The sequence below is a fragment of the Vreelandella sp. H-I2 genome, from assembly GCF_052959335.1.
Genome location: NZ_JBRAMC010000008.1, coordinates 1 through 57,671, shown reverse-complemented (window position 1 = coordinate 57,671; position 57,671 = coordinate 1). Strand labels below are relative to the sequence as shown.

The following is a 57,671-nucleotide window of genomic DNA, read 5'->3' as shown; positions in this document are numbered from 1 at the left end:
ATGGATTGAGTCAACAAACGCACGCCGCCCTTGGACGCCGTATAAGCACCCACGGTTGGGCGTGCGACTGAACTCATCAGTGAGCCGATATTGATGATTTTGCCGCCCTTGCCGCGCGCAATCATTTGACGGGCAACGTTGCGACCCAGCAAGAAGGTGCTGGTCAGGTTCGTGTTGACCACGGTGTCCCACTGGTCGCGTTCGAGCTCGACTAACGGGCGGCGAAGCTGCATGCCGGCGTTATTGACCAGGATGTCGATAGTTACGCCATCGGCATTAAGCGCTGCCAGCGCCTGCTCAATGGCAGCTTCGTCGGTAATGTCGAACGATGTGGTCAATACGCTATGCCCTTCCTCGGAAAGGGCATCACGCGCTGCTTCGAGTTTGTCGCGATTACGACCATGAATAATGATTTGAGCGCCCGACTGAGCCAATCCGCGGGCCATTGCGAGCCCCAACCCACCCGATGAGCCTGTGATAAGTGCTGTGCGGCCTGTTAGATCGAACAAGGTCATCTTTCTCACCTCTTGTATCATTGTTGTGTGAAAAGAATTTTAGGGTTTAGCTACTTTCTAGAGTGAATTAAGCGTTTTTTGAAGGCTATTAACGTTGCGGCGGAAGCTACAAGTAAGCAGTGTTAAAGATATGTTAGTAACAAGACTCTGCTTCCATCTTTATTGAAAACTTATTTTTTAAGGAAACATTAAATAAAGAATCAAGTGATGCGCTACTTAAGCGTTATTGACGTATCCATCACATGTGTTCTGATATAGAAATATATTGGTATATACCTTGATATACCATGATACTTATGTCTAATAAGGCACTAATTTATTGGGATTACAAAATAATGGTCACTAAAACATCGTCTTACGGGATGTCCCAAGGAGAACAGGCTTACGAGAGAATTGAGTCATTAATCGCTCACATGGAGCTCAAGCCCGGTGAGACCATGACAATGGCCGACTTGCAGGAGAGAGTATCGCTGGGCCGCACCCCCGTGCTTGAAGCGATTCGCAAGCTTTCGGACGACACTCTTTTAGAAGTACGCGCTGGACGCGGGGTAAAGATTACGCCCATTGACTTGCATCGCGAACGCCGGTTGTTAAGAATTCGGCGCGATATTGAGAGTTTTGTCGTTGAACTGGCCATTGATAACGCCAGTGGTTTGGTAAGAAGTCAGTTGAACCAACTAGCCCGCATGCTTCAAGAATTAAAGTCAGGCAGTGATATCCGCCCCTTTAATGATCTCGATAAGCGAATGGATCAATTGCTATTGGAGGCTGCCGACGAACCGTTTGTGGAACGGACATTGCGGCCACTTCACACGACGTTTCGGCGGCTAGGGTATCTTTATCAGAGTCACCTGGGCAGTGAGCGCACCGTACAGGAAAATATCCAGATGCATGTGGATATGCTCAATGCGATTATTGAGCGTGACACTCCTAAGGCATTAAAAGCGACTCATTTGCTGATGGATTTTATGGAAGAGATGTTCGTGCCGCTTGAGCGCGACCTAGCCCCATCCTATCTTGATGTTAATATTAAGCCCTTTTGATTTTAGGGCTTTTTGCCACGTCGTTTGGCTGTCTATTTACCATAACGCCAGTACGTGCAGGGAGTGTCAGCCGCCCCAGGTTGCTCATTCAACCCGCGTAATAGGCTGGCGGCTAGGGTCGAGATGCCAGGCTAGGCCAAGGCGCGTATTGCGTTCTAATTCTGCAATCACCTGGGCGCCCAGCAGTAAAATGATGGCGCCCACTTCCAGACTGATCAGTACGATCACCAGCGTTGCCAGCGAGCCGTAAACGGCATTAACAAACGATAGGTTGGCAAAATAGTAGACCAGTAACAGCCGTACGCCTTCCCACATGAGCGCCGCGACGAACCCTCCCACGACCGCACGGTGTAAGGCGATGCGCACGACTGGTAGCACTTTGTAAATAGCGCTGAAAAGTAGAAAAACCCCAATAAAACTGGCCAGGTTCAGTACTGGTCCTGAAAAGTTGGCTAACGGCAGTTCCCGCTCAAATAACAAAAAAACCAACGTATTGAGCGAACTGGCCAAGGTAACCACTAGCGTCAGCGCCATCAACCCTGCCCCTAGCACCACCATAAAGGCGTAAGGCAGCATCACCGATACCCATACGCTGCGCTTGATATGTGGGCTCTCCGGCGCATGGAAAATAATGGCCAGGGCGTCCTCCAACATGCGAAAGGCGAATGAGCTGAACAGTAATAGAATGGGAAAACTCAAGATGCCTATCACATCGCGCGAATCGAGCAGGCTGCGGACGGCCTCTAATAGCACTTCAGCGTGTGCTGGCGCCATGTGGCGTGCCTGTATGGCTAGAACATTGAGAAGATGCTGCTGATCGACCACTTGGGTTAATAACACCACCAGTACGGCAAAAAGCGGCACGATGGAGAGCAGTATATTGTAGCCCACACCGCCCGCCAGTAGGACACCATGATTTTTCAGGAAGTTGCGTACTACGCGCCAAGCAAAGTGGGCCAACTGAGGAAGCAGGAGCAGGAAAGTTTTAAAAAACGAAGAGTTTCGGACCATGCTGCCATTCTCCTTGTGCACTTTGGCCATGATACGCTGATGGCGATAGCAAGTAACAAGAGCAAGTAACAAGAGCAAGTAACAAGAGCAAGTAACAGGGAAAGTAAGTGCTTATCCGGCTAGGTTCCAGAGGGTAGTCATAGACGGCATGCACGAAAGGAGAGTTTTAAAAAACAATCTAAAAACAAAAAGGTCGCCCTGACCAGGCGGTAGAAGGGTCAGGGCAACCGAAGATTGTGGTTTAGCGTCGTGCTAAAACGGGCCATCCCTGGCCACCACACCTACACAGTGTACTTTTAGCCTCTTGTTATCATTAACTTAGGTTATGCATCTAACCATTATTAGCTAAATAGCTGTGTATCCAGTAAAAAATATCCAAAATGGTTAAAGTTTGCGTGCTTCAGGTCGATCTAGACCCAAGATAACGATAAAACCAATCATGCACGCTTTGCTCTGGAACACGTATACTTATGGCCACTCCTGCTACTCCCCCCCCTAAACGATCCTTGGGTTTACAAACCAAGGTGTTGATGTTGGTACTGCTTCCCCTTCTGTTGGTAACGGTCACGCTGGTTGGTTTTAAAACCTACAGCAATATCCAGGATACTCGTGAGACGTTGGCCGAACAGCGCGAGCAGTTGCTTAACGAGCGTCGCAATGCGGTGCGCGATATTGTTCAAATGGCGACTACCGCTATTGCCCCTATCTATGAAAATGCTGGTGCGAATGATGAGGCAGCAAAGCAGCAGGTGGCTGAGCTGGTTCGCTCCATGCGCTTTGAAGATAACAACTATATTTTTATCTATGATTATGAGGGTAACAATATCGTCACGGCGCCTGCGCCGGAGCGTGAAGGCACCAACATGATCGATGCTCAGACCCCTGATGGCACCTACCTCATCCGCGAGATCATTCAGGTCGCGCAGAGTGGCGGAGGGCCCTATAGCTACTTATGGGATTACCCAGGTACCGATAGAATTGAACCTAAGCACTCCTACGTTGATCGTCTTGAGAAATGGGACTGGCTGATTGGCGCCGGTGTGTATGTCACCGATGTCGATGTCGCCGTTGCTGAACTTGAAACCGCTGCGGCTGCTGATTTACGTCAAGGGATTATAGTTGCCTCCCTATTGGGCCTTGGGTTGTTCCTCGTCATTGCACTGATAGCGTTCGGCTTAGTGCGTCGCACGTTAGGGCCTATCAAACGCACGACTGCTGCCATGCACGATATCGCCCAAGGACGTGGGGATTTGACTCGCCGCCTAGCGGTTGAGAGCGGTGATGAAATTGGCGACCTTAGCGTTCAGTTTAATGCCTTTGTAGCGCGTATGCAGGATACCCTGCGCGATGTGCGCAGCAGCACCCTCAGCGTCCGTCAGGCGGCGGGCGAAATCTCGCAAAGCTCGGAAGAGCTAGCCACCCGTACTGATCAGGCCGCGGCAAACCTACAACAAACCTCTGCTTCCATGGAAGAGATCACTTCCACGGTCAACCACAGTGCCGACAACGCTTCACAGGCCAATACGCTGGTGTTGTCGACCGCCGAAGTCGCTCGTGAGGGTGAGGCTGCGATGGGGCAGGTTGAAAATACAATGCGCGATATTAACGACTCTGCGTCGCGCATTAGCGATATCATCAGCATGATTGATGCGATTGCTTTCCAAACCAATATCTTGGCACTCAACGCCTCGGTGGAAGCTGCACGAGCAGGCGAGCATGGCCGTGGGTTTGCGGTGGTAGCCCAGGAAGTACGTACGCTGGCCAGTCGCTCCAGCGATGCCTCGAAAGAGATTCGTACGCTGATTGATGCCTCGGTTCAGCACACCAACTCGGGGGCGAAGTTGGTACGTAGTGCGGGCGACACCATGCGCGAGATCGTCTCCAGCGTAGCGAAAGTCACCGATGTGATCGGTGAGATTACAGCCGGCGCTAAAGAGCAGAGCAGCGGTATCGGCCAGATCAATACCGCGGTGGCGGAAATGGATACCATGACCCAGCAGAATGCTGCCATGGTGCAAGAATCGACCACTGCCGCTGCCAATATGCGCCGCCATGCTGAGCATTTGAACCAGTTAATCAACTCCTTCGTGCTGGGCGACGATGAGCCTACGCAGCGGCATCAGGCGCTGGCGTCTCCGGCCCCTCAGCACCGTGGCAATGATAGTGGACTGAAACGCCCTGCGCTTTCGTCGCCACCCTCATCGCAGCGCTCGTCATCAAGCCATCATGCAGAAGATGAGTGGGAGGCGTTCTAGCGCGCCAGGTCAATCGTTAGGAACAAAAATGGGGCTTGCCAAGTGGCAAGCCCCATTGCGTTTATCCGGTATGTTGCTTGGCCAGCCTTTCCTCCAGGAGGGTGGCAGCCCGCCGTGCCAGCGGGGAAAACTCGGCATCCTCACACTCCAGTGTGGCCACCAAGCGTTGTTTCATTGAACGTGCCCAGAAGGTTTCCAGGTGTCGGCAGGTGGCCGCTGCGGCCGCTTCTTCATCGCGACCACCATCCAGATTAGCGGCGATCTGGTTGGTCATATGAATTAAATTGGTATCGTTGTGCGACGACATGGCGACTCTCCTCAACGTTGGGCAATAGCCGCCGTCATGGGGCGGTGATAAATCAAATGGCGTCCTGGCCGGGCAAAACCTGCCAGCAGCAGCCCCGAGGCCTGGGCCTGCTCTACGGCCAGGGCGGTAGCCGCCGAGACAGCCACCAGGGCACCAATACCCGCACTGGCACACTTATGGACCATTTCGTAGCTGGCGCGGCTGGTAACTAACACGAACCCTTGGCTGAGCGGGAGGGCCTCACGGGCGAGAGCGCCGATCAGTTTGTCCAGCGCGTTGTGACGCCCGACATCTTCGCGCAAGCGTTGAATGCGGCCCTGGGCATCGCACCAGGCGGCACCGTGGCTGGCCCCCGTCGCCGCCTGCAGCGGCTGGTGGGCGCCCAACATGTTGAGGGAGTGCTGGATGGCGGCATCGTTAAGCGAAGGCGCCGTGACATGTGGAATCGGCCGTATTGCCTGTTCCAGTACTTCGGTGCCACATAGGCCGCATCCGGTGCGCCCGGTCATGCTGCGCCGCCGTTGCTTGAGCTCGGCCATTCGTTGGCTGGCAATGGTCAGATGAACAGCGAGGCCTTGAGGCTCTTCGTGTACTTCCAGGTCGTAGCATTCGTTTACGTTGGCCAGGATACCTTCGGAAAGGCTGAAGCCTAGTGCAAAGTCCTCAAGGTCCGTCGGGCTGGCCATCATTACCGCATGAGAGATGCCGTTGTAGACCAGAGCCACTGGTGTTTCCAAAGCCAGAAGGTCCTCCTGGGGAGCGGCGTGCCAGCCGGTAGTGCCGCGGCGTACTTCCACTGGCTGGCGTGTCAGGGCGGTCTCAACGCTCGTCTCAAGCCCTGACGCCGAGCCGTTTGTACGTGCTGCGCTCATGTCATCTCCTGATGAGCTTTGCCCAAGTAGTCACGCTGAGCCAGGTCGAAGGCGCTAAACCGCTGCTGCCAGGCAGAGGGTTGGCTGACTTTTTCCACCTGCACCGCCGTGACCTTGTATTCGGGACAGTTGGTGGCCCAGTCGGAGTTGTCGGTGGTGATAACGTTGGCGCCACTGCCAGGGTGGTGGAATGTCGTGTAGACCACCCCCGGCTGCATGCGCTCACTAAGCCGTGCGCGCAATACCGTCTGGCCCGAGCGGCTGGTAATGCCCAGCCAGTCGCCGTCGCGCACGCCGCGAAGCTCCGCATCACTGGGGTGCAACTCCAACACGTCTTCGTTGTGCCACTGTTGGTTGTCGGTACGCCGGGTCTGGGCGCCTACATTGTATTGGCTGAGAATCCGCCCTGTGGTCAGTAGTAGTGGGAAGCGGCGGTTAGCACGCTCCTCGGTGGCCACGTATTCGGTAATTGCAAAGCGGCCCAGACCAATCGGAAAATCGAACTCGTGCATGGTCGGCATGCCGTGTGGATTGGCATCGTTACACGGCCATTGAAGACTGCCGTACTCTTCGAGCTTGGTGTAGCTCACGCCAGTGAAGCTCGGCGTCAGCTGGGCGATTTCATCCATGATCTCGGACGGGTGCGTGTAGTGCATCGGGTAGCCCAGCGCGTTGGCCAGGTCCTGAGTGATCTCCCAATCCTGCTTGCCCGCCACCGGCGGCATGACCTTACGCACCCGGTTGATGCGCCGCTCGGCGTTGGTAAAAGTGCCGTTCTTCTCCAGAAAACTCGATCCTGGCAGCAGCACGTGGGCGAACTTGGCCGTCTCGTTCAAGAAGATATCCTGCACGATCAGGCAATCCAGCGAACGCAGCGCCGCTTCAACATGTTGGGTGTTAGGGTCTGACTGGGCGATATCCTCGCCCTGCACATAAAGTGCCTTGAAGCTGCCTTCGATGGCGGCATCGAACATATTGGGAATGCGCAGCCCCGGTTCGTTGTCCAATTTTACGCCCCATACGGCCTCGAAACGGCCTCGGGCGATGGGGTCGGCCACGTGCTGGTAGCCCGGCAGTTCGTGAGGGAATGAGCCCATGTCGCACGAACCTTGCACGTTATTCTGACCACGTAGCGGGTTTACACCCACGCCTTCGCGGCCAATATTGCCGGTCGCCAGGGCCAGGTTGGCAATGCCCATGACCATAGTGGAGCCCTGGCTGTGCTCGGTCACGCCCAGACCGTAGTAGATAGCGCCGTTGCCTGCCGTGGCGTAGGTGCGCGCTGCCTGGCGCACAGCGTCAGCGGGCACCCCGGTGATCGCTTCGCTTGACTCGGGGGAGTGGCGTGTCTCGCTGATAAATGCACGCCAGCTTTGATAGGCCTCGGTGTCGCAGCGCTTGGACACGAACTCCTTGTCTTCAAGCCCTTCGGTGATAACCACATGGCCCAGTGCGTTGACCAGCGCCACGTTGGTGCCTGGGCGCAGCGGCAGATGCTGGGCCTCGCCGAGGTGCGGGGTCTTGAGCAGATCGATATAGCGCGGATCGGCGACGATCAGCTTGGCGCCTTGGCGCAGGCGCTTGCGCATCAGCGAGCCAAACACGGGGTGGGCGTCGGTGGGATTAGCGCCAATGACGATAATCGCATCAGACTTCATCACCGAGTCAAAGGACTGGGTGCCCGCCGATTCGCCGAGAGTGGTTTTCAGCCCGTAACCGGTGGGGGAGTGGCAGACCCGCGCGCAGGTATCGGTGTTGTTGTTGCCAAACGCCGCGCGGATCAGCTTCTGCACCAGGTAGGTCTCTTCGTTGGTGCAGCGCGACGAGGTAATGCCCCCGATGCTCTCGCGGCCATGCTCGGCCTGAATCGATTTCAAGCGGCTGGCGGCAAAGCTGATGGCCTCTTCCCAACTGGCCTCGCGCCAGGGCTGGTCGATGCTTTCACGGATCATGGGAGTGGTCAGGCGGTCCGGGTGCGACGCGTAGCCAAACGCAAAGCGCCCCTTCACGCAGGAGTGGCCGTGGTTGGCGTCACCGCCCTTGTAAGGCACCATGCGCACCAGTTTATCGCCCTTCATCTGGGCCTCGAACGAGCAGCCCACGCCGCAGTAGGCGCAGGTGGTGACCACGCTTCTATCTGGCACGCCGTGGTCAATCACGCTTTTTTCCATCAGCGTGGCGGTCGGGCAGGCCTGCACACAGGCGCCACAGGAGACGCAATCCGAATCCATGAACGCCTCGTTTTGCCCCGCCGATACCTTGGATTCAAATCCGCGACCGTCGATGGTCAAGGCAAAGGTGCCCTGTACTTCTTCACAGGCGCGCACGCAGCGCGAGCAGACGATGCACTTGCTGGGGTCGAAGCTGAAGTAGGGGTTGGATTCATCCTTGACGGCGTCAAGGTGGTTATCGCCCTCGAATCCATAGCGCACTTCGCGAAGCCCCACGCTACCCGCCATGTCCTGCAGCTCGCAGTCGCCATTGGTGGGGCAGGTCAAGCAGTCCAGCGGGTGGTCGGAGATATAAAGCTCCATCACGTTGCGGCGCAGCTTGGCCAGCCGCTCGTTCTGGGTGGTCACCTTCATGCCTTCCGCCACGGGCGTGGTGCACGAAGCCGGCAGCCCGCGGCGCCCCTCCACCTGTACGGCACACAGCCGGCAGGAGCCAAAGGGCTCAAGACTGTCGGTGGCACACAGCTTGGGAATGTTGATGTCAGCCAGTGCCGCCGCTCGCAGCACTGACGTGCCTTCGGGTACGCTGATGGTGACGCCGTCGATTTCCAGATTCACCAATGCGGTGCCAAGCGACTGAGCCGGAAACGGAGTGCCTAAATCTTTGTCGTGGGCGGGGTTTCTGGCGTACTGTTTAGGATCAAAGTGTCCGATCATGATCTGTCTCCGTTTGCTGCCCGCTGAAAATCGTCAGAGAAGTGGGTCAGGGCGCTTTGTACTGGGAAGGGGGTCATGCCTCCCATGGCGCAGAGCGAGCCATCCACCATCGTTTCGCAGAGGTCATGGAGCAGGGCGAGGTTGGCCTCGCGGTTATGATTGGCGCGGATTCGGTCGATCACCTCCACGCCACGGGTCGAGCCGATACGGCACGGCGTACACTTGCCGCAGGATTCCACCTTGCAGAACTCCATTGAGAAGCGCGCCTGTTCGGCCATATCGACGCTGTCGTCGAACATCACTACACCGCCGTGCCCCAACACCGCTTGATCAGCAGCAAAGGCTTCGTAGTCCAGCGGCAAATCCCATTGGGATTCCGGCAGATAAGCGCCTAGCGGGCCACCTACCTGCACGGCGCGTAGCGGCCGTCCACTCAACGTGCCGCCGCCGAACTCTTCCATCAGAATGCGCAAGGTATTACCAAAGGCCAGTTCCACCAAGCCACCGCGCTTGACGTTACCCGCCAGCTGCAGCGCCAGTGTGCCCCGCGAGCGGCCCATGCCGTGGCTTGCGTAGGCTTCGGCGCCTTCAGCAAGGATAAACGGCACGGCGGCCAGCGAGAGCACGTTATTGACGACCGTGGGGCGGCCAAACAGCCCTTCGATGGCGGGTAGCGGCGGCTTGAAGCGCACCAGGCCGCGCTTACCTTCCAAACTTTCCAGAAGCGACGTTTCCTCACCGCAGATATAGGCGCCTGCGCCCAAACGGACTTCCAAATGAAAGGCGCGGCCGCTGTCGCGAAGATTGTCACCCAGATAACCGGCCTGTTCGGCGCGGGCGATCGCCTCATCCAGAATCTCCTTGGCGAGCGGATACTCTGAGCGCAGGTAGATATAGCCCTGGGTTGCCTTGACGGCGAGCCCAGCAATCGCCATGCCTTCGATCAGCATATAAGGATCACACTCCATTACTAGCCGGTCGGCGAAGGTGCCTGAGTCGCCTTCATCGGCGTTGCAGACGATGTATTTCTGGTCCGCGGGTGTGTCGAGCACCGTCTGCCATTTGATCCCGGTCGGGAACGCTGCCCCGCCGCGCCCGCGCAGCCCAGAGGCTTTTACCTCCTCAACGATATCCTGTGGCTCGCGTTGCAGCGCGGCTTCAAGGCCGCAGAATCCCGTGTGGGCGCGGTATTCCTCAATCGATAGTGGGTCGGTGATGCCGATACGCGCAAAGGTGAGGCGCTGTTGGCGGGCCAGAAATTCGATCTCTTCGGTGGGGCCAAGCGCCAGGGAATGGCTGACGCTGCCTTCGAGTAGGCCACTATCGAGCAGGGCAGATACATCGTCTGGCGACACCGGGCCATAGGCGAACCGGCCGGTCGGGGTTTCTACCTCGACCAACGGCTCAAGCCAAAAAAGTCCGCGGGAGCCATTGCGTACCAGGGTGATTGACTGGCCTCGGGCGCTTGCCTCTCTTACCAAGCGGTTGGCGATCATATCGGCGCCCAGCGCCAACGCTGTGGTATCGCGGGGTACAAAAACGCGAATACTCATCCCATCACCTCCAGCGGACGGGTTTGCAGTTCATCCATCAGCGCATCGAAGGCATCAATCGTGACTCGGCCGCGCACGTTGTTGTCTACACGGACAGACGGCCCGCAGGCGCAGTTACCCAGGCAGTACACTGCTTCAAGGGTAATGTCATGATCGGACGTGGTCTGATGATAATCGATGCCCAGGCGGGTCTTGGCATGCGCTTCGAGCTGGCGCGCGCCCACCGCCTGGCACGCTTCTGCGCGGCATATCTGCACCACATGGCGCCCCGGCGGGGCGGTGCGAAAATGATGATAGAAGCTGATGACGCCATGCACCTCGGCGCGGGTCTGGTTGAGTGAGTCCGCGATGAGAGGAACGGCGTCGGGAGGTATAAAACCAAATCGGTCCTGGAGGGCATGAAGAATCGGCAACAACGCGCCCGGCTTATGTTTTAGCACGTTGATTTCGGCTTGAATCGACTGCAACGACCATTCTTGAGACTTATTCATCATGTCTCCCCCGGTGCTGATTATTATCTATTAAATATGCACATCCTTGCCTATTTATATGTATTGGTTAAAAAGGTGTGCACCACGGTGATGGCCAAGCTAGCATCTACACTATCAGTACAAAATATGAAAGATACTTCCTATGCAAAAAATCAGCGTCATTCCCTCGTGGTGCTTTCGCGACGAGGCAGGCAATCAGCTTGATTTACATCTACTTCGCCTGCTGGAGGCGATTCATCGCCATGGCAAATTGACCCGTGCCGCTGCTGAGGTGGGGATCTCCTACCGGCATGCCTGGAACCTGTTGCGCCAGGGTGGGGAGTTTTTTAACGCCCCCTTGGTTGAGCTTCAGCGCGGTCGAGGAGCGCAGCTTTCGCTGCTGGGGGAAAAGCTCTTGTGGGCCGAGCAGCGCGCCATTGCCCGCCTGGGGCCACAGTTGGAAAGCCTGGGGTCCGAACTCAACCTGGCTATCCAACAGCAGCAACAGGGAACGCTTGCAGTACTACGCCTGCACGCCAGCCATGGCTTTGCAGTCGAGCTACTGCCCAAGCATCTTGAAACGCTGCCGCTGGATTTACAGTATTGCAGCCCTCAGGAGTCGCTAGCCGCACTCAACCGAGGCACGTGTGACGTGGCCGGTTTTCACCTGCCGCGTGACAAGGTGGGCGAGCGTGTGCGTATCACTTACCAAGGGGTGCTAAAGCCTCGCCAGCATCGAGTCATTGGCTTTATTGCCAGAACCCAGGGGCTGATAGTGGCAAAGGGGAATCCGCTTGGCATTCGGGGCGTTGAATGCCTGGCTGATGGTGCCGTGCGGTTCGTTAATCGCCAGGTGTCTTCTGGCACACGTTCACTACTGGATTGCCTGTTACAAGAGGCGGCGGTTTCCAGCACAACGATTCGTGGATTTGAGGTTGAAGAATTTACCCACTCCGCCGTGGCTGCCTACGTGGCCGCTGGTATGGCGGACTGCGGTTTTGGCGTCGAGGCTGCCGCTCAGAAGTTCGGGCTCGATTTCATTCCGCTGGCCACCGAGGACTACCTACTCGCCTGCCACCACCGCTCTTTAAAAGAGCCACGTATCATGGCCTTTCTAGAGATACTGCGTGGCGACGCCTTTCAGGAGGCGGTGCAAAGACTGCCGGGCTACAGCCCTAATCGATGTGGTGAGATTCTTAAAGTGGATTCTCTTTTATAGCGGTAGCAGCCGCAAAAAAAACGCCAGGAGCGTGTCTTTTGACACGTCTCTGGCGTTTGCGCATGGAAAGAATATAGGGCTAACTGCCCGACCACCCCAGCAGAATCGGCACATAGACGACCAGCAAGAGCACACCGATCAATCCCAACAGATACGGAATGATCGCCCGGGTAATGCGCTCCAGTGGCAACTGGGTAATAGAGGACGCCACGTAGAGATTGATCGCCACCGGTGGGGTAATCATGCCGATGGAGAGCCCCACCACGATAATCAAACCAAAGTGAATCGGATCAATTCCTAGTTGCAACACCAGCGGCAGCAGAACCGGGGTGAGAATAATCAGCGCACTGGCGGTTTCAATAAACACCCCGGTGAGCAGAATAATCCCCACGATCAGCAGCATGATCACGTAAGGGTTGGTAGATAGCGACAATACGGCCTGGGCAATCGCCCCCGGCACCTGCCAGCTGGAGAGCGTCCAACTCAGCACCGCCGACATCGCAATCACCAACATGATCACCGCGGTGGTCATCGCCGAACGGATCAGCAGCTTATACACCTGCGACAACGTCAGGTCACGATACACAAACAGCGAGACCAGCATGGCGTAATTCACTGCCACGACGGCCGCTTCTGACGGCGTGAAGATCCCAGAGAAAATACCGCCGAGGATAATCACCGGTGTCATCAACCCCCAACTGGCGTCTTTAAACGTATTCCAGATGGTGGCCAGCGACAGCGGTGTGCCTTTGGGGTACTGGCGCTTGTAGGCTTGAGCAATGGCGATTGCCATTAACCCCAGCCCCATCGCCAGTCCGGGCAGAAAACCGTTTAAAAACAGTGCGGAAACCGACTGTTGGGCGATAACGGCGTAGATGATCATCGGCACCGAAGGTGGGATCACCACCCCGATGGTGCCGCTAGCGGCGATTAAGCTGGCCGCTGAGGCCGGGTCATAGCCTTTGCGCTTAAGTTCCGGTACCAGGCTTGAACCCACCGCCGCCGTGGTTGCCGCGCCTGAGCCGGAAATCGCCGCAAAGAACATGCCTGCCATCACCGAGACCACCGACAGCCCGCCGCGCATAAAACCGACCAATGAGTCGGCAAAGCTGACCAGCTTTTCGCTCACCTTGCCCTGGGCCATCAAGTCCCCGGCGAGGATAAACATCGGGATCGCGACCAAGGCAAAGGAGTTGATGCCCTGAAACATCTGCTGGGTGACTACCATCAGCGGCACGCCGGATTGATAGAGCGCATAGAGCGTGCTGGCGCCAATGGCAAAGGCAATTGGCACGCCCATCAGCATAAACAGAAAGAACAGGCCGAAGAGTAGCAGCGTCATAGCGGCTCCTCCTGGGCTTGCGTGGTCTCACCGTTAATCAACAGCTCGATAATATCCACCAGCGCATACCAGGCCATTATCGCCGCACAGATCGGCATCACCGCGTAAACGTAGGTCATTGATAGCCGCAGCGAGGCTGATTTTTGGAAACTCTGCACCTGCATATAGCGGTAGCCGATCACAATCAGGGCGATCATAAACGCCAGCACAATCAGCAGAGCGGCAATCCGCGCGGCTTGGCGCAGGCGGTTGGGCAGGGCATCGACCACAAAGGTCACGGCGATGTGCCGCCCGCGCTGGAATGCCAGGGTGCCCGCTAAAAAGGTGATCCACACCAGCAGAAAGCGGGCGACCTCTTCCGTCCAGCCGACGGCGGTGAACAGCACCCGGGAAACAATCTGTAGGGTAATCACCCCAATCAGCGCCGCCATGCCCGCAAACACCACGGGCTGTAGGAGGGCGTCTAGAAAGCGTTCAGTACGCTGTAGCAACGTTACCAATGGATGCGTGTGAGTGGGCACTTACTTCACTTCCTCCTGGATGCGTTGCAGGTAGTCGCCGAACTGATCACCATACTTCTCATACACCGGGGCAACGGCTTCCTGGAAGGCGGCGATATCCGGTGACTCATTAATTTCCATGCCCGCCTCGGCCAATTCGGCTAACTGCTCGGCTTCCATAATGGCGTTCTGTTCCCGGGCATAGGCAGAGGCTTCGCTGGCGGCATCCAGCACGATCTCCTGAACCTCCTCTTGCAGGCCGTTCCAGGCGGGTAAGCTCATAATGAAAATCGCTGGCGCATAAATGTGCCGCGTCAGGGTGAGGTAGTCCTGGGTTTCCGCCAGGTTAAAGGCATGGATGGCGTTAACCGGGTTCTCCTGGCCATCAATCGTGCCTTGTTGCAGGGCGGTCAGCGCTTCTGTCCAGGCCATGGGCACGGCATTGGCGCCGAGTTCACGGAATGTATCCACATACACCTCGTTCTCGATAACCCGCAGTGTCAGGCCGTCGAGATCCTCGGGTGCATTGATCGCTTGCTGACTATTGGTAATATTGCGAAAGCCGCGCTCTGCAAAGGCCAGCCCTTTCAGGTTCACACTCTCTAGCTTGGCCAGTATCTCCTGGCCAATCTCGCCATCCAGCACTGAATAGGCGGATTCAGCGCTTGGAAAGAGGAACGGCAGTTCAAACACCGAGAACTCATCAACGAAGTTGGCCACCGGCCCGTTGGTGATCACGCCCATATCGACGGTGCCGATCTGCATACCTTCCAGAAGTGTGCGCTCGTCTCCCAGAGAAGCGTTGGGGAAAATCTCTACCGAGACCGCGCCGTCGGTCTGTTCGCTGATCAACTGCTGAAAGCGCTCGGCGGCAATATGGTAAGTATCTTCTGTATTTACCACGGTCGCTAAGCGCAGGTTAATAGGGGTAATTTCCTCGGCCTGGGCCATTAGCGGTAAACCCAGCAGGCCAGCGCATAGCAAGGTTAGGTTTAACTGTTTGAATTTACTTGTATAACAGGATACGGCATGAGCAGTGAAACGGGCGCGATTATTCACATTATCTCCTAGTAGTGGCTGTTCTTATTGTCGTGTTGGGCTTCATCTATACCACATCGAACTAACAGGGCAAATTACTTATTTTTATTCCACTATTCGCGATAATAATCCAAAAAATCTTTATAGATCTTAGGCTTGAGTGATTTAAGGGTTAGCGATAGCCTGCAAGCATTGACGATTGATTAACTGCCTTGGGAAGCGATGGTAAGGCTTGGCCGAGGGCGAGTCTTGCTGCCCATGCTCTTTCTAAACACGCTCTTGCTAACCATGTTCTTACTAACCATGCTCTTACTAACCAGAGCAACGCCAGCTAAAACAGGAATAACCAATGGATAAGTTGCTTAACGATCTAGTGGCGGTAGTCGGCCCAGAAAACGTGTTGCGCGGTGACGATGTCTCCCAGCGTAGCGTCGACTGGTTTACCGGGGCGCCCTGTCGTGCCAAAGCCATTGTCAGGCCCCGCAACACCGAACAGCTCAGCAAAGTGATGGCCCTGTGTTACCAGGCAGACCAGTTGGTAGTGACCCATGGCGGCATGACCGGCATCGTGCACGGCGGTGAAGCTAGCCCCGAGGAACTGGTCGTTTCTCTGGAGCTGATGAACCAGATCGAAGAGGTCGACCTGGTTGGCTCTACGATTCAGGTTCAGGCCGGGGTGACGCTCCAGCGTGTGCAGGAAGCCGCGGCGGAGATCGATATGCAGTTTCCCCTCGACCTCGGCGCCCGGGGGTCGTGCACCATTGGCGGCAATATCTCCACCAACGCGGGCGGAATACGGGTCATTCGCTACGGCATGATGCGCCAGCAAGTGCTGGGGCTGGAAGCCGTACTCAGCGATGGCACCGTGGTCAGTTCGATGAACAAAATGCTCAAGAACAACGCAGGCTACGACCTCAAACAGCTATTCATCGGCAGCGAAGGCACTCTGGGCATTGTTACCCGCGCCGTGCTGCGTTTGCAGCCGCATATGCCCAGCGAGCAAACCGCACTGGTGGCGGTGCCCACCTTCGATGCCTTGACTCAGCTGTTACGCAGGCTCTCCCAACAGCTCGCCAATAGCCTGAGCGCCTTCGAGGCGTTGTGGAATAGCCACTACAAGCTGGTGACTACTGAAAGCGGCAAATACGCGCCCCTGTTGGCCGACGACTCGCCTTTCTACGCGATTATCGAAACCCTGGGCCTGGATGACACCCAAGATGCGGAACACTTCGCCGAGATACTGGAAAAGGCCATGGAGGATGGTTTGATCACCGATGCCGTGCTGGCCAATTCCGGCGCCCAACGCCAGGGTATCTGGGCGATTCGGGAAGATATCGAAGTGCTGGTGAAAGAGCTGAAGCCGATGTTCTCCTATGACATCAGCCTGCCGATTCCGCATATGGACGCCTACGTTGCTACGCTGGAGCAAAACCTCAAGGCGCAGTTCCCGCAAACAGGTAAAATGATCGTGTTCGGCCATCTGGGCGATGGCAACCTGCACATTATGATCACGGTGCGCGACGACAGCCCGCAAAGCCGCCGCCAGGTCGAGCAGTTGGTTTACTCTCCGCTACAAGAGTACGGCGGCTCGATCTCTGCCGAACACGGCATTGGTCTCGAAAAACGCGACTACCTAAGTATTTCCCGCTCCAGCGAAGAGATCGCTTTAATGAAGCGCATGAAAGTCGCTCTGGATCCCAAGCTGCTGTTGAACCGCGGCAAAGTCGTGACGGTGGAGTGAGTTTGGCGGTTTGGCTATAGGCTGCCCAGGGCGAAGGGGGCTGGTGTCATCAGCTCCCTGGTGAGTTGCCGCAACCAGTGTATGCCCGCATCGTGATCCTTCCTTTCATCCCAGCACAGGCAGACTTTGAACGCTGGGACGTCCAGGGGCAGGGCGTAGAACTTCAGGGTATTGTTGCGGCAAATAACCCTGGCCGCGCTCTCTGTCACCACGCAGAGCAGCGTTGTGGATGCCAATATTTCCTGCAGCGGGTTGATGTAGGGCGTCTTGGCGACGATTTTGCGCTCCAGCCCCAGCTCCCGCAGTTTTTCATTGATTAACAGCGGGCTGTCCTCTCGATGCGACAAAGCGACCTGCGGGGAGTTTAAAAAAGCCTCAAGGCTAATGGTGCTGCCCTTGCCATGAAAGGTGGTATCGCCCACACAGCCAATCACATCGTCAAACAGGTACTCATGATGAGCGGTGAGCGGCAAGGTTTCGAGCTGCACCACCGCCAGGTCGATATCGTGCTCTTGCAGAACCTGCTGGGCGCCTTCCGCGCTGGCGATGCGCGTGGAGAGCATGTTGAAACACACATCGGGCGCATGCTCCAAGCAGTGTTGGATAAGCTTGGGTTGCAACTGCTGGCTGACATAGTCCACTAGGCTGACACGAAACTCCCGCTTCGATGTGGCGGGGGAAAACTCGCTGTTGCAGTGAACCGCCTGATCAAGGTAGAACAGCCCTTTGGCCACGGCAGCATCCATCTGCCGGGCAAGCGGGGTGGGCTGCATGCCGTCCAGCGTCTTGATGAATAGCGGGTCGTCCATTAACAGGCGCAGCTTTTTCAGCGAGTGGCTGACCGCCGGTTGCGTCAGGCAGAGCGCCTCTGCGGTCAGCGTCAAACTCCTTTTCCAATAAAGCGTGTGAAAGACCAATAGTAAATTGAGATTTATCTTATTGAGTCTATTCGCCAGCTTCATATGGGTGGTGTCAGCCATCAGGCGATTCTCTTGTAGCAGGCGAGTTACTTGAGCGCCTCCTGAATGCGCGGCAGGTAATCACCGAACTGCTCGCCGTACTTCTCGTACACCGGCGCAACAGCCGCCTGGAAGGCTTCCATATCCGGCGTGTCGTTGATCTCCATGCCTGCATCGCGCAGGGCCTGCAGCTGTTCGCTCTCCATCTCCGCATTCACCTGACGCTCATACTCCGCCGCTTCCTGTGCCGCCGCTAGCAGTACCTCTTGGGCGTTTTCAGGCAGCTGGCTCCAGGCGGGCATACCCATCACAAAAATCGCCGGCGCATAGGTGTGGCGGGAGAGGGTCATATAATTCTGGGTTTCATCCAGGTTGAACGAGTGGATCACGTTCACCGGGTTCTCCTGACCGTCGATAGTGCCTTGCTGCATGGCGGTGAGCGCTTCAGTCCACGCCATGGGAATCGCGTTGGCGCCCAGCTCGCGGAAGGTATCGGTGTAGACCGGGTTTTCCATCACGCGGATGCGCAGGCCGTCCAGGTCTTCCGGCGAGTTTACGGCACGCTCGCTGTTGGTCAGGTTGCGGAAACCGCGTTCGGCGTAGGCCATGCCTTTCAGGTTCACCTCAGAAAGCTTATCGAGCAGTTCCTGGCCAATCGGGCCATCGAGCACTTCGTAAGCGGCTTCCGGGGAGGGGAACAGGAACGGCAGCTCGAACACCGCCATCTCTTCCACAAAGTTGGCCACCGGGCCGTTGGTAATCACGCCCATATCCACCGTGCCGATCTGCATGCCTTCCAGCAGCGTGCGCTCGTCACCCAGGGTGGCGTTAGGGTAGATTTCGATATCCACCTTGCCGTCGGTGCGTTCTTCTACCAGCTCTTCAAATTTGGTGGCGGCGATGTGAAAACCATCCTGCTCATTGACCACGTGAGCCAAGCGCAGGGTAACGGGGTCCATATCCGCAAAATCAGCGGCGTTCGCGGCGCTTAACAGCGCCAGTGAGATGCCCAGTGCCAGCGTGCTACGTGCAAACGTTTTCATATTATTATGTTCCCTATGTATTAAGGTGCAGAAGTGCTCCCAAAGCATGCACCACACCAGGGAAAACGGTCAATTGACCAAAGGACTCAAGCGCCATACGGCTGGACACAGCGCCCCCGCACAGTTACGATACGCACCCACAAGCGCCCGTAGCTCAGTTGGATAGAGTATCGGCCTCCGAAGCCGAGGGTCGCAGGTTCAAATCCTGCCGGGCGCGCCATAATTTCAAGGGCTTACGTTAACGCGTAAGCCCTTATTTTTTGTCTGTGACCACCCTGTGACCAAATCGTGGCCACAACCTCTTCATTGCATGCCTTGTATGTCTCTTCGATTATGACCTTTGGCTTTTTCTTGCCACTAGTATGGTCACATGTGTACGTTCTCTTAGATTCACTAAAATTAAGCACTATGGTAGCCTGAAATGACCTTCGGCCTTTGAGGTGTGTTGGACATAGTGCCATTCATCGTGATCGTCAAACTAGAGATGAGAAAACAACGTGCAGTTCAAACGGTTGCTAGACACTCTTGCTAGGTCATCGGCTCAAGCAGTCACCACGCTGGGGCAGGGACAAAAAGAACAAGATGAGCTAAAAAACTACCTCTACGTTGAAACTGAAATCGAGAAAGATTTCAGAAGATTGCTGGAGTCCAACCCGACAAAGGATACCGTGATTTTCCTATGCGGCTCATCCGGTGATGGCAAGTCAGAGATCCTCAAGCGCTATTACGAAAGTTACTCGAACAAGTTCAGGTTTCATTTAGACGCGACGCATGCCTTTAAGCCATATCAAAATGCGATTGATGCTCTTGATCAACTGTTCGATGAGCATCATCAATCTGCGAAGCCATTGGTTATCGGCATTAATGTTGGGATGCTATTCAATTTCTCGTCGCAAGGGGCTGCACGACACGAGGAAATCAAGAACGCAATTGAATCCTACCTGCAGAATGGGAATCAGACTGCATCCTCATACGAGTTCCTGAACTTTGAGAAGTACCCTAAATTCAGTATTGAGGATAGCAAGACTGGATCTAGCTTTATCAGCGAACTGATTGCTAGAGTAGTAGTTGCTCAGTCCGACAGCAACCCGCTATACCGAGCATATCTGGATGCGGCCCAACCGGGCCCTAGTAAACTGACTATCAACTATGAGTTGCTTCAGTGTGAGGAGGTGCGAAAGCGAATTGTGCACCTGCTCCTCTCGGCGCGGCTAAAGTTCGATCACTTTCTTTCTGCTCGGGCACTTCTTGATTTTGTCCATCATTTGATCACCGGTCCAGGTTTACTTTTCGATAACCTATTCGTCGCTGGCCACAATGATTTGAGCGATGTGATCAGTCACTTTGACCCGTGTTCGGTTAGATCCCGCCTGATCGAGCAGTTCCTAATACAGCACCCGCTAGGGATTAGAGAGGCAGCCTTCGACGAGTTTCAAAAATCCGTCTTTGAAGGCTTTGGCGTTTCGAATATTGATTCCGTAGGTTGGCTTCGATTCTTCTACCTTTTCCAGGATGTCGATATTGGGAATAACTTCCATAAGACCTTCCAAATCGATTTTTAGCAGCCGGGTAATCCCCCCGAAAAACCAGGGTGCTCAAAAGTAGAATTTTCCGTAAGCTAAACGCAGGGAGATTCTGCATGAAAAAATCACGTTTTTCTGACAGCCAAATACTGTCAATCCTCAAGCAAGCCGAAGGCGGTGCACACGTTCCAGAGTTATGTCGTGAACATGGCATGAGCAGTGCCACCTTTTACAAGTGGCGCGCTAAATTCGGCGGCATGAATGCGTCCATGATGACGCGGCTGAAGGAACAAAAGGATGAAAACCGACGGCTCAAGAAGATGTACGCCGAGGAACGATTGAAAGCGGACATCCTCAAGGAAACCATCGAAAAAAAGTGGTAAAGCCGTCTCGTCGCCGAGAGATGGCACAGAAAGCCGGCATGGAAAAGCGCATCAGCATCCGCCTGTCTTGCTGGATGTTTAGTATTAGTGAGAGTTGCTATCGCTACCAAGCACAGCTCAGTGACGAGAACAAGAAGATCGCCGATTGGTTGCTCAAGCTAACGTATAACCAAAGGAACTGGAGCTTTGGCCTTTGCTTCCTGCATCTGCGTAATGTGAAAGGTTTCCGTTGGAACCATAAGCGAGTCTACCGAATTTACCGCGAGTTAGAACTGAATCTGCGCATCAAACCGAAGAAACGGTTAATCCACGAGAAGCCTGAGCCCCTAGCGGTGCCGAAAACAGTTAACGACAGCTGGTCTATGGAGTTTATGCATGACCAACTGAGCGATGGTCGTCGCTACCGTCTTCTGAATGTGATCGACGACTTTAACCGAGAAGGCCTGGGTATCGAAGTTGATATCTCGTTTACCTGCCGAACGAGTTATCCGGGCGCTAGACCAGATCATTGAATAGCGTGGTAAGCCGCAGTCTATTCGTTGTGACAACGGGCCAGAATATATCAGCGGTAAGTTATCAGCCTGAGCGGAAGGTCGAGGTATTCAACTGAGGTTTATCCAGCCAGGAAAGCCCCACCAGAATGCTTATATAGAACGCTACAATCGAACGGTGCGCTATGACTGGTTAGCTCAATACCTGTTCGAAAGTACCGAAGAGGTTCAGGATTACGCCACTCGTTGGCTCTGGCACTACAATCACCAGCGCCCTAATATGGGGCTTGGAGGGATTACCCCTCAACAAAAATTGGCTACTGTGGCCTGAACTCTGCATTTGAAGCCCTCTAAAAAAGGGGAATTACCATACCTTCTCGGATAATGAAATAAACGATCGTTTGGCGCGTCTGTGCCAAAATGGACAAATGGGCCGATTTGGCTCAAACGCCCATCAACAATAGCCTAGGTAGCCATTGGTTAATGAGTTATGCCGGCATAAAGATTCTGCTTCTAATTCAAAATGATGCCGGAGTAACGAACCATAAAGCGATGGTATCTCCGTCGTTGATATTCTCATGAGCGTGTGGCTGGCTACTGGGAAAAGATAGGCAGTCACCCTCGTTGAGCGTAAAAATCTCCCCGTTTACTTCTACCTTAAGGCGACCGCTTTGGACGAGTACGGCCTCATGTCCCTTATGGGAATAGGGAGCACTCTTAGCCCCTGGTGGGTAATGAGAATAAATGATCTCAAGATTGTTATTGCTACGTGGAGTCATAAGTTGGTCGACAATACCGTCTTGGTATTGAATCTCAACTCGCTGGTGCTTTCTGACAAGCATGTCGCTGTGCTCATCATGCCCTGTACTTCCCTTTCGCTCAGAAAACAACCACTGCATTGTAACGCCTAGCGCGTGTGCAATATCAACGAGAGAGGCGATGGAGGGCTGGCTAATACCTCTTTCAACTTGACTCAAATAGCCATGCGATAAGCCTGTTTTCTTAGCAAGCTGGATCAGCGTCATTCCCTTTAATTTTCGCAGACTGCGAATCCGTGAACCCTGTAGTTGAGTAACTGTAGTCATTGTTGTCCTGAACGGCTATTTGGTTTTTTCTTATGTTACCTGACAGTAGCCTTTTCTCACATGTGAAATGCATACTATAGTATTATTACATATAGTGAAAAAGTGAACTATTTTTTTCACTCCAGCAAGCTATGGCTTTGATACTAATACAACTACAATGACATGATAGGAATCTTTCTCATGAGTATTTACTTTTGGGGACTACTAGCTAGTCTCGCGCTCTATTTACTAGTTGGCAACTACGCTGGCCGCAAGGTTAAGGGGGTCGACGACTATTATGTGGCGGGGCGCAAGGCGCCAACGCTGTTGATTGTTGGCACTTTGGTCGCCAGCTTTCTTAGCACCAATGCCTTTCTTGCCGAGACTGGTTTTGCCTACGACGGCTATGCCGCTCTTATGCTGGCGTTGGTGGCAGTCAATACCAGTGGCTATGTGATTGGTGCACTGTTCTTCGGTCGCTTCGTGCGGCGCAGTAGGTCGTTGACTATTCCTGAGTTCTTCGCCAAGCGCTTTGACTCACGCGCCATGCAGGTATTAGCCGGGTATACCACAGTGATTGGATTGACTGCCTATTTACTTGCAGTCACCCAGGGGGGCTCGATCCTGATCGCTGACGTAGTGGGAATTCCCTATGGTGTGGCGCTGATATTAGTCTGGCTGGGCTACATGACGTTTACCTTGTACTCCGGATCCAGAGGTGTGGTGCTGACCGATACTCTCATGTTCCTACTATTCACCCTTGTCTCGATCGCCGCCATTCCATACCTGCTGGGAGAAGGAGGCGGCTGGAATGCCACTTTGACTGCTCTTGCCACCTCTGAGACTAAACCTGGCATCGTCGGCTGGCATGGCCTGACGGGAGAGGGCGCTAGCTGGGCGTCGGGTAAAGACGCACTAATCTGGGCGCTGGTGCTAGGGGCTTCTTGGTCGCTGGTGTTGGCGGTCAGCCCTTGGCAGACCAGCCGCTACCTAATGGCTCGCAGTGAGCACGTAGTAGTGCGTTCCGCCTGTATTTCGGGATTGGTGCTTGCAGCGCTCTATGTGGTGTTGATGTTCGGTGGCGCCGCCGTCAACCTCGCCAATCCGGCTATCTCGCCCTCTGAGCGGGTCATGGTGTGGGCAGGAATGAATATGATGCCAGCGTTCGTTGGCACCCTTCTTATATCGGGCATCATGGCCGCGGCGTTATCTTCCTGCTCGACCTTCCTTTCGCTGATCGGCTTCAGCGTCTCTAACGATATTATCAAGTCTCGCGCCAGAAGCGAGCAGAAGTCCTTGCGCATGAGCCGTTACATCATGTTCGTTGCGGCGTTGGTCAGCCTGATTCTGGCCTACTTCCAGCCGCCTGCGGTGATGTGGATCACCTATTTCGCTGGCACTCTGTTCGCATCATCCTGGGGGCCGGTAGCCTTTATGAGCGTCTGGAGTCGTCGAATAAGTGCGCCCGCTGCCTTTGTGGGTATGCTGGCGGGCTTCGTGATCAATATCGGTGCCAAATTGCTCGATAATGCCGGTCTGTTGTCACTGCCCGTCTATCTTGATCCGTTTATTTTGGGGTTCGTCAGCAATGTCGTGTGTATCGTTTTGATTTCTCGATTCACCCGTCCGACGGCTGCCGCCCTTGCTTACTTCGAAACCATCCGCGAAACGCCGGAGGAAGAGTTTGATCCTATTGAGGTCAAAAAGACGCTGGTCTGGCCGGTAGTGGTGATGATCTCAGGGTTAGCCATTGCGGGGCTACTGTGTGTTTTCTATGCCGTTCCCTATGCTGCGGCGCTGGGGCGTGAATTCACCCTCTTCAGCGGTGAAAGCCTACTGTCTATTGGCTATGGTTTCTCAGTGTTCTGTGTAGGTCTGCTGGCCTTTTGGCAGGTGAAGCGGGTCTATGGACGTAAAGCCGCACGTCGCGCGGTAACCTCACTACAATCGGAGGCTCGTTCATGAAATCCACGCGGCTTTTCCCGAACCTATTCTCGCCATTTCGAATCGGCCAGTGCACGATCCCCAATCGGATAGTCTTTACCGGGCACGATACCTGCCTACCAGAAGATGGTGTGGTTAACAAGGCGTTGGTGGCCTACCTTGAGAAACGCGCACGGCATGGTACTGGACTGATCGTGCTGCAGGTTTCAGGCGTACACGAGACCGCGCGCTACACCTCGCACTTGTTAATGGCCAACAGCGATGATTGCATTCCTGGCTATCGGCGCTTGGCCGAGGCCTGCCAGCGTCATGGGAGCGTGGTGTTTGCTCAACTTTTTCATCCAGGGCGCGAGATCATGGAGTCCGCCGATGGTTTGAAGCCGGTAGCTTATTCGGCCTCTAGCACGCCCCAAGAACGTTTCCACGTCATGCCACGTGCCCTCAGTCTGGGCAAGATTCATGAGATAGTTGAGGGGTTTGGTGGTGCCGCTCGTCGTATGCAGCAGGCCGGCATCCAAGGCATTGAGCTTCTGGCTAGCCATGGCTACCTACCGGCACAGTTTCTCAACCCCAAAGTGAATACTCGCAAAGATGACTACGGAGGTAGCTTCGCCAACCGTGTGCGCTTTCTTGATGAGGTTATTGACGAGATACGTCGCCAGACCGGAGACAAATTGGCGATAGGTATAAGGATCTCCTGCGATGAGCGTGACGAGGATGGCATGGGCCAGGACGTCGCCGTCGAAACGCTTCGATATCTGGAGGCTAAGTTAGATTATGCTAGTGTCGTCGCTGGGACCTCTGCTTCGTTGGGTGGTTCGGTACATATCGTACCGCCAATGTCCGTCGAGAATGCTTATTTACAAGACGAGGTTCTGGCGCTGCGTGCTGGCCTGTCGCTTCCACTGATCCTTTCAGGGCGTATTAACCAACCTCATGAGGCAGAGACGGTGATTCGCTCCGGAGCAGCCGATATGTGCGGCATGACACGCGCACTGATCTGTGATCCGGCCATGCCGAGCAAGGCAATGGACGATGATGCCGAGGGTATCCGTGCCTGTATCGGTTGCAATCAGGCTTGCATTGGTCATTTTCACCGTGGGCTGCCAGTCTCATGTATTCAGTATCCGGAATCAGGCCGTGAGCTAGTCTACGACGATATCGGAAAAACTGAGCGACCCCAGCGTATCGCGGTGGTCGGCGGTGGACCCGCGGGCATGAAGGCGGCAGTAGTGGCGGCTGCGCGTGGCCATCAAGTCACATTGTACGAAGCTGAGTCACGTTTAGGCGGGCAAGCTAATCAGGCGCAACAGTTGCCGCATCGAGCGGAATTTGGTGGTTTGGTCACCAATCTGCTAGAGGAGGTCAAACGCAGCGGAATTGAGGTAGTGACGAAGCGCCGAGTTACCCCTGAGGAGCTCCTTAAGCTGGGGTTCGATGAGGTATTAGTTGCCAGCGGAGCCAGCCCTTACACACCTCCGCTGGAACGTATGGGGCAATTGCCTATGAGCCAGGCCACTGAATTGCTGACCTCGAAAGTGCTGCCCGGAGGCCACGTTTTAGTCTATGACTCCCAAGGTGACTGGGTCGGTGTCGGTATCGCAGAAATGCTAGCCCGGAACGGTGCGAAGGTAACGCTGGCTGTCAATGGCCTGTATGTAGGCGAATCATTGCAAAGCTACGTGCGCGACAGTACGGCGACACGGCTCCACAACCTTGATATTACCGTGATTACTTACGCGCGGGTGTTCGGCGTCGACGACGATACGGTTTATCTTTACCACACTGGAGGTGGTCAGCCTATGGTTGTAGAAAAAGTAGATCACCTTGTGCTGTCGTGTGGGGGCGTCCCTAACGTCTCGCCAGAAGAGGAGGATTGTTGGCAAGGTCTGCCGGTCACCTTGATCGGTGACTGTCTCGCCCCGCGTACGGCCGAAGAGGCGGTGTACGAGGGACTTAAAGCCGCTATTGCCCTATGAACTTCGATGGAGAAAATGATCCATGAAAGTACTCGTCGCGGTTAAACGCGTCATCGACTATAACGTCAAAATCCGCGTTAAAGCGGATCACTCGGACGTCGATCTTACCAACGTCAAAATGGCCATGAACCCGTTCTGCGAAATTGCCGTGGAAGAAGCGGTGCGCTTGAAAGAGAGGGGCACTGCTACCGAAGTGGTCGCCGTCACCGTTGGCCCCAAAGCCGCCCAAGAGCAGCTGCGTACCGCGCTGGCGCTGGGTGCCGATCGGGCCATTCATATCGAAACCGACGAGCGCGCTGAATCCCTGGCCGTCGCTAAGCTGCTGGCCAAAGTGGTTGAAGAAGAGCAGCCCGGCCTGGTCGTTCTCGGCAAGCAGGCGATCGACACCGATAACAACCAGACCGGCCAGATGCTCGCGGCACTCACTGGTCTGCCCCAGGGCACATTTGCCTCAGAAGTTGAGGTGGACGGGGACAAAGTGAACGTCACTCGTGAAATCGACGGCGGTCTGCAGACCATCGCACTGACGCTGCCGGCGATTGTCACCACCGACCTACGCCTTAACGAGCCGCGCTACGCTAAACTGCCGGACATCATGAAGGCCAAGAAAAAGCCGCTGGATGTGAAAAGCCCCGCCGATTACGGCGTCGAGGTGGCCTCCAAGGTCAGCCTGCTGAAAGTCGAATCCCCAGCCGAGCGCAAGGGCGGTATCAAAATCGCCTCGGTCGACGAGCTGATCGACAAACTTAAAAACGAAGCCAAAGTTCTTTAAGACAAGTACTTTGAAAGGAGTGAATTCCATGAGCATTCTGGTACTTGCTGATCTACACGAAGGCCAACTGGCGGGCGCCACGGCCCACGTCGTGGCCGCCGCGAAACTGATTCTGCAAAACAGTGGTGGCGATATTGACGTTCTGGTGGCCGGTGAAGGCGTTCAAGCCGCAGCCGACGCTGCCGCCAAGCTTAATGGCGTGAGTAAAGTGCGCGTCGCCGATAACGCCGTTTACGCCCACCAACTGGCCGAGCCCATGGGCGCGCTGCTGGTCGAGCTTGCCGGTGATTACACCCACGTGCTCGCTAGCGCCTCCACCACCGGCAAAAACGTACTGCCGCGGTTAGCCGCGCTAAAAGACGTTAGCCAGCTGTCGGATGTACTTGGGGTGGAAAGCGACGTCACCTTTCTGCGTCCGATCTACGCCGGTAGCGCCATTGCCACGGTGAAAAGCGACGACGCGCTAAAAGTCATTACCATTCGTACCACCGGCTTTGATGCGGTCAGCGACACTGGCAGTGCCACGATAGCAGCCGTCGACACCGTGGTGGAAAACAGCCAGTCCAGCTTTGTTAAAGAAGAGCTGGCAGCATCGGATCGTCCCGAGCTGGGCGGCGCCAAGGTGGTGATCTCCGGCGGCCGCGGTATGGGCAACGGCGAGAACTTCAAACTGCTCGACGGCATTGCTGACAAGCTGGGTGCCGCCATTGGTGCCTCGCGTGCGGCGGTAGACGCAGGCTTTGTCCCCAACGATATGCAGGTCGGCCAAACGGGTAAAATCGTCGCCCCGGATCTGTATATCGCCGTAGGTATCTCCGGTGCCATCCAGCACCTGGCGGGCATGAAAGACTCCAAGGTGATCGTCGCAATCAACAAAGACGACGAAGCGCCAATCTTCCAGGTCGCTGATTACGGCCTGGTCGGTGATCTGTTTGAGATCCTGCCGGAGCTTGAGAGCAAGTTATAATTCTCAACGATATTAAAACTTGATCCTGGGTAGGGTTTAGATAATGAACGACACAATCAAATTGTTACAACCTGAATTCAAACAATAAGTGCATATATGGCCTCCTGGGGCTTGCAAGGCATCAGGCTGAAGAAAGGGGGCAGATAGCTTTCATATATCTGGCCGTTAAGTTGGCATGTACCGCAACGCATCGAGACAGCATGATAGATGCTGAATCGGGTAACCAAGCCCTATGAGCCTTGGTGGGACTAATTCGTTGTACTTTGAGCTATTTGTCGACTATCTGGCTGAGCAACAGAAGACTCTAAGAACACCCCATAAGTAAATACGAAAATGTCCGCACGTCCCCGTTTGGGAACGAGCGGACAAGTTGTTCATGCCCCGGATTGTGAGATGAAGCGCGTATCAAGATATGCGTCGATTGCCTCGCTGCCGCCTTCGGTACCGTAGCCCGAGTCTTTCACCCCACCAAATGGCGTTTCAGGCAGACCGAAGCCTATGTGGTTGATCGTCAACATGCCGCTTTCGATATCACGTCCCAGTGCCATTGCAGTTGCGTTAGAGCGTGTATAGGCGTAAGCGGCAAGCCCATAAGGCAATCGGTTAGCTTCTACAACTGCCTCTTCATATGTCGAGAAAGGTACCATCAGTGCCAGTGGACCAAAAGGTTCTTCACTCATTGCGCTGGCATCAATTGGGACCTCGGTAAGGACGGTGGGCTCGAAGAAAAAACCTTTACCTTCAAGGCGCTTGCCACCGAGACGAACCTTGGCGCCTTTCTCTACTGCGTCACTCACGAAGCGTTCGAGCGACTCGAGTCCTCGTTGGTGCGCCATCGGCCCCATAGTCGTATTTTCTTTGAGGCCATTGCCTACAATGATTTTGCTAGCAGCGGTAACGAACTTATCAATAAAGCTTTCGTAGACGCTTTTTTGGATGAGAAAGCGTGTCGGCGCGATGCATACCTGACCGGCGTTGCGGAACTTGGCGCCAGCAAGCTGCTTAGCGGCAGCATCAAGATCGGCATCTTCAAAGATAATTACCGGCGCGTGACCGCCAAGCTCCATCGTTGCCTTTTTCATATGCTGGCCCGCTAACGCCGCAAGATGCTTGCCGACCACGGTTGAGCCAGTGAACGAGATTTTTCGAATGGAGGGATGCGAAATCAGATACTCCGAAATTTCGGCGGGTACTCCGTAGACAAGGTTGACCACGCCTGCTGGCACACCAGCATCAGCATAGGCACGGATCAGCTCGGCGGGAGCCGCAGGGGTCTCTTCAGGCGCCTTGACGATGATGGAGCAGCCCGCCGCCAACGCAGCGGAGAGTTTACGAACCACCTGGTTGATTGGAAAATTCCAAGGTGTAAAGGCCGCAACCGGTCCAACTGGTATTTTTACTGCCAATTGCTGCACATTGTCTTGCCGCGAAGGGATGACTTGCCCATAGGTGCGACGCGCTTCCTCTGCGAACCAGTCGATGGTATCGGCTGCCGCTAGCGTTTCAATACGCGCCTGCGCCAACGGCTTGCCCTGCTCAGTGGTCATGATTAGGGCAATCTGATCAACACGCTCGCGTAACAGCTCAGCGGCATTGCGCATCACTTTGCTGCGCTCAAATGGTGGAGTTGCCTTCCAAGTGTTAAAACCTTGCTCTGCGGCGTTGATCGCTAAATCGAGATCATCTTTCTCGGCATGAGCGATATGGCCAATCGTCTCCTCTGTCGCCGGGTTAATCACTGGAATCGTCTTGCCGGCTATCGCACTACACCACTCGCCATTGATAAAAAGCTGAACATCTGGGTACATGATTACCTCTAACGTGATCGTAGTTAGTTGCCGATAGTGTTAAACAAACATGCTTAGGCGCTTCGCAATCGGTGCGCCTAGAGCCAATCTCCCTTATTTGAGAGTAATGCCCGTAAGTCATATATCAGCTGCTTGTCTTGGTTAATGGTCACATCGGTGAAAAGCTTGCTGATCGCAGCAGCTTATTGGTTTGATGCTGTACATTACCGGCTTCTGCGCTTTTACGCCGATAGGCAATCCAGTCAGGATCACTCTCCATCGCTTGTCGGCGGCGCTCCCGATCCGCAGCACTTTCATAGCCCCATATATGAACCACTTGGTTTAATGTACCTGTCTCGGTAATAAAATAGCCAAGCGGCTCCCCCAAGTGCTTTTTCTGTATCGGTAGGCCTTCACGCTCGTAAAGGTCTAAGAAAGTGTTAAGGCGGCCAGGGAACATAGTGTAGGTGCGAAGGTCGACGAACATGGTTTTCTCCTTATTTTACGGGCTGCAGACAGACGATTAATTAGACGTTTTGTTACGCCTATGCGCATCATTGCGCAGAGTATTAATGGTTGTGCGGGTTGAGATCAGCTCAGGATCGGTTTTAAGTTCGATCAGCGCGGGGCGATTAGCGGCGATGGCGCGCTCTAGTGCTGGCCTGAAATCCTCTGTCTGAGTGACGGTTTCAGCATGTAAGCCAAGCGATCTTGCCATACCGGTAAAGTCAGGGTTTACGAGATCTGTGCCTACTACTCGCTCGGGATGTTCGCGTTCTTGGTGCATACGGATGGTACCGTAACTACCGTTATTGAAGAGCAGGATAATTGGCTTACCGCCGTGTTGTATGGCGGTGGCAATTTCCTGACCGCTCATCATGAAACCACCATCTCCAACGAAAGAGAGCACTACCTTTTCCGGAAAAAGTAGCGAAGCAGCAACGGCCGCGGGTACGGAATAGCCCATCGCACCGCAGGTCGAGCCTACCTGCCTGCCAGGGCGCCCATAACGCAAGAAGCGCTGTCCCCAGCCGGTATGATTGCCCGCATCGAGAGTGACGATAAAGTCTGTTGGCATAACTTCCTGAACGTCAATCAGCGCTTGAGCCATATCAAGCTCACCTTCATACGCAGGCGCTTTAGTGTCGTCAAGGTAGTCCTTACGTGCTGCACTTAGCCATTCATGCCAGCGTTGTGAATCGACCCATTGGCAATCGGCCACTGCGCGAGCAAAATTCTCTGGAGCAATGGCAAGTCCGAGCTCAGGGCTGTAAACACGGCCTATTTCATCGGCATCGGTATGGATGTGGATCAGGCGTTGCTGCGGTGCTGGCGAACCTAGGGTCGTATACGTCTTAGTTGTTATTTCCCCGAGGCGAGCCCCCACGACCAAAAGCACGTCTGCTTCCTTAATACGCCTGACAAGTTGTGGCGGGCCGGCCGTGCCGAAATCGCCGATATAGACCTCTGAGTGATTATCTACGATATCTTGTCGGCGAAAAGAACAAGCCACTGGCACACCGTTAGCTTCAGCGAATCGGGTAATGTTCCTGCACGCTTCGTCGCTCCATCCGCTACCACCTACAAGCATTAAAGGACGTTGAGCTGTCGTTAAAAGAGACCGTATTTTTTCGATGGCAGCCGATGATGCATCTGGGAGGGTCGATGTATAGGGAGGGGCATCCATAACCTCTACAACATCGGTCAGCATGTCTTCCGGTAGGGCTAGCACCACGGGGCCAGGGCGGCCCGACGTGGCAACGCGAAAAGCACGGGCCAAATATTCTGGTATCCGCGTCGCATCATTGATCTGAGCGACCCATTTCGCTATGCCGCTGAACATTTGACCGTAATCAATCTCCTGGAAGGCTTCGCGATCTATCGACGGCCGGTCAACCTGGCCGATCAGCAGGATCATTGGTGTTGAATCCTGATAAGCGATGTGGACCCCGATGGATGCATGGCATGCTCCAGGCCCCCGTGTCACCATACAGATACCCGGTTTGCCGGTCAGCTTGCCATAAGCTTCCGCCATGTTAGCCGCACCAGCTTCATGCCGGGCGTTATAGAGAGTGAAACGATCACGTACATTATGCAGCGCGTCCAGAACTTCAAGGTAGCTTTCGCCTGGTACACAGTATGCGCAATTAGCGCCATGTATGAGCAGCTGGTCGACAAGAGTTTGACCACCGCTGCGAGGTTGGGGGTTGCTAGACTGAAACATGCGAGTTCTCCTAATGTTGTATGTTTTTTGCGCTGCAGGAAATCCCTGGCTCCTAGGAGCCAGGAGTTACCCAACTTATGATCACGTCCATGGTCTACGTTCCAGCACCATGGCTAAAGAAAGACCTGTTAGCAGCGGGGAGATAAATTGTGTAACTCGTCGCTGGAGTTTTTGAACCCCGGGATGACTCATGCGTCACTCAAGTTATCGGTGACACGCTGGCGGACACAGCTAATATGGTGGCGCATGGCTAATCGTGCCCCCTCTGGGTCTTTTTGCTTGATAGCATCGTAGATAACGCGATGCTCATTCAAAACCTTTTGTATCCTTTCTTGGCTAGCACTCCTGGTAATGCTTAAAGCCATGGTCATGGCCTTTTCAACACTAAAGTGTATGGATTGGAGGATTTCAGGAAACATGTCGTTGCCGGTGGACTGGGCAATAACCATATGAAATTGGAAGTCTGAGGCAGTAGCGATTCGCCCTTGAAGAATATCTTCTTCCATCTTAGTTAAGGCTTGATGGAGCTGTACCAGCTGCTTATCACTACGCCTCATAGCGGCTAATGAACTAGACTCGCACTCCAAAGCGATACGAACCTCATAGCTCTTGAGAAGTATGGAAATGTCACCGGCATCTGCGTACTGCGTAAGTCCTGCAGGAGGGATGTGCTGAATATAAGACCCCGACCCTTGGCGTGAAACGACGATCCCGTCGGCTTGGAGGCGCATAAGCGCCTCTCTTACCACAGGGCGCGAAACAGAATACATTTCGCAAATCTTTTTTTCAGAAGGCAACTTTCCGCCTTTCTTGTAATTACCGTCAATAATAGCTTGCGTAAGCATGCCATAAAGTTGGTCAGCGAGTTTTTCCCGCTTCGGTGATGCCTCCAAGACAGCCATCATAAGCACTCAATCGTTATCAACTGGATTTAATGGAAGCCGCAGGATTTTCCATAGGTTTCCTGATGGCGAGAAAGTAAACGAAAAATAATGTTAGTAATATAAAGAACAGGCTATCAAGACTCGTGATAAAAGTAAGCGGATTGCCATTCGACAGCGTTAACGAGCGCCTCAAGAAATCTTCCAGATTAGGCCCTAGGATGAAACCTAGAAGTAGCGTAATGACAGGGAAGCCGTTCTTTCTAAGGAAGTAGGCTAAGATGCCTAACACCAGCGCTAAATACATCTGGAAAACTGAGTAAGTCGCTACGTAGCTGCCAACAACAGCGAGAAGGGCAATGGAGCCGTAAAGCACATCTTTACGTATAGAGACGATCCTAATGAAATATGGCCCCAGCAAGAACAGGGTTAGAGGGATGAGAATCACAGCGCTAAAGAGCAAGGAGGCAAGCATCGGAGCAACCAGCACTGCTTGATCGGCCAGTAATTGGGGGCCTGGCTGGATACCATTGATAACTAGCACACCCAATACGATAGCGGTGATAGGATCACCAGGGATGCCAAATGTCAGCATAGGGACAAACGCACCGCCACAAACCGCATTGTTGGCGCTTTCTGCAGCCGCGATGCCTTTAGGATTACCTTTTCCGAAACTCTCTGGTTTTTTTGAAGTTCGTACAGCTTCGACATAGGCGAGAAAGCTGCCCATCGATCCGCCAGCACCAGGCAGCGTACCCACAAGGTAGCCGATGGCTGAAGATTTTAGGTAGCACCATAGGCCAATCTCACGGACGGAAGATAATGGTGGGATAAAGTCTCGCCGTTTAATGGGGGGTGCTTTGAGTATTTCCTTTGACATCCTACGGTGCTCGGCTATGGAGCCAGCCTGTATCAGTATTTCGCTAATTGCAAAAGTCCCAATGATGACTGGCATAAGGTCGATGCCAGCCGTCAGCGCAGGTACACCGAATGTTAAACGGGCAACGGGAACCATGGAGTCTAAACCGATGGTAGCCAGCATAAGCCCAAAACAGGCGGCAATCGCTGCCTTGGTTATTTTTCCGCGCTGCGCAACCACGACGACTATCAACGCAAAGGCAATCAAGGAAAACTTGCCAGGTGTCTGTACCAATAACGATGCCTTCGCAATGAAGGGAGCAAGGATAATCAGTAATACGGCGCCCAGACCACCACCCACCATAGAGCCAAGCGCGGCATGACCAAGAGCCAAGGCTCCTTGTCCACGTTGCTGCATTGGGTAGCCTTCAAGTGCTGTCATCATCGACGAGGGAGCACCCGGTATATTAATTGTTGTTGCGGTAATGCTCCCACCACACATACCCGCCATATATATGCTGGCACATGCCATTAGAGCAGTAGTGACATCTAGACTATAAGTCAGTGGAAGCAGCAGCGCCAAGGCCAGTGTGGCAGTGAGGCCTGGGATGGCAGCAAATATAGTTCCTATCAGAAACCCTAGGACTACATAAGTAAGTGTAACCGGGTTTAATAGCAGCCCGAAGCTACTAATAACAAGTAATATGAAGTCCATCAATTATCCCCATAATGCCGGTAGCCGAACACGGAACACTTGCTCAAAGAGTAGGTATCCTAAAAATACTACAGCTATTGTTAGCATGAACTTAGTGACCAGTTTGTTCAGGTCAGAGAAAATTATGACAACAGAGAATACATAAAGCAGTGAGGATAAAAAGTAACCCATAATAGGAAAGAGAAGGGTATAGGCAACTGTAGCGGCAATAACCAACAGAGGAAGAAATTTATCTATGTTTCTTGTCTCCGCTTCCTTCTGGGGCGAGTCCGTTCCTTCCTCATTTCTCTCTTGTCTTACCGTACGAACAAGAAGCATAAGTGTAAAAGCCGTAGAGGTTCCCCCCAGGAGAAGAGGAAAAAATGAAGGTGTTAAGCGACCATTGTTCAACGGTACACCTAGTGATATGGAAGAGATTAAGTAAGTAAGCGAAAACGCCAATAGGAAAAGAGGGAAAACAAGCCTCTTTGATTTAGTTACAGGTATGAATGACATAGCCTTGTCCTCGACCGTAACCCCAGGGTTACCCCTGAGGAGGTGCGGTGTGTCACCCGAACTTATAGTCCGAGCTCGTCCATCAGCGAATAGGTTTCAGATTGCCGTTCCTTTAGCCAGCTCTCTACTTCTGAAGAGCCCAGCCAACTAGGTGTTACACCAACCTGAGCCACCCACTGTTGGAACTCATCGCTTTCAAAGGCTTGTTTATAGGCATCCTCTAGTATTTCAATGGAATCGTCAGGCGTACCATCTGGGGTGGCAAGAACGACAAAGCTGCCCGACTCTAACTCATGCCCCAGTTCACTAATGGGAGGCACGTCTGGGTAAGAGGGATTTTGCTCTGAAGAAAGCTCGGCTACGCCTAGAACATCTCCTGATTCGATCAGTCCTGCAAAATCCCCGAGGCTTGCAATAGCGGCATCTATTTCACCCGATAGCATGGCTTCTGATTCTTCGGCAGCTGCACCTGGATAGGTAATGATGTTGAAGTCCGCGCCAGTAGCCATCTCGATGCGTCGAGCCGCAAGGTAGGGACCCGATCCCTCAGGCATAACCCCGATGCGAATCTCGCCGGGGTTCTCCTTTGCGGCATTGATAAGCTCATCGAAACTTGTGAAACCTGAGCGTGATGATACGACAAGCGCATCCGACTCTTGGGTCAGGCGAGCAATAAATGCCATCTTGTCGAGATCATATCCAGGAACTAGCTCACTACGGGGGACAGTAATTACGCTATCGTAGGTTAAAACGCCTAATGTATGGCCGTCTGGACGAGACTGAATCATTTGCATTAGCCCAGTTGCGCTAACTGCTCCAGAAATATTTTCTGCATAGATTGATACAGGTAACTGTTCTTCGGCGAGGTTGCTAGTTTTTCGCGCTATCGCGTCGGTACCTCCTCCCGCAGGCCACGGTACGATTAGTCTTATGTCTCGCATCGGAAAGTCAGCCGCTGACACGCTTGATGCTAATGTCAGGGTGCCCAAGGCTGTAATCATACTTTTTGTTAATTTTGTAGTTGGCATGTTGACTCCATTTTTATTGTTGCTTGGCTAGGGATATATTGCGACTATTGCTGCTTCCATTGGTCCAAAATCTGTTGCAGGCCCTGCAAGTTTTTGTCATCTAACCGATCGACTCCAGGAGGCCTTACAGGTCCTACATCCATTCCGTTTAATCTCATTGCGTCTTTTACTACAGTCACGTTCGTACCGTTCTGCTCTAAAGTCCGCATCTCTTCGAAGCTAGCTATTTTCTCTACTAAACTCCGTGCTTCTTTCCAGTTAGCTTGTTCCAGGGCTTGATAAAAATGCATAGAAAGTTGTGCATTTATATTGACAAGCCCTGACGTGAATCCCCGTGCACCATAGGCATAAAAAGGCAATGCCCAACTCTCAGCTAGTCCACAGATCCATTGCAGGGAGGAACCTCTGGTAGCGCGGATGCATTCGGCCAAGCGTAATGGATCCGGCACGGCATATTTAACAGCCACTACATTGTCGATTTCGCTTAACTTTATAAAGTGCTCTGGCGTGAGACCTGGGTTGCGAGCATAGGCGATGACTGGCAGGTCGGTATTGCGCGAAATCTCTTCTATATAGTTGTAGAGCATGCGGGGTGACGCGAAAGGATCTGGTGGCTGATGAACCATTACGGCATCTACCCCTGCCTTTTCGGCAGCTTGAGTAAGTTGAACCGCTTCATGAACACTACGGCCTACACCAGCTGTCACGATGGCTCTGCCTGACACGCTACTAACAGCTACATTGTAAATATTTTCGATTTCACTGAGTGTTAAAGCATAAAACTCGCCAGTATTGCCGCCAGTGACGATGTTTTGCACACCGGCATTAGTGATGCCGTCAATGACCTCCGCTAGCAAACCGTTATTGATCCTGCCGTCAGCGTGATAAGGAGTAACGTGCACCCCCGATACGCCCAGCAAAGCTTGTTTGACGCGCTTTGACGCCTCTTGTTCTGCCATCAAGAACCCTCCTTTTCATGTTTGCTGTAGCTACCCGCTCTTGTCTTGTTATGAGTCGGTAGTACTGATCTTGTATTCGGAGATTAGGTGTCAGCTTGTAATGTTGTCAAACATTTATTTGTTGTTAAATTAGTGGAAGTTAGAGCTATTTTTATATAATTGTATATTTAACAGTGAGTTGTATTAATTTATAAAGCTCTGCATGTTTGGAAAGAGCGCTAAAGTCGTATTACAAATATACATGTGTCAATTTTTTAGCTAGGCCGGTGGGGTTCTTAAGGCAACTCCGTCTCGTCATGCCTTAGGTACAGAACAGGTAGTCAAGTGCGCGGTTTATCGTGCCTTCAAGTCGCTTTTGAGCAGCCAGCTGGATGGCACTTTGACCTTTCCCCTAAATTAGTACCATTGGCTCAATGAGATGCTCCACATTGCGCCGCCCTTTGAGCATATTCAGCGGGCGGCAGATAACTAAGTGAGCTGTGAGGGCGAACGTGATTGTAATGGTCTCGCCACGTATCAATTTCCGCTCTCGCCTCATCTATTGTTCTAGACCAGTGACGGTTAAGCAGTCCTATCGGAACTTACCGTTTAAGCTCTCCATAGGTGCATTCTGAGTGGGCTTGCTCGACTGGGTTAATCCCCGTGTCACTGCCGTTTTTTTACTCCAAATGAACATCGCTTTACTCGCAAACTCGATACCATCGTTTCAAATAGTGCTATGAGGCTTGCTTCGCAAAGCTGCTCTAGAAACCGAGCCACCTGACGTCCGCTAATCGATACGGAGACCAGCTGACTCACCATTTCTCGTGAAAAATCGTCCGCGACATTCATACCCGAAAACGTCGCCCATTCGTTAGCTGGTCAGAGACGAAGTCCATTGACCAATGCTCATTGACGCTTGTAGGCGTGTCCAGGGGCCGCCGTGAACGATGGAGCTTTTTACGCCGTTTAATGCGTACTTGTAGGCCTTCTTCAGTATAAATTTGAGACATGTGCTTTCGATTAATGACCAAGCCTTCCGCTTTTAACAGCGCGTACAATAGCAGGTAACCATAAGCAGACTGTTGTGTAGCCCGTTCTGGTTACCCTAAGCTTGGTACCGGTACGCCGTTCGGGAAATGCTTACAAGTTGGCAGGCGGAACGCTCTCTGATTTGGTGGCAATCAACCAGATGTCGAGCAGCCGATTTTCTGGCTGTAGGCGTTACCACTTTTTTGACAGGACATCCTTCATGGCCTCAACTTTCAGGAGCTTGTCAGCCAAAAGCTTTTTCAGCTTATTATTTTCCGTTTCAAGCGCCAGCAAGCGCTCGCTTCATTCATTTCAAGGCCAGCGTACTTGCTACGCCAGTTGTAGAAGGTGCCATTGGAAATGCCCAACTTTCGGCACAGGTCGTCCACCTTGGCACCTGCCACATGTTCCTTATAGCGCCAATGATCTGCTCTTCGGCATAGCGTGCCTTTTTCATAGTGAAATCTCCGTTAACCAAGATTAGCTGGAAATCTCATCAAGTTCATGGTGTTGGTTTTGGGGGAAAGGTTACTGCCAATAAATGGCATGTCTCATTTAATGAGATGAACTCATAAAGTTGTCTTGCTATTTTGTAACTCACATAAACAAAAAATGACACACGCTATGCTTGTAAGCGGCAGTAATGCTCACCAAACACCATCCACATTGAGTCATGCCATGCAGATATTGCAGATTACTGCACGTGGCGGCCATCGTGGAGCTAGCATCGATGACTATCTTGATGAGCTAGAATTCAGTCGTCCAACACTTTACCGATTACTAAAAGGACTTAAGCAGCAAGGATTTTTACGATCTTCTCCTATTCGTGGGCGCTACCTACTGGGTTATGAGTTGCTAGTGCTTGGTGCACAAGCGGGAAATGGTGCTGGGTTGCGTGATTTGGCCCGGCCAAGGTTACTGGCGCTGGCGCAGCGCTGGGGAGACAGCTTCTACCTGTTCGCTCGTGATGGCGTCAATGCTGTCTGCCTGGAGGTACAGAACGGTGCTTATCCGGTGGGCAGTTTCGTTAGGGCGACGGGGGGACGTTTGCCGCTAGGCGTTGGACAAGCGTCGATTGCCTTGCTCGCGTATCTCGGCGCGGAAGAAAGAAACGAAATACTCAGCCATAACGCGGAGCGGCTAATAGACGAATACGCGATTGCCATCGCTGACATCGACGCCGAAATTGCCCATCAACTGAAACATGGTTACGCCCGGGGCGTAGAAGGTTCTCTGCTTCCGGAATACAGCGGCCTGGCCATTCCTATTCTCGACCATAGTGGCCACCCCTTGGGTGCCATGAGCTGTTCGATGCTCAAATCGCGTATGACGGCAGATCACAAGCGGGAAGTGCTCCAAGGCATGCAGGAAGAGGTTGCCGCCATGGTCAATCAGGCCCATGGCCTGCTGTATCTGGATTAACGCGCTATGCCACACACGACGCACCCATCCCATCAGCGCCCTTGCGGCTGGAACGCTTGGCTAGCCGAGCGCCAGCCGCGCCCCGCTCTACGCGGTCACTCCGAGGCAGATGTCGTCATCATCGGCGCCGGTTACACCGGCTTTGCGGCAGCCTCTGCCTGGCAGCAGGCGCGCCCTGATGACCGCATCAAAATCCTCGAAGCTGACCGGATAGGCGAAGGAAGTCCAGGGCGCAACTCCGGCTTTATGCTGGAAATTGCCCTGGCTAACGATGCTCGCCCCGAAGAGCTTGAGCGCATGGAGAAGCTGAACGCGTTAAGCCGACAAACCATGGCGTTACTGCGCGAGCGTGTCGAACGTTTAGGCATTGACTGCCAGCTCGAGCGTAGTGGCACCTATCGCGCTGCCCGTAGCGCCATAGGGCAGCGTGCCTTGAACCAGTATGAGGCGTTTCTGAAGGCTGCTGGGCTTTCCTACCAGCGTCTGAACGGTAGCCAACTCGCTGAGCGAATCGGTACGCACTACTACACGCAGGGAATTTATTCGCCGGACTGCTATCTCGTCCAGCCCGCCGCATTGATTGTGGGTTTAGCGGATTCATTGGAAGCCGGAATCGAACTGCATGAGCACTCGCCCGCGACTCAAATAAAGCCTGAAGGCAAAAAGTGGCGTGTGACTACACCCGAAGGCAGCGTGACGGCTGGGCAGGTGATTTTGGCCAATAACGCTTTTTCCAGGGCCTTGGGTGCCGACCCTTCGCGGCTAACCGCGATTTATACCTACGCCGCCATTACCGAGCCTTTGCCGGAGCCAGAGCGCCAACGCATCGCCGCGACGACCTGGGGGCTGCTACCCGCACACCGCTTAGGCTGTACGCTGCGCTCCACCGCCGACGGACGTTTGATGATCCGCTCGCGTTACAGCTATGAGCGCGAAGCCGATAACGCCCGTATCGAGGCCGAACTGAAAGCGAGCCTTGAGGCCCGCTACCCGGAGCTCGCTCCAGTGCACTTCGACAAGGTCTGGGGGGGCACCACCGGGCTGACCTATAACGGTGCGCCACTTTGGGGCGAGATCCAGCCCGGGTTGTATGTTTCGGCGGGGTGTAATGGCGGCGGTATCGTCAAAGGTACCTTCCTGGGGGATGCCTTGGCTCGTCATGCGCTCGGCCAGCCGGTTGAGGATATTGCGTCGCTATTTGGCAAGGCGAGCTGGATGCCACCCGACCCCGTACGTCGGTTGGGTTTTTACCTGACCAGTGAAATGGAGCGCCGAAAGGCAAAAAACGAAACCTGACTCCACCCACCACTATAAAAAAAGAGAGATGACAATGGATCCTCAAGATCATATCGGGCTGCTGTCCGTCATGCCGGCGGCATTGGCTATCGTGCTGGCGTTTGTCACCCGTAATACGGTTTTCTCGCTGGCGGTTGCCTGTTTCGTTGGGGTGATTACCCTGGGCAATGGGCTGATGGGCTTTCCGACGCTGTTAAAGGAAACCCTGGGCACCACCAGCTTCTCCTGGATACTGCTGTTGGAGCTATTCATTGGCACGGTGATCGCGTTTTTCCAACGCACCGGGGCAATTCAGAACTTTACCGCCTGGGTGGAACGCCGAGCCTTATCGCGGGTACGGGTTCAGCTGGTGGCCTGGGTGATGGGCATGTTCGTTTTTTTCAGCGACTACTTCAGCCCTCTGTTTGTTGGTAGCACCATGCGTGGCCTGACGGATCGTTACCGGGTCTCGCGGGAAAAGCTGGCGTATATCGCCGACTCCACCTCGGCGCCGGTAAGTGTCATGGTGCCCATCACGGGCTGGGCAGTGTTTATCTCCGGTTTGTTGATCGGCATGGGCCCTATCGAAAATGCTGCCCAGGCGATGGGAGTCTTTCTGCATGCCATACCTTTCAACCTCTATGCATGGCTATCGGTGTTGGTCGTTGGGTTGGTGATCATGGGCGTCATTCCGCTCTTTGGGCCGATGCGCGAAGCTGAGCGCCGGGCTCAGGAGGAGGGCAAAGTGCTGCGCGATGGGGCAGAACCGCTGGTGGGTGAGGAACTGACGGAAATTCCGCCTTATGAAGGAGCTCGCACCAGTCTGTTTTGGAATTTTTTCGCCCCGGTACTGGTAGTGATTGGCGTTGCCGTAGGCACCTTTATCGTTATGGACTCAGCCAAGACCATGGAGGCTTTTCTAGCTGCTTCCGTGTTTCTAGGTATCGTGATGCGCTTGCAGGGCATTCCGTTCAACGACATCATGAAAACCTCGCTTGCCGGGATGAAGGGGGTAATGCCCGCCATCATCATCTTGGCTTTAGCCTACTCGCTGAACCAGCTTTCCAAAGACATGGGCACGGCCAACTATATCGTCGAAGCCACCGCAGGTTGGCTAACACCTGCTTTGCTTCCGGCCATGACATTTCTTATTGCAGCTGTTATCGCTTTTTCCACCGGCACATCATGGGGCACCTTCGCAATTATGATGCCACTGGCAGTGCCGCTCGCCTTCAACTTTAGCGGCGATATGATTACTCCACTGGTTTACGCTTCTGTCGCGGCAGTGGCTGGTGGGGGTGTATTTGGTGACCACTGCTCTCCACTGTCGGATACGTCTGTCCTTGCCTCGACAGGCGCCGCCTCTGACCATATCGACCATATCAAGACGCAAATTCCCTTTGCGCTCGCCGTTGCTCTGGTTTCCTTGGCTGCGTATCTGATACTAGGGCTCACTCTGTAACGTATAGGCCCTGCGGTAGTAAGGCAGAAGCAATTGGCGCAGGGCCGATTCTCGATTTCCCGGGTATATGAGATGCAGTTTCCTGAATTCAATTAATAAGTGCAGCACCTGCGGTTTCTATTGCTCCTGAGTATTCACCTAAGAACACCTGGGTTGGGGTTCGATAACCCAGCCACTTTCTTGGTCTATCGTTTAGCTTATTGATGACGCTTTGTAGCTCTGTATTGGACTCGTTTCGAAAGCCGGTCCCTTTCGGGAAATACTGCCTAATTAGCCCATTGGTATTTTCATTAGTACCACGCTGGCATGAGCGGTACGGGTCGCAAAATAGATCTTGGCCGACACGGCCTTGGCTACCTTCCTGTGCTCGGGGAATTCCGATCCATTATCCAAGGTGATAGTGTGAACTGCCCCTCGGCGGGGTGCTAATAACTGTGTCATCGCCTTAGCTGTTCTCGTGGCGGTGATCGTGGGCAGCCGCGCTGCTAAGAGGTAGCAGATGCGTCTCTCGACCAGGGTCACCAGGCCGGATTCTTTATGCCCCTTAGCACCGTAACGCCTTCTCAATGGCCGATATGCCGCCGTTCTTACGCCTCGGCAAGGCGCTGCTCAATGCCCACCCGGTACGGAATCTTGCCTAACCCCGCCCGCTTAGCCAGCTGGCGCTGATAGCGCAGCTGGCGTGGCAGTCAGAGCCGTTTTCATAATGTTCCGCCGTGTTTCTTGTCGTCCCAGATGAGCGCATAGATCCATTGATGGCTCACGCAAACCCAGTCGGCATTGGCCATGAAGCCACTGATTAGCTGGGGACTCCATTCGTCCATCAATTGGCCAGTCACCCAGCGAATCAGGCTTGGCAGTCGCTTCGCCACTTTCCAAGCGGTACGTCGACGTTGATCACTTGTCGATTGGGCCTGTTCAGGCGCATAACCACGGGTCAGACCGTTGCGCTTTATTTCGCGGCTAATGATGCTGCTGTGGACGCCAACGGCCTTAGCTATCTTTCGCTGGCTGATGCCTGTCACAAGGTAGGCAAAAAATTGGTATCGTTGGACTTTAGTCAGTTGTCGGTATCCCATGCTCTGCTTCACTTTGGTAGGTAAGGCAGAGAGGGTGCCGGCGCTGGCCCTCCTGCCTCTACTCTGTGATCCAAAGTGCTGCGGTTTTTCTATGAACCCAAGTCATAAGGTAGCTTTTCCTAAGGAAGATATTTGCATAAGCTGAAATTTAATCTTCATTAATTCTGGAAATACAGCAGTTGGGCCACCCGCAAAGGAGCAAGAAGATCTGACTGTCTAATCTTCAGGCGGTGTCATGCTCAGTGAATGGATCGCTTTTTAGACCTCAATTGTTTTTTCCTTAGACGAAGTTTTTTTGAATAGTCTCCCTATCCAGTAGCCGCTAGGTTCTAGTGAACCGATGGTTAACTAATTAATTCTCTAAAAGCTGTATTGGGAAAGGGGACTGGGTAATGGGTGGAAGCAATATTCGTGTTGGTGTGGACATCGGAGGAACTTTTACAGATGTCGCCCTCGAGAAAGGAGAAGAGATATTCTCTTCTAAAGTACTAACCAACTACACACAGCCTGAACAGGCCATTATCGATGGCATCACAAAAGCAGCTGAAGCGGCCGATATTTCCCTTTCGCAAATCGATACAGTAATTCATGGCACTACCCTGGCCACTAATTCCCTAATCGAGCGGCGTGGTGCACATACGGCGTTTATTACTACGGAAGGATTTCGCGACGTCATTGAAATGCGTACCGAAAGCCGATTCGAACAGTATGATTTAAATATTGTGCTACCAGCGCCACTCATCCCACGGCATGACCGGTATGTAATAGGTGGCAGGATCGCTGCCAGTGGCGAGGAGATGATACCTATCGACCACGATCAGCTTCAGGAAGTCATCGAAAAGATTCGGCAAGAAGGCTACGAAAGCGTTGCCGTCGGGCTGATGCATAGTTATCGAAACCCTATGCATGAGCAGCAGGTAAAAAAAGCTATTGAAGAAAGCTTGAGCGGGGTTTCGGTTTCGATATCAAGTGATGTATCGCCACAGATTCGTGAATATGAGCGTTTCAATACGGTATGTGCCAATGCCTATGTAAAACCTTTGATGTCTTCCTATCTGGAGCGACTCGAGGAGCGACTAAATACTTTTGGTATGACATGCCCAGTGTATCTCATGCACTCGGGTGGGGGACTGATTTCTCTTCGTACTGCTGCCGAGTTTCCTGTCAGGTTACTTGAATCAGGGCCTGCCGGCGGCACCATCTATGCTTCCTATATTGCCGAAAAGCATGACCTGAAACGTGTCGTTTCTTTTGATATGGGAGGCACGACAGCCAAGGTTTGCTTAATCAATGACATGAAACCCAAGACCTCACGCACCTTTGAAGTCGCGAGGTCGTATCGCTTCAAGAAAGGCAGCGGTATGCCCATCTCCATCCCAGTCATCGAAATGGTGGAGATCGGTGCTGGTGGCGGGTCGATTGCCTCCGTGGATGACCTGAAACAGATCCGTATCGGACCTGAAAGTGCCGGTTCGGAACCGGGGCCAGCCTGCTACGGCCTTGGTGGGAAACATCCCACCGTCACCGATGCCGATCTCCTACTAGGCAAGCTGGATCCTCAGGGGTTTGCCGGGGGCAGCATGAGGCTCGATACCGAGGCCGCCCATACTGCCCTGGACAGGAAGATCAGCTCCCAGCTAGGTGGTGTCGCGGAAGATGCGGCCTACGCAATCAGTGAAGTGGTGAATGAAAACATGGCCAATGCCGCTCGCATGCATGCTGTGGAAAGCGGTTGTGAGTTGGAAACTTACACCATGATCGCCTTTGGCGGCGCCGCTCCGGTACATGCCGCCCGTCTCTGCCAGAAGCTTGGTGTAGATAGCCTGTTGATTCCGCCCGGTGCGGGGGTCGGGTCGGCCATTGGCTTCCTCAAGGCGCCTTTCAGTTATGAGTCCCTGCGCAGCAGCGTCATGCGGCTCGAGAGCTTTGATCGTGAAAAAGCAAACTTGCTGATTGAGGATATGCGCCAGGAAGTGGAGTCGTTCGTCGGCGATGCCGGGGGGGACCAGGAGTATATATACGAACTGAAGGCTTACATGCGCTACGCGGGACAAGGCTGGGAAATCCCTATCGAGGTGAGCGAGCTCAGCCTATCCGAAGGCTGTGAGGTTCAGCTCAAGCAGGATTTCATCTCAGCCTATACCCAGTTATTCAGTCATGCCGTCGATGGTTTGGATGTCGAGGTGGTCAGTTGGTCACTCAATGTGAGCTCCCGCCTACCATCGGCAACACAATCTTATTCGAACGATGCCGTTGACATTTTTCAGGATCCGATTCCCCACACGACTCGGCAGATCGTCGATGCATCACGAAACCGGCCGCTCTCCTACCTGGTATATGAGCGAGAAGACCTGCCGCCGGGTGCCAGGTGCGAAGGGCCCCTGGTGGTCGCTGAGACCGAAACCTCAACGATCGTGCCGCCGGGCTACAAAATGCAGGTACAGATGGATGGCTGTTTATTCATCGAGAAAAATAAGGTGGAGAAGATCTGATGAGTGTCGAATTGGACGTTTCCAAACAAATCATGTGGAACCGCCTGATCTCGGTGGTGGAAGAGCAGGCTATTACCTTGATCAAGACCGCTTTCTGCACCAGCGTTCGCGAGGCTGGCGATCTCTCAGCAGGGGTCTATGACAAGCGCGGACGGTTGATCGCTCAAGCGGTGACAGGAACCCCGGGTCACGTAAACACCATGGCCGAGTCGGTATTTCACTTCATTGACCATTTCGGCTACCACGACATGAAGCCGGGCGATGTCTTCGTCACCAATGATCCCTGGAAAGCTACGGGACACCTTCATGACATCACGGTCATAACCCCGGTGTTCAACCGAGATGAACTAGTGGGATTTTTCGGCTCCACCGCCCATGTGGTGGATATCGGAGGGAGAGGCTTCGGCCCTGATGGTCGCTCACTCTACGAAGAAGGCCTGCTGATCCCCCTGACCAAGCTTTTCTACGAGGGAGTAGTTAACAAGGACTTGATCGATATCCTCGCCAACAACGTACGTGAAAAAGACCAGGTGGTTGGTGACTTCTATTCATTGGCTGCCTGCAACGATACTGGTAGAAAGCGCCTATTGGAAATGATGGCCGAGTTCGGATTGGATGATATCGAGGATGTTGCCGAGTTCATTTTTCAACATAGCGAAGCGGCGACTATCGAGAAGATTAATCAGCTGCCCAAAGGCACTTATGACTACAGCATGGCAACGGATGGATATGACGAACCGCTCAAACTGAACGTTGCGCTAACTATAGACGATGGCGAGATTCTGATGGACTTTGCCGGTTCCTCACCACAGAGCTCGTTCGGCATCAACGTCCCGCTGGTCTACAGCAAGGCCTATGGCTGCTACGGACTGAAATGCGCCATCGCTCCACAAGTGCCTAACAACTGGGCATCGCTGAAGCCTTTCAAGGCAATGGCGCCCGACAACTGCATTCTTAACGCCAAGCGACCGGCGCCAGTGGCGGTACGACATGCCATTGGACACCTGGTGCCCGACCTGGTGCTAGGGGCGCTCAAGAAAGCCGTGCCGAATGTGGCGCCGGCCGAGGGCGCCAGTGCTCTGTGGAACTTGCATGTCAGCCTGCATAAACAAGGGGTACACGAGGCGGAAACGTCAGAAGTCCTGTTGTTCAACAGTGGCGGTACCGGAGCGCGCCCCGGCTTGGATGGTCTTAACGCCACAGCATTTCCTAGCGGCGTTCATACCATGCCGGTGGAGGTTACCGAGAGCGTGGGCCCCATCATCATCTGGCGTAAAGAGCTGAGGTCGGATTCAGGAGGGGCCGGTGAGCACCGGGGCGGCCTGGGACAGGTCATCGAGTTCGGTGCCCAGGAGGGCTATGCCTTCAGTTTTAACGCCATGTTCGAGCGGGTGCGGCATCCGGCCATGGGGCATGCTGGCGGGCACCCCGGGGCGTGCGGGAATGTGTACTTGAAGTCTGGAAAGCCCTTGAAATCGAAAGGATTGCAATTTATAGAGCCGGGCGAGACTGTCGTCCTCGAATTACCCGGTGGGGGAGGTTACGGCCTTGCCACCGATCGCAACAAAGAAGCGGTACGCGCAGATATCGAGGATGGGTATATCACTCAGCAGACTGCTGATGAACTTTATCTAAAGCCTACCTGATAGCAAACCTAAGCAACCAAGAGTTGGAGAATTTAAGATGAATTATAAGAACACCTACCTGGTACCAGTTATTGCGGCTGTGGGCATGGTCTACATTCCCTCGCTACAGGCCAACACTAACTGGATGATGGCGACCGGTTATCCTGACGATAGTTTCTTCACACAAAATTTGCGCGAATTCGTCGAAGAAGTGGAAGAGAACAGCGACGGACGTATCACGATCGATATGCGCAGCAACGGTACCTTGGTAAGCCATGACGAAATCAAGCGCTCCGTGCAGCGCGGCGTAGTGCAACTCGGTGAGGTTCGCCTGGGGGCGTATAGCAATGAACATCCGGTATTTCGTATTGATAGCCTGCCGGGCCTGGCAACTACCTATGAAGAAGGCTATCGACTCAACGAGCTACTGCAGCCTTACTACGAGGAAGTGATGGCCGAACAGGGTATCTTGCCGCTGGCCTATGTTTCATGGCCTGGCCAAGGTTTCTTTGCCGATAAACCGATCGAGTCGACGGACGATATCGATGGTATGTCCATTCGGATTTACTCCCAACCGACCCAGCAGATGGCCCAGGAGCTGGGCTTCAATGCCACGATTCTTCCTTTTTCCGAGGTGCCTCAGGCATTCTCGACCAATATGATCGACTCACTATTCACTAGCGCCCAAACCGGTATCGATGTCCAGGTATGGGACTACGTGGATCATTTCACTTATACCGGCACGATGCACAACATCAACGCCCTCATCATCAATCCCGCTGCACTCGACGCTTTGGATGACGAGTTACAACAAGTGGTACGCGAAGCGGCGCGTAACGCACATGAGCGTGGCTGGGAAATGAGCCAAGAGCGTTCTACCGAAAACAATGATGTGCTGGAAGAGCATGGCGTTACGGTAACCCAGGCACCTGATGAGTTGCAGGCTGCGATCAACGACGTAGGCGAGGAGATACTTGCCGAGTGGCGCCAGGATGCCAGCGATGAGGCCAATCAGATCATTGATACCTACGTTGAGTGGCGCGATAGCGCAGAATAAGGGTAAAGCATCATGAGAATTTTTCTTGATGGTCTATACCGACTATCAGGCGGCTTGGCGGCTTTCTTTCTCGCCGCCATCGGCCTGTCGATAGTCGCGCAGGTAGTCGGCAGGCAGTTGGGGCATACGGTGGATGCGACCGGGTTCGCCGGCTTCTGCTTGGCGGCGTCGACCTTTCTGGGGCTGGGCTACTCGATGCGGTACGGTGCACATGTCCGTGTAACGTTGGTGATCGATTCTCTGCCGCCGAGGCCGAAACGCTTGCTTGAAGCGTGGGTGTGCCTGTGCTCCTTCGTTATTCTTTCCTGGCTCACCTGGAAGGCCGCCATTTTCACCTGGCAGGGGTATGTCTTCGATGAGGTGAGCCCCGGATTGATGGCCATTCCCCTGTGGATACCCCAGACGGGCATGGTGATTGGGCTTGCTGTCCTGACAGTCGCCGTACTAGACGATCTAATCGGTGTGCTGATGAAACGTGAGGTTTCTTACCGTTCCGTTCATGCATCGTAATGCATGCCTTTAGATTGAGGTGACCATGGATTCTACACTGATAGCACTAGGTTTCGTCCTGGTGGCGTTGATCACCTTGCTGGGGTCGGGCGTATGGGTGGCCGTGAGCCTGGCGGGAATTGGCATCGGCGCGTTGGCCATCTTTACCCCCGCGCCTCTTGGAGATCTGGTAATCGGCAAGATATGGGAGGCGAGTGGAGCATGGCCGATGACAGCGCTGCCGCTGTTCATCTGGATGGGCGAGATACTGTTCCGAACCAAGCTCTCTCGACAGATGTTCAATGGCCTTGCCCCTTGGGTGGGCTGGCTTCCTGGCAGGCTCCTGCATGTTAATGTATTGGGCTGTGGCATCATGGCGGCCGTAGCAGGCTCTTCGGCGGTTACCGCTGCCACTGTGGGCCGCATGAGCATGGCGGAGCTAAAAGAGCGCAAGTATAACGACCGCCTAATGATAGGCACCCTGGCCGGTTCGGCGACATTGGGGCTATTGATCCCGCCTTCTATTGTACTGATAGTCTATGGGGTTATGGCTCAGCAGTCCGTGGCCAGACTGTTTATGGCGGGCATATTGCCTGGGTTGATGCTGGTGGTACTGTTCATGGCTTATATAGCCCTCTGGGCTCTATTCAACCCCGATAAGATGCCGCCACGTGAGCCTCGGATGAGTATGATGCAGCGGCTCAGCGCGTCCCTGGGGCTCTTGCCTATTTTGTTCCTGATCGTTGCTGTGATTGGCTCCATTTACGCAGGTATCGCTACACCGACGGAGTCGGCCACCTTTGGAGTAATTGGTGCGCTAATGATCGCCTACCTGACGGGGTCGCTGAGCTGGCAGACCTTTGTAGAAAGTCTGCTCGGGGCAACGCGTATTGCTTGCATGATCGCGTTCATCGTGGCCGCCGCGGCCGTGCTCTCATCGGCGTTTTCCTTCATCGGGATTCCTCTATATCTGGCACAGATGGTGAATGCCCTCGAGCTTTCTCCGTACATGTTGATATTCGTGTTGACGATTTTCTTCATCGTACTGGGGTGCTTTCTTGAAGGTATCTCGATACTGGTTATCAGCAGCGCCGTCGTCTTGCCGATGCTGCAATCAGCCGGAATTGATCTTTTATGGTTCGGAATCTATGCAGTAGTAATAATCGAGATGGCACAGATCACCCCCCCAGTGGGGTTCAACCTTTTCGTGTTGCAGTCGATTACGGGAAGAAATATCTGGCAAGTCACGCTCGCCGCGATGCCGTTCTTTCTTATTCTTTGCCTTGCCGCACTCATGTTGGTCATGTTTCCAAGTATTGTGACTTGGTTGCCTGGTTTGATGTAGTTCGACTACATCTGTGGTCTGGAGCTTTCTTTAGCCCACTGTGTGAAGTGCTTCACCAGCGGGCTCTCTTCTTTATTGTTCTGTCTTATGAGGTAGAACTTGGGAATCTTGTGGTCAGGCAGCTGGCTTAGCAGGTCAATACCCAGGGGGGCGACCAAGTCTCCTGCTGTAATTGCTTCTATCGCCTCGGGCCTGGATACCAGCCCCACTCCCATGCCAGAAAGTGTTGCCTTATAGATGGCCTCGTTGTCATGTAGATAGAGAAACTCCTCTTTCATCATTTCCTGCCGGGTACCCAGCATGTCGAAGATATCCAGCCAGAGAGTATTTCGGACCCAAGGGGAAATCAGACGGTGTGCCATCAAGTCGTTGGTGCTTTCTATTGGCTGTTTCTTTAGCAGGTCCGGGGTTGCCGCAATGATTTTCAGATCGTTCATCAGTGGATCGGCCTGGAAACCGCTCCATTGCCCATAGCCCCACTGTATGGCGATATCGATGTCCTTGGTGTCGAAATCGTTGTTCTCTGCACCGATGGATATACGCAGGTCGATATTAGGGTGTTGTTCTGTAAATTCATGAAGCTGGGGAATCAATATATTGTTGGCATAATAGGGTGATACATGCAGATAGAGCTTGTTACTGTCTTTATCTAAGGCATTCAACCCTTCCTCTAGGACGTCGAGGCTCTGAGTTATGTAGCCAAGCAGCTCCATGGCCTTGAGGGTGGGTTCCAGCCGATTGCCATTGCGTATGAAAAGCTCATAGCCGATCAACTCCTCCAACATCTTGATCTGGTACCTGACTGCTTGCGGGGTCAGCGATATTTCATCAGCGGCATCCTTCACCGACTTTCTTTTCATTATGGTTTCGAATGCGCGTAGCGCATTGGTAGAGGGCATTCGCTTTCTCATCCCTATCCTCGCATTGGCGGTTATGCACTTGGCTTGAGCGTGACAGAGCAAGGCGTGAAGGTGTTGTTATTGGTCATTTTTACATTACAGGTATTCATTTTTTATGCAAGATATCTCGCAACGTAGTTCCAAGAGCCGTATTAGGGCAGAACAGTAAAAAATCAGTGACACTATCATTAAGGACGGCAAGAATTTATAAGATTACGGAAATTTATAAGAAAGTGTGTTCCTTAAAAATTAATTGGAAAAATATTAAAATTGAGTAATATGCTCTACAAAGCGTCGCACCTTGGCGAGTTCCCCTAAGTGCTCTGGATAAACGAGATAATAAGCACTCTCACTGAGTAATCTATATGGCCAGGCGACTATAAGTCTGCCATCTTCCAGCTCTTCATCTACGGTAAAGTGAGGAACCAACGCGACTCCTCCGCCTGCCATAGCCGTTCGCACAAGCATAGGAAAGGTTTCGAACCGAGTGCCATGATAGCTGCGGTCAGTAATGATCTCTTGGTTTGCAAACCAATAGTGCCACGCGTCAGGGCGTGTCGAAAGGTGGAGTAGCGGTAGTTGTTTTAAATCATCTACCGAATGAATGGGGTGTTGAGCCAGTAATTCGGGAGAAGCAACAGCGACCATATCTTCTTTAATAAGCTTATGACAGGCAAGATTTGGCCAACTGCCATGCCCATAAAACAAGGCTATATCGATATCCTGTTGTTCAAGATCGAAATCTTCCACTCGATCATGAAACTCCAAGCTAATGCCTGGGTTAGCTGCTAGAAATGTTGGCAATTTATTAGCCAGCCAACGGCTACCGAAACTAGGTAACGTCGCGATTTTAAGAACCTCGCTATTCCCGCTGTAGGTCATTATCGCATGAGTCGACATTTCAATCTGTGTGAGTACTTTGCGTACGTCACTTAAAAAGATGGCGCCTTCTGGCGTAAGCAGCAGGCTGCGTCGTACGCGGCGAAATAGCTTATGTTGCAAGATAGTTTCGAGATGCGCGACTTGTTTGCTAACAGCACTTTGCGTGAGGTTTAGCTCGTCTGCGGCCCGAGTAAAACTCATATGCCTTGCTGCCGCTTCAAAGCACTGCATAGCCGCGGTAGAAGGGAGGTTGCGTGATGCCAAGCCGGGCGCTCCTGATAACCTTAAAGCCGCCCCAGTGACTAAGCACTGGGGGAAGCTAGGCATTTTATAATGGCTCATTAGGCGAGCGACGATGCTTCCTGATATTTGTCAGGCCGGCGTGATTGAAGCCAGCCCACCGCTGCCATGACTAATAGGCCCAAGCCGCTGGTTAGCAATTCGGGAACCACCATGGCAAGTCCTGCTACGAACAGTACCAGACGCTCCCAAAAGAGTGAATCGCGGACAAAGTAACCCAGTAGAGCGCTGCTTACTCCCATGATTCCTACGAGTGAAAAGAACAATGCGCTTAAAAGCCCTAGCGTCGTAGGTTCAACCAATACCAACATGGGATTGTAAATGAAGGCGTAAGGAATAATGAACGCTCCAATGGCCAATTTAACCGCAGTAAAACCGGTCTTCATTGGGTTAGCTTGCGCAATGCCCGCGCCAGCAAATGCTGCTAAACAAACGGGGGGCGTAATATCGGCAATAATACCGAAATAAAAGACGAACAAATGTACCGCCATTGGCGGAAGGCCAAACTCATTAATAAGCGCCGGTGCTGCAATCGTAGCGGTGACCACATAGTTTGCGGTTGTGGGTAATCCCATGCCCAAAACAATACAGGCTATCATCGTGAATAAGAGCGCAAGTATCAAAACGCCATCAGCCAAGCTAATAATGCCAGCAGCAAATTTTGCCCCCATTCCTGTCATACCTACCACACCAGCAATAATGCCTGCGCATGCAACTGCTGCGATCACTGGTAGAGCCACACGCGCACCTTTTTCGAAGATAACTAATATACCTTTCAATGATGGGCGTGTTTCTTTGCGTGCTAGACTGACAGCAAAAGCACATGCTATCCCCAGTAGCGCTGCTCGTTGTGCTGTAAAACCAACGCTAATGGTCGTAATAATGACGAGCAAAGGCAACAGCATGTAGCCTTTAGACAGTATGAGCTTACGTTTGCTAGGCAGTTGATCTTTAGGAAGGCCTAGAATGCGATGGCGTTTGGCTTCGAAATGTACCCCAATAAAAATACTAGCGAAATAGAGGATGGCGGGAATCAGAGCCGAGAACATGATTTCACGGTAAGAAACGCCTACATATTCCACCATGATGAAAGCCGCCGCGCCCATTAAGGGAGGCATGATTTGTCCCCCTGTAGAGGCTGAAGCTTCGACTGCTCCCGCTACCTCGGGTTTAAAGCGGGCATTTTTCATCATCGGTATGGTGAAAGAACCAGAGGCGACGGTGTTGCCAATAGAACTCCCTGAAATCATGCCTTGTAGAGAACTTGCTATAACGGCTGCTTTGCCGGCACCACCGGTAAACCGCCCGGTTAATGCGAAGGCTAAATCATTAAAGAACCGGCCTACCCCTGTATGCATCAGGACAACACCGAAAAACAAAAACAAGAAGATAAAGCGCGCCGATATTTGCAGGGGTGTGCCAAAGACACCACTCTCTCTAAACCATAAATAGGGAGACACCTGCTCAAACGAGAAGCCAGGATGAGAAAGCAAAGGGCTTGGTATTAAATTGCCAAATAGCGCATAGAGAATTGCCAGCGAGGCCATCACAACGATTGGCATACCAACGGTACGGCGTGTGGCTTCTAGCACAAAAAGCACGCCGAATACTGCAATCGTTAGATCAAAAACTGAATAGCCCGTGACCCTTGCACGAAGTACTTCTTCGTAAAATAGTATCTTATAGTAGGCGGCAAAGGTTGCTGCGAAGGCGAGTAGTATATCGTACCACGGCACTTCATTGCGGCGGCCTGCGCCGCGGGTTGCAGGGAATAGGATAAAGATCATCCCCAAAGCAATGCCCAAGTGGACAGCGCCTTGCTGCTGTGACGGTAGCGTACCAAAATAAGCGGTGTAGAGATGAAAGCATGTCAGTGATACACCCATTAGGGTGATCAGCCATCCCCACTTGCCTAGCTGCAGTGTCGAACGTACTTGTGACTCACGGTCATACTTTTCTAAAAGCGCCGCTTCGTCAGAAGTTTTTTTTTATCCACGATTAAACCTCTTGCATGTACCGCCGCTGGCTTTGCCAGCGGCGAAGTGGGAATATCAATCGGTTAGATCACTTAGGCTGTCAATGTCGGAGCGTTCACGTGTGACAATCTGAATGACTTCAGGATAGATGTGTCCGATAAACGCGACGTTATCAATAGCACCGCTTTCGAACTCTCCGCTGCCCGCAATGGCATCTTGCGCGGGTGCGTGCACGGTCATCCCGAGATCCATAGTATTATCACGGATGCTCACTAGGTTTTCGATTGAGGCCCCAGTTTCAATATTGGTGAAGTTTTGGTTTTCTAGGTAGCGGTTCCAGATAGTGGCCATCTCGCCGCCCAACGGGTAGTAAGTACCGCCTTGGCTACCGGTGCCTAAAATAAACTCTTCTTTGGCTTTAGTTTCGCCAAGTTCAGCGACAGGGTTGTCTACGGTGAGGCCTTGTTCTTCATAATACTTTTTAGCACCAGGGTGAATGGGCAAGCCTTCTGAACCATTCAGTGCATTTTCAAGGGTAATAAACGCAGATTGAGAGTGCGTATTTTCTTCAGCATGTTCATGCATTAAACGCGCTAGCTCATAACCTAGCTCTTCATCAATAGTATTCGTGTTGCCAACTAAAATGGCATAAGCCGTAATAGTATTTACATCTTCATTTTGAAAATCATAGCTATTAGCAGGAATAGTAAAACGCTGATAGGCACTATTCTCTTCAATATAATCAATAGCGTCATCGCTTAAACTAATCAGGCGTGCATCGCCACTAGAGGCTTGTAAGTTCTCGATGCTGCCAGAAGGTAAACCAAGAATACCGATAGAAATATCGATGTTGCCATCTTGCACACCATCAAGTGCAGCACCAAACCCTTCCTGGTAGGTGTTGTACTTATCGTTACCAATACCGTAAGCATCAAAAAGTAGTTGGGAAACGCTTTGGGTGGTACTGGCTGGGGGGCCAATGGCGATATTAGGTTTGCTATCGCCACCACAGCTCGCCAACAGAAGCGTAGCGCCAACGCCACATATCACTTTTGGTGACAGTACCTTAGATGACAGCACTTTAGAGGGGATGTTTTTCACATTAATTCCTGCTAATTTGTTTTTAATTAAATTATGCTTAGCAATTTTCGCAACCCGACCGTCAGGGGGATCGATCACTGAAAAATGTCGCGAAAAAGGTAGCTGGCTATTGTTCACGTATGCAGCTCACCAGGCAAAAGAAATTAAGTTGCGTACGCATTCCATTTTGTCATGCAAAGTGATTTTAAGGAATCGCTTATGTAATTAATGGTTTGTGCTTTTATCAGCGAGTCCGGCACCGTTTTACCTTTTATTAGTCTGTATAGTGAAATAGATGCCTTTGGTAAGTGGCTATGCTGGGTTGCTGCTGTTCCTGTTTCAAAATCAAGTGCCTATTTCTCGTGCATTCCTACTTGGCATGCATTTGGCGTTTTTTTTCGTTTGCGATTCGCTCTATGAAACTGTTTGATAAGGAAACATACGGTATTTTCAGGAGCGTTTACGACGATGGACCTTCCCTACGTCAGCAGTGCATTAAGCATCCTTCATCCGCTTTGTATTACTAAAGGGCGTAATGCAGAGGTATGGGATGAGGGAGGGGAGCGATATATCGACTTTATTGGCGGTATTGGTGTGCTTAACCTGGGGCACGGCCACCCAGCGGTGGTCGAGGCCGTCAAGGCACAGGTCGATACCCTTATGCATTCAGCGTTTAATGCTTTGCCTCACCGTGGTTATCTCTCAGTCGTAGAGCGCCTTGACCAGTTTGTGCCGGTTTCTTATCTGCTTGGTTGCATGCTGACGAACAGTGGTGCGGAGGCGACAGAAAATGCCCTGAAAGTTGCCCGTGGCGTTACTGGTCGCCAAGGGGTGATTGCCTTTGACGATGCTTTCCATGGCCGCACGTTGGCAGCACTCAATTTGAACGGCAAAGTTAAGCCCTATAAAGCAGGGTTAGGCGCGTTGCCTGGCCCGGTTTACCACGTGCCGTTTCCTAGCCAAGATAGTGGGGTAACCGCCGAGCAGTCGCTGGCTGCGTTAGAGCGTGTATTTGACGTAGAGATTGCCCCCAGCGAAGTAGCCTGTGTCATCGTTGAGCCCATACAAGGAGAAGGCGGTTTTCGCTTACTTTGCCCACAGTTTGCCAAAGCGCTGCGCGCGATCTGTGATCAGCACGGTATTGTACTAATTTGTGACGAAATCCAATCAGGTTTCGGTCGAACCGGTAAGCGCTTTGGTTTTAGTCACCTAGGCATCGAGCCCGATCTACTTCTGCTAGGAAAAAGTATCGCCTCAGGTCTTCCACTCGCCGCCTTAGTAGGTCGTAAAGAGTTAATGGATGCATTACCCAAAGGTGCACTGGGAGGCACCTATTCAGGTAATGCTGTGGCCTGTGCAGCTGCATTGGCGGTGATGGATATCATGCAAGACGAGACGCTAAGCGCATGGGGTAATGCTCAAGAATCGGCGATTGTCAGTGCATACCAACGCTGGAAGACAAGCGACCATTTTCCCATGTTGGGAGCCATGACAGGTATTGGGGCTATGCGCGGTATTGTCTTCGAAGACACTGAAAACGCGACGGGTGCGGAGCACTTAGCCAGCCTGTTAGTAGCCGGTCGTGACGCTGGTGTCTTATTAATGCCCAGTGGTCGCAAACGAAATGTCTTACGCTTACTACCGCCATTGACCACCGAACCAGAAATTATGGAAGAGGGGCTAGGACTCATCGAGCAGGCGCTGGAGACGCTCAAGGCATGATCGCAGTGGTCAGCGAGGGGGCAGTGCGAAGTGAGTATGTTACGTTTCTCGAAGCCTTGCGCATCCACGGCTTCGAAGGCGAAATCGCTCCCGATTACGCTAACCGCACGGTGCTGGCAACGGATAACTCGATTTACCAGCGTTTGCCCCAGGCGGCGGTTTATCCCAAGCATGCTGAAGATCTCGAACGGCTAACCCGACTGGCTGCGCAAACTACCCATCGCGCGATTGTACTAACACCGCGTGGCGGCGGCACGGGCACCAATGGCCAGTCGCTTACCGACGGTATCGTGGTGGATGTCTCCCGCCATATGAACCGAATTTTAGACATCGACGTGGAGAAACGCCGTGTGCGGGTTCAGGCCGGCGTAGTGAAAGACCAGCTCAACGCTGCGCTCAAACCCCATGGGTTGTTCTTCGCCCCCGATCTTTCGACCTCCAATCGCGCCACCATTGGCGGCATGATCTCGACCGACGCCAGCGGCCAGGGCAGCTGTGAATACGGCAAGACCCGTAACCATGTGCTGGAACTGGATACCGTTCTGCTGGGTGGAAAGCATCTGCATAGCCGTGCGCTAACCCCGGAGGAGGAGCAGGTTGAGCGTCAGCAAGAGGGTATTCTTGGTCGCGTCCACACCACCGCTGCCGCGATTATCGATCAACAGCGTGCGTTGATTGAAGCCACCTTTCCGCCGCTCAATCGCTGCTTGACCGGCTATGACTTGGCCC

At 53.2% G+C, this 57,671-nt stretch carries 44 protein-coding genes, 1 tRNA gene and 3 pseudogenes (1 of these 48 running past the window's edge); 21 read left to right on the top strand and 27 right to left on the bottom strand.

The genetic code is table 11. The annotated features are described in order from the left end of the window. Positions 1–515: the 5' portion of an SDR family oxidoreductase gene (locus tag ACUVOF_RS18485; RefSeq protein ID WP_447045731.1), read on the bottom strand. 250 nt of this gene lie to the left of the window's left edge; 515 of the gene's 765 nt are visible here — the first part of the coding sequence; it begins with the start codon at positions 513–515; its stop codon lies off the left edge, out of view. 335 nt (positions 516–850) lie between these two features. Between ACUVOF_RS18485 and ACUVOF_RS18480 the strand changes: the two genes are divergently transcribed. After that, positions 851–1,558, top strand: coding sequence for a GntR family transcriptional regulator (locus tag ACUVOF_RS18480; RefSeq protein ID WP_447045730.1), 708 nt, complete (start codon positions 851–853; stop codon positions 1,556–1,558). 84 nt (positions 1,559–1,642) lie between these two features. On the opposite strand, the gene ACUVOF_RS18475 is transcribed toward ACUVOF_RS18480, so the two are convergent. Then, complete coding sequence (locus tag ACUVOF_RS18475; protein WP_447045729.1) at positions 1,643–2,569, bottom strand: YihY/virulence factor BrkB family protein; 927 nt, start codon at positions 2,567–2,569, stop codon at positions 1,643–1,645. Positions 2,570–3,039: 470 nt separating this feature from the next. Between ACUVOF_RS18475 and ACUVOF_RS18470 the strand changes: the two genes are divergently transcribed. After that, positions 3,040–4,824, top strand: a complete 1,785-nt coding sequence (locus ACUVOF_RS18470) for a methyl-accepting chemotaxis protein (RefSeq protein ID WP_447045728.1) — start codon at positions 3,040–3,042, stop codon at positions 4,822–4,824. Positions 4,825–4,885: 61 nt separating this feature from the next. On the opposite strand, the gene ACUVOF_RS18465 is transcribed toward ACUVOF_RS18470, so the two are convergent. Genes ACUVOF_RS18465 through ACUVOF_RS18445 form a run of 5 tightly spaced genes read right to left on the bottom strand, consistent with a single transcriptional unit; the run spans position 4,886 to position 10,935 of the window. Then, positions 4,886–5,131 carry a formate dehydrogenase subunit delta gene (locus tag ACUVOF_RS18465; protein ID WP_447045727.1) on the bottom strand — a complete coding sequence of 82 codons (246 nt, stop codon included), beginning with the start codon at positions 5,129–5,131 and terminating at the stop codon, positions 4,886–4,888. 11 nt (positions 5,132–5,142) lie between these two features. Beyond that, on the bottom strand, positions 5,143–6,003 hold the full coding sequence (gene fdhD / locus ACUVOF_RS18460; RefSeq protein ID WP_447045726.1) for a formate dehydrogenase accessory sulfurtransferase FdhD: 861 nt from the start codon (positions 6,001–6,003) through the stop codon (positions 5,143–5,145). Beyond that, positions 6,000–8,891, bottom strand: a complete 2,892-nt coding sequence (fdhF, locus tag ACUVOF_RS18455) for a formate dehydrogenase subunit alpha (RefSeq protein WP_447045725.1) — start codon at positions 8,889–8,891, stop codon at positions 6,000–6,002. The genes fdhD and fdhF overlap by 4 nt, the downstream gene beginning before the upstream one ends. Further along, a complete protein-coding gene (locus ACUVOF_RS18450) occupies positions 8,888–10,444 on the bottom strand; it encodes a formate dehydrogenase beta subunit (protein WP_447045724.1) in 1,557 nt (518 codons plus the stop codon). The genes fdhF and ACUVOF_RS18450 overlap by 4 nt, the downstream gene beginning before the upstream one ends. Beyond that, a complete protein-coding gene (locus tag ACUVOF_RS18445; RefSeq protein ID WP_447045723.1) occupies positions 10,441–10,935 on the bottom strand; it encodes a formate dehydrogenase subunit gamma in 495 nt (164 codons plus the stop codon). Before ACUVOF_RS18445 ends, ACUVOF_RS18450 begins: the two co-directional genes overlap by 4 nt. 142 nt (positions 10,936–11,077) lie before the next feature. Between ACUVOF_RS18445 and ACUVOF_RS18440 the strand changes: the two genes are divergently transcribed. Continuing rightward, on the top strand, positions 11,078–12,133 hold the full coding sequence (locus ACUVOF_RS18440; protein WP_447045722.1) for a substrate-binding domain-containing protein: 1,056 nt from the start codon (positions 11,078–11,080) through the stop codon (positions 12,131–12,133). A 79-nt stretch (positions 12,134–12,212) separates the two neighbouring features. On the opposite strand, the gene ACUVOF_RS18435 is transcribed toward ACUVOF_RS18440, so the two are convergent. From ACUVOF_RS18435 to ACUVOF_RS18425, 3 genes are read right to left on the bottom strand one after another with little or no spacing between them, the layout of a single operon-like run. Next, a complete protein-coding gene (locus ACUVOF_RS18435) occupies positions 12,213–13,475 on the bottom strand; it encodes a TRAP transporter large permease (protein ID WP_447045721.1) in 1,263 nt (420 codons plus the stop codon). Further along, entirely contained in the window at positions 13,472–13,996 is a 525-nt protein-coding gene (locus ACUVOF_RS18430; protein WP_447045720.1) for a TRAP transporter small permease, read from the bottom strand. The genes ACUVOF_RS18435 and ACUVOF_RS18430 overlap by 4 nt, the downstream gene beginning before the upstream one ends. Further along, on the bottom strand, positions 13,997–15,034 hold the full coding sequence (locus tag ACUVOF_RS18425) for a TRAP transporter substrate-binding protein (protein WP_447045719.1): 1,038 nt from the start codon (positions 15,032–15,034) through the stop codon (positions 13,997–13,999). A gap of 328 nt (positions 15,035–15,362) precedes the next feature. Here ACUVOF_RS18425 and ACUVOF_RS18420 point away from each other — a divergent pair, with 328 nt between their 5' ends. After that, the gene (locus tag ACUVOF_RS18420) at positions 15,363–16,754 is read left to right on the top strand and encodes an FAD-binding oxidoreductase (RefSeq protein ID WP_447045718.1); all 1,392 of its coding nucleotides are present in this window, start codon (positions 15,363–15,365) and stop codon (positions 16,752–16,754) included. A 14-nt stretch (positions 16,755–16,768) separates the two neighbouring features. Here ACUVOF_RS18420 and ACUVOF_RS18415 read toward each other — a convergent pair whose 3' ends face one another. Beyond that, positions 16,769–17,716 (bottom strand): LysR family transcriptional regulator, encoded by a 948-nt coding sequence (locus ACUVOF_RS18415; RefSeq protein WP_447045932.1) that lies wholly within the window; start codon positions 17,714–17,716, stop codon positions 16,769–16,771. A gap of 44 nt (positions 17,717–17,760) precedes the next feature. After that, positions 17,761–18,756, bottom strand: a complete 996-nt coding sequence (locus ACUVOF_RS18410; protein ID WP_447045717.1) for a TRAP transporter substrate-binding protein — start codon at positions 18,754–18,756, stop codon at positions 17,761–17,763. Between the two features lie 143 nt (positions 18,757–18,899). Here ACUVOF_RS18410 and ACUVOF_RS18405 point away from each other — a divergent pair. The 3 genes and pseudogenes from ACUVOF_RS18405 to ACUVOF_RS18395 all read left to right on the top strand — a co-directional run bounded on the left by ACUVOF_RS18405 (position 18,900) and on the right by ACUVOF_RS18395 (position 21,484). Further along, positions 18,900–18,976, top strand: a tRNA-Arg gene (locus tag ACUVOF_RS18405). Positions 18,977–19,253: 277 nt separating this feature from the next. Beyond that, positions 19,254–20,318, top strand: a complete 1,065-nt coding sequence (gene dptF / locus ACUVOF_RS18400) for a DNA phosphorothioation-dependent restriction protein DptF (protein WP_447045716.1) — start codon at positions 19,254–19,256, stop codon at positions 20,316–20,318. Positions 20,319–20,395: 77 nt separating this feature from the next. Further along, positions 20,396–21,484, top strand: a pseudogene (locus ACUVOF_RS18395) (IS3 family transposase). A gap of 187 nt (positions 21,485–21,671) precedes the next feature. On the opposite strand, the gene ACUVOF_RS18390 reads toward ACUVOF_RS18395, so the two are convergent. Beyond that, on the bottom strand, positions 21,672–22,238 hold the full coding sequence (locus ACUVOF_RS18390) for a helix-turn-helix domain-containing protein (protein ID WP_447045715.1): 567 nt from the start codon (positions 22,236–22,238) through the stop codon (positions 21,672–21,674). A 180-nt stretch (positions 22,239–22,418) separates the two neighbouring features. Between ACUVOF_RS18390 and ACUVOF_RS18385 the strand changes: the two genes are divergently transcribed. The 4 genes from ACUVOF_RS18385 to ACUVOF_RS18370 are packed head-to-tail and all read left to right on the top strand — an operon-like array spanning position 22,419 to position 27,879. Beyond that, positions 22,419–24,182: a sodium:solute symporter family protein gene (locus ACUVOF_RS18385; protein ID WP_447045714.1), complete on the top strand. Its 1,764-nt coding sequence runs from the start codon at positions 22,419–22,421 to the stop codon at positions 24,180–24,182. Then, entirely contained in the window at positions 24,179–26,140 is a 1,962-nt protein-coding gene (locus tag ACUVOF_RS18380) for an oxidoreductase (protein ID WP_447045713.1), read from the top strand. The genes ACUVOF_RS18385 and ACUVOF_RS18380 overlap by 4 nt, the downstream gene beginning before the upstream one ends. Before the next feature lie 22 nt (positions 26,141–26,162). Continuing rightward, positions 26,163–26,912, top strand: a complete 750-nt coding sequence (locus ACUVOF_RS18375) for an electron transfer flavoprotein subunit beta/FixA family protein (RefSeq protein ID WP_447045712.1) — start codon at positions 26,163–26,165, stop codon at positions 26,910–26,912. A 28-nt stretch (positions 26,913–26,940) separates the two neighbouring features. Then, complete coding sequence (locus ACUVOF_RS18370) at positions 26,941–27,879, top strand: electron transfer flavoprotein subunit alpha/FixB family protein (protein ID WP_447045711.1); 939 nt, start codon at positions 26,941–26,943, stop codon at positions 27,877–27,879. Positions 27,880–28,253: 374 nt separating this feature from the next. Here the strand turns inward: ACUVOF_RS18370 and ACUVOF_RS18365 are convergent, their stop codons facing one another. The 9 genes and pseudogenes from ACUVOF_RS18365 to ACUVOF_RS18325 all read right to left on the bottom strand — a co-directional run bounded on the left by ACUVOF_RS18365 (position 28,254) and on the right by ACUVOF_RS18325 (position 38,294). Then, positions 28,254–29,687 carry an NAD-dependent succinate-semialdehyde dehydrogenase gene (locus tag ACUVOF_RS18365; protein ID WP_447045710.1) on the bottom strand — a complete coding sequence of 478 codons (1,434 nt, stop codon included), beginning with the start codon at positions 29,685–29,687 and terminating at the stop codon, positions 28,254–28,256. A gap of 148 nt (positions 29,688–29,835) precedes the next feature. After that, a complete protein-coding gene (locus tag ACUVOF_RS18360) occupies positions 29,836–30,153 on the bottom strand; it encodes an NIPSNAP family protein (RefSeq protein WP_127061122.1) in 318 nt (105 codons plus the stop codon). A gap of 36 nt (positions 30,154–30,189) precedes the next feature. Then, positions 30,190–31,890 carry a thiamine pyrophosphate-binding protein gene (locus ACUVOF_RS18355; protein ID WP_447045709.1) on the bottom strand — a complete coding sequence of 567 codons (1,701 nt, stop codon included), beginning with the start codon at positions 31,888–31,890 and terminating at the stop codon, positions 30,190–30,192. Positions 31,891–32,078: 188 nt separating this feature from the next. Beyond that, positions 32,079–32,795 carry a FadR/GntR family transcriptional regulator gene (locus ACUVOF_RS18350; RefSeq protein ID WP_447045708.1) on the bottom strand — a complete coding sequence of 239 codons (717 nt, stop codon included), beginning with the start codon at positions 32,793–32,795 and terminating at the stop codon, positions 32,079–32,081. A gap of 16 nt (positions 32,796–32,811) precedes the next feature. Next, positions 32,812–34,344, bottom strand: a complete 1,533-nt coding sequence (locus ACUVOF_RS18345; RefSeq protein WP_447045707.1) for a tripartite tricarboxylate transporter permease — start codon at positions 34,342–34,344, stop codon at positions 32,812–32,814. A 3-nt stretch (positions 34,345–34,347) separates the two neighbouring features. Then, positions 34,348–34,839, bottom strand: a complete 492-nt coding sequence (locus tag ACUVOF_RS18340) for a tripartite tricarboxylate transporter TctB family protein (protein ID WP_447045706.1) — start codon at positions 34,837–34,839, stop codon at positions 34,348–34,350. A 62-nt stretch (positions 34,840–34,901) separates the two neighbouring features. Continuing rightward, entirely contained in the window at positions 34,902–35,867 is a 966-nt protein-coding gene (locus ACUVOF_RS18335; RefSeq protein WP_447045705.1) for a Bug family tripartite tricarboxylate transporter substrate binding protein, read from the bottom strand. 44 nt (positions 35,868–35,911) lie between these two features. Beyond that, positions 35,912–36,826: a dihydrodipicolinate synthase family protein gene (locus tag ACUVOF_RS18330; RefSeq protein ID WP_447045704.1), complete on the bottom strand. Its 915-nt coding sequence runs from the start codon at positions 36,824–36,826 to the stop codon at positions 35,912–35,914. A 410-nt stretch (positions 36,827–37,236) separates the two neighbouring features. After that, positions 37,237–38,294 (bottom strand): annotated as a pseudogene (locus ACUVOF_RS18325) (IS3 family transposase). A gap of 221 nt (positions 38,295–38,515) precedes the next feature. Between ACUVOF_RS18325 and ACUVOF_RS18320 the strand changes: the two are divergent. The 3 genes from ACUVOF_RS18320 to ACUVOF_RS18310 are packed head-to-tail and all read left to right on the top strand — an operon-like array spanning position 38,516 to position 41,996. Continuing rightward, positions 38,516–39,259 carry an IclR family transcriptional regulator gene (locus tag ACUVOF_RS18320; RefSeq protein WP_447045703.1) on the top strand — a complete coding sequence of 248 codons (744 nt, stop codon included), beginning with the start codon at positions 38,516–38,518 and terminating at the stop codon, positions 39,257–39,259. Between the two features lie 6 nt (positions 39,260–39,265). Continuing rightward, positions 39,266–40,555, top strand: coding sequence for an NAD(P)/FAD-dependent oxidoreductase (locus ACUVOF_RS18315; protein WP_447045702.1), 1,290 nt, complete (start codon positions 39,266–39,268; stop codon positions 40,553–40,555). A gap of 34 nt (positions 40,556–40,589) precedes the next feature. Beyond that, positions 40,590–41,996, top strand: coding sequence for a Na+/H+ antiporter NhaC family protein (locus ACUVOF_RS18310; protein ID WP_447045701.1), 1,407 nt, complete (start codon positions 40,590–40,592; stop codon positions 41,994–41,996). 88 nt (positions 41,997–42,084) lie between these two features. Here ACUVOF_RS18310 and ACUVOF_RS18305 read toward each other — a convergent pair. Further along, positions 42,085–43,075 (bottom strand): annotated as a pseudogene (locus tag ACUVOF_RS18305) (IS30 family transposase). A gap of 392 nt (positions 43,076–43,467) precedes the next feature. On the opposite strand from ACUVOF_RS18305, the gene ACUVOF_RS18300 reads away from it, so the two are divergent. The 5 genes from ACUVOF_RS18300 to ACUVOF_RS18280 are packed head-to-tail and all read left to right on the top strand — an operon-like array spanning position 43,468 to position 50,083. Next, complete coding sequence (locus ACUVOF_RS18300; protein ID WP_447045700.1) at positions 43,468–45,567, top strand: hydantoinase/oxoprolinase family protein; 2,100 nt, start codon at positions 43,468–43,470, stop codon at positions 45,565–45,567. Further along, positions 45,567–47,213, top strand: coding sequence for a hydantoinase B/oxoprolinase family protein (locus ACUVOF_RS18295; protein ID WP_447045699.1), 1,647 nt, complete (start codon positions 45,567–45,569; stop codon positions 47,211–47,213). The genes ACUVOF_RS18300 and ACUVOF_RS18295 overlap by 1 nt, the downstream gene beginning before the upstream one ends. A 37-nt stretch (positions 47,214–47,250) precedes the next feature. Next, positions 47,251–48,249, top strand: coding sequence for a TRAP transporter substrate-binding protein (locus ACUVOF_RS18290; RefSeq protein ID WP_447045698.1), 999 nt, complete (start codon positions 47,251–47,253; stop codon positions 48,247–48,249). 12 nt (positions 48,250–48,261) lie between these two features. After that, entirely contained in the window at positions 48,262–48,759 is a 498-nt protein-coding gene (locus ACUVOF_RS18285; RefSeq protein WP_447045697.1) for a TRAP transporter small permease, read from the top strand. Between the two features lie 25 nt (positions 48,760–48,784). Further along, on the top strand, positions 48,785–50,083 hold the full coding sequence (locus tag ACUVOF_RS18280; protein WP_447045696.1) for a TRAP transporter large permease: 1,299 nt from the start codon (positions 48,785–48,787) through the stop codon (positions 50,081–50,083). 5 nt (positions 50,084–50,088) lie between these two features. On the opposite strand, the gene ACUVOF_RS18275 is transcribed toward ACUVOF_RS18280, so the two are convergent. The 4 genes from ACUVOF_RS18275 to ACUVOF_RS18260 form a co-directional block, all read right to left on the bottom strand. Next, positions 50,089–50,982, bottom strand: a complete 894-nt coding sequence (locus tag ACUVOF_RS18275; RefSeq protein ID WP_447045695.1) for a LysR substrate-binding domain-containing protein — start codon at positions 50,980–50,982, stop codon at positions 50,089–50,091. Between the two features lie 264 nt (positions 50,983–51,246). Next, positions 51,247–52,128 carry a LysR substrate-binding domain-containing protein gene (locus ACUVOF_RS18270; RefSeq protein ID WP_447045694.1) on the bottom strand — a complete coding sequence of 294 codons (882 nt, stop codon included), beginning with the start codon at positions 52,126–52,128 and terminating at the stop codon, positions 51,247–51,249. Positions 52,129–52,205: 77 nt separating this feature from the next. Next, positions 52,206–54,059 (bottom strand): TRAP transporter permease, encoded by a 1,854-nt coding sequence (locus tag ACUVOF_RS18265; RefSeq protein WP_447045931.1) that lies wholly within the window; start codon positions 54,057–54,059, stop codon positions 52,206–52,208. Positions 54,060–54,215: 156 nt separating this feature from the next. Then, positions 54,216–55,358 carry a TAXI family TRAP transporter solute-binding subunit gene (locus ACUVOF_RS18260; RefSeq protein WP_447045693.1) on the bottom strand — a complete coding sequence of 381 codons (1,143 nt, stop codon included), beginning with the start codon at positions 55,356–55,358 and terminating at the stop codon, positions 54,216–54,218. 330 nt (positions 55,359–55,688) lie between these two features. On the opposite strand from ACUVOF_RS18260, the gene ACUVOF_RS18255 reads away from it, so the two are divergent. Beyond that, on the top strand, positions 55,689–56,942 hold the full coding sequence (locus ACUVOF_RS18255) for a 2-aminoadipate transaminase (protein ID WP_447045692.1): 1,254 nt from the start codon (positions 55,689–55,691) through the stop codon (positions 56,940–56,942). Next, the coding region (locus tag ACUVOF_RS18250) for an FAD-binding oxidoreductase (RefSeq protein ID WP_447045691.1) at positions 56,939–57,671 on the top strand (733 nt) is incomplete at its 3' end. The genes ACUVOF_RS18255 and ACUVOF_RS18250, both read left to right, overlap by 4 nt.

Excerpts from the sequence above, each read along its gene's own strand:
- ACUVOF_RS18480 (WP_447045730.1), top strand. The coding sequence starts at position 851 with ATGGTCACTAAAACATCGTCTTACGGGATGTCCCAAGGAGAACAGGCT.
- ACUVOF_RS18350 (WP_447045708.1), bottom strand. The coding sequence starts at position 32,795 with ATGATGGCTGTCTTGGAGGCATCACCGAAGCGGGAAAAACTCGCTGAC.
- ACUVOF_RS18360 (WP_127061122.1), bottom strand. The coding sequence starts at position 30,153 with ATGTTCGTCGACCTTCGCACCTACACTATGTTCCCTGGCCGCCTTAAC.
- ACUVOF_RS18475 (WP_447045729.1), bottom strand. The coding sequence starts at position 2,569 with ATGGTCCGAAACTCTTCGTTTTTTAAAACTTTCCTGCTCCTGCTTCCT.
- ACUVOF_RS18335 (WP_447045705.1), bottom strand. The coding sequence starts at position 35,867 with ATGCCAACTACAAAATTAACAAAAAGTATGATTACAGCCTTGGGCACC.
- ACUVOF_RS18470 (WP_447045728.1), top strand. The coding sequence starts at position 3,040 with ATGGCCACTCCTGCTACTCCCCCCCCTAAACGATCCTTGGGTTTACAA.
- ACUVOF_RS18295 (WP_447045699.1), top strand. The coding sequence starts at position 45,567 with ATGAGTGTCGAATTGGACGTTTCCAAACAAATCATGTGGAACCGCCTG.
- ACUVOF_RS18340 (WP_447045706.1), bottom strand. The coding sequence starts at position 34,839 with ATGTCATTCATACCTGTAACTAAATCAAAGAGGCTTGTTTTCCCTCTT.
- ACUVOF_RS18255 (WP_447045692.1), top strand. The coding sequence starts at position 55,689 with ATGGACCTTCCCTACGTCAGCAGTGCATTAAGCATCCTTCATCCGCTT.
- ACUVOF_RS18465 (WP_447045727.1), bottom strand. The coding sequence starts at position 5,131 with ATGTCGTCGCACAACGATACCAATTTAATTCATATGACCAACCAGATC.
- ACUVOF_RS18390 (WP_447045715.1), bottom strand. The coding sequence starts at position 22,238 with ATGACTACAGTTACTCAACTACAGGGTTCACGGATTCGCAGTCTGCGA.
- ACUVOF_RS18310 (WP_447045701.1), top strand. The coding sequence starts at position 40,590 with ATGGATCCTCAAGATCATATCGGGCTGCTGTCCGTCATGCCGGCGGCA.
- ACUVOF_RS18415 (WP_447045932.1), bottom strand. The coding sequence starts at position 17,716 with ATGAAGCTGGCGAATAGACTCAATAAGATAAATCTCAATTTACTATTG.
- ACUVOF_RS18355 (WP_447045709.1), bottom strand. The coding sequence starts at position 31,890 with ATGTTTCAGTCTAGCAACCCCCAACCTCGCAGCGGTGGTCAAACTCTT.
- ACUVOF_RS18375 (WP_447045712.1), top strand. The coding sequence starts at position 26,163 with ATGAAAGTACTCGTCGCGGTTAAACGCGTCATCGACTATAACGTCAAA.
- ACUVOF_RS18380 (WP_447045713.1), top strand. The coding sequence starts at position 24,179 with ATGAAATCCACGCGGCTTTTCCCGAACCTATTCTCGCCATTTCGAATC.
- ACUVOF_RS18365 (WP_447045710.1), bottom strand. The coding sequence starts at position 29,687 with ATGTACCCAGATGTTCAGCTTTTTATCAATGGCGAGTGGTGTAGTGCG.
- ACUVOF_RS18345 (WP_447045707.1), bottom strand. The coding sequence starts at position 34,344 with ATGGACTTCATATTACTTGTTATTAGTAGCTTCGGGCTGCTATTAAAC.
- ACUVOF_RS18420 (WP_447045718.1), top strand. The coding sequence starts at position 15,363 with ATGGATAAGTTGCTTAACGATCTAGTGGCGGTAGTCGGCCCAGAAAAC.
- ACUVOF_RS18290 (WP_447045698.1), top strand. The coding sequence starts at position 47,251 with ATGAATTATAAGAACACCTACCTGGTACCAGTTATTGCGGCTGTGGGC.
- ACUVOF_RS18435 (WP_447045721.1), bottom strand. The coding sequence starts at position 13,475 with ATGACGCTGCTACTCTTCGGCCTGTTCTTTCTGTTTATGCTGATGGGC.
- ACUVOF_RS18410 (WP_447045717.1), bottom strand. The coding sequence starts at position 18,756 with ATGAAAACGTTTGCACGTAGCACGCTGGCACTGGGCATCTCACTGGCG.
- ACUVOF_RS18280 (WP_447045696.1), top strand. The coding sequence starts at position 48,785 with ATGGATTCTACACTGATAGCACTAGGTTTCGTCCTGGTGGCGTTGATC.
- ACUVOF_RS18445 (WP_447045723.1), bottom strand. The coding sequence starts at position 10,935 with ATGAATAAGTCTCAAGAATGGTCGTTGCAGTCGATTCAAGCCGAAATC.
- ACUVOF_RS18440 (WP_447045722.1), top strand. The coding sequence starts at position 11,078 with ATGCAAAAAATCAGCGTCATTCCCTCGTGGTGCTTTCGCGACGAGGCA.
- ACUVOF_RS18275 (WP_447045695.1), bottom strand. The coding sequence starts at position 50,982 with ATGCCCTCTACCAATGCGCTACGCGCATTCGAAACCATAATGAAAAGA.
- ACUVOF_RS18300 (WP_447045700.1), top strand. The coding sequence starts at position 43,468 with ATGGGTGGAAGCAATATTCGTGTTGGTGTGGACATCGGAGGAACTTTT.
- ACUVOF_RS18320 (WP_447045703.1), top strand. The coding sequence starts at position 38,516 with ATGCAGATATTGCAGATTACTGCACGTGGCGGCCATCGTGGAGCTAGC.
- ACUVOF_RS18315 (WP_447045702.1), top strand. The coding sequence starts at position 39,266 with ATGCCACACACGACGCACCCATCCCATCAGCGCCCTTGCGGCTGGAAC.
- ACUVOF_RS18385 (WP_447045714.1), top strand. The coding sequence starts at position 22,419 with ATGAGTATTTACTTTTGGGGACTACTAGCTAGTCTCGCGCTCTATTTA.
- ACUVOF_RS18285 (WP_447045697.1), top strand. The coding sequence starts at position 48,262 with ATGAGAATTTTTCTTGATGGTCTATACCGACTATCAGGCGGCTTGGCG.
- ACUVOF_RS18330 (WP_447045704.1), bottom strand. The coding sequence starts at position 36,826 with ATGGCAGAACAAGAGGCGTCAAAGCGCGTCAAACAAGCTTTGCTGGGC.
- fdhD (WP_447045726.1), bottom strand. The coding sequence starts at position 6,003 with ATGAGCGCAGCACGTACAAACGGCTCGGCGTCAGGGCTTGAGACGAGC.
- ACUVOF_RS18450 (WP_447045724.1), bottom strand. The coding sequence starts at position 10,444 with ATGAGTATTCGCGTTTTTGTACCCCGCGATACCACAGCGTTGGCGCTG.
- ACUVOF_RS18370 (WP_447045711.1), top strand. The coding sequence starts at position 26,941 with ATGAGCATTCTGGTACTTGCTGATCTACACGAAGGCCAACTGGCGGGC.
- fdhF (WP_447045725.1), bottom strand. The coding sequence starts at position 8,891 with ATGATCGGACACTTTGATCCTAAACAGTACGCCAGAAACCCCGCCCAC.